This window comes from Pseudomonas sp. BLCC-B112 (assembly GCF_028550695.1).
Classification (GTDB): domain Bacteria; phylum Pseudomonadota; class Gammaproteobacteria; order Pseudomonadales; family Pseudomonadaceae; genus Aquipseudomonas; species Aquipseudomonas danubii.
In genome coordinates this window covers 346,030-403,700 of record NZ_JAQQGK010000004.1, presented here as the reverse complement: position 1 = coordinate 403,700, position 57,671 = coordinate 346,030, and the positions used below count along the sequence as shown (strand labels likewise).

At 62.3% G+C, this 57,671-nt stretch carries 43 protein-coding genes and 1 pseudogene (2 of these 44 only partly in view); 27 read left to right on the top strand and 17 right to left on the bottom strand.

The genetic code is table 11. The features are described from left to right. From PQT43_RS13105 to PQT43_RS13095, 3 genes are all read right to left on the bottom strand, one after another. On the bottom strand, nt 1-963 hold the 5' portion of the coding sequence (locus PQT43_RS13105; protein WP_213666296.1) for an amidohydrolase family protein. It extends 648 nt beyond the left edge of the window; only the first 963 of its 1,611 coding nucleotides appear in the window; its start codon is at nt 961-963; its stop codon lies beyond the left edge, outside the window. Nucleotides 964-1,061: 98 nt separating this feature from the next. Next, the gene (locus tag PQT43_RS13100; protein WP_102879583.1) at nt 1,062-2,291 is read right to left on the bottom strand and encodes an MFS transporter; all 1,230 of its coding nucleotides are present in this window, start codon (nt 2,289-2,291) and stop codon (nt 1,062-1,064) included. A 47-nt stretch (nt 2,292-2,338) separates the two neighbouring features. Beyond that, nucleotides 2,339-3,229, bottom strand: coding sequence for an amidohydrolase family protein (locus PQT43_RS13095; protein ID WP_102879582.1), 891 nt, complete (start codon nt 3,227-3,229; stop codon nt 2,339-2,341). 299 nt (nt 3,230-3,528) lie between these two features. Here PQT43_RS13095 and PQT43_RS13090 point away from each other — a divergent pair, with 299 nt between their 5' ends. Together PQT43_RS13090 and PQT43_RS13085 are read left to right on the top strand one after the other, a co-directional pair. Beyond that, nucleotides 3,529-5,655, top strand: a complete 2,127-nt coding sequence (locus PQT43_RS13090) for a TonB-dependent siderophore receptor (RefSeq protein ID WP_272754056.1) — start codon at nt 3,529-3,531, stop codon at nt 5,653-5,655. Nucleotides 5,656-5,776: 121 nt separating this feature from the next. Beyond that, entirely contained in the window at nt 5,777-6,331 is a 555-nt protein-coding gene (locus tag PQT43_RS13085; RefSeq protein WP_123391005.1) for a hypothetical protein, read from the top strand. Nucleotides 6,332-6,564: 233 nt separating this feature from the next. Here the strand turns inward: PQT43_RS13085 and PQT43_RS13080 are convergent, their stop codons facing one another. Further along, entirely contained in the window at nt 6,565-7,479 is a 915-nt protein-coding gene (locus tag PQT43_RS13080; protein ID WP_102865166.1) for a LysR family transcriptional regulator, read from the bottom strand. A gap of 269 nt (nt 7,480-7,748) precedes the next feature. Here PQT43_RS13080 and PQT43_RS13075 point away from each other — a divergent pair, with 269 nt between their 5' ends. Both PQT43_RS13075 and pgm read left to right on the top strand, forming a co-directional pair. Further along, entirely contained in the window at nt 7,749-8,771 is a 1,023-nt protein-coding gene (locus PQT43_RS13075; protein ID WP_102879467.1) for a zinc-dependent alcohol dehydrogenase family protein, read from the top strand. Between the two features lie 255 nt (nt 8,772-9,026). Further along, on the top strand, nt 9,027-10,673 hold the full coding sequence (gene pgm, locus PQT43_RS13070) for a phosphoglucomutase (alpha-D-glucose-1,6-bisphosphate-dependent) (RefSeq protein WP_267269996.1): 1,647 nt from the start codon (nt 9,027-9,029) through the stop codon (nt 10,671-10,673). Nucleotides 10,674-10,853: 180 nt separating this feature from the next. Here pgm and PQT43_RS13065 read toward each other — a convergent pair whose 3' ends face one another. Then, nucleotides 10,854-11,549 carry a pirin family protein gene (locus tag PQT43_RS13065; protein WP_221808123.1) on the bottom strand — a complete coding sequence of 232 codons (696 nt, stop codon included), beginning with the start codon at nt 11,547-11,549 and terminating at the stop codon, nt 10,854-10,856. 274 nt (nt 11,550-11,823) lie between these two features. On the opposite strand from PQT43_RS13065, the gene PQT43_RS13060 reads away from it, so the two are divergent. Beyond that, nucleotides 11,824-14,283 carry a UvrD-helicase domain-containing protein gene (locus tag PQT43_RS13060; RefSeq protein ID WP_272754055.1) on the top strand — a complete coding sequence of 820 codons (2,460 nt, stop codon included), beginning with the start codon at nt 11,824-11,826 and terminating at the stop codon, nt 14,281-14,283. Between the two features lie 51 nt (nt 14,284-14,334). Here the strand turns inward: PQT43_RS13060 and PQT43_RS13055 are convergent, their stop codons facing one another. Next, nucleotides 14,335-14,604 (bottom strand): DUF1652 domain-containing protein, encoded by a 270-nt coding sequence (locus PQT43_RS13055; RefSeq protein ID WP_102865161.1) that lies wholly within the window; start codon nt 14,602-14,604, stop codon nt 14,335-14,337. A gap of 279 nt (nt 14,605-14,883) precedes the next feature. Between PQT43_RS13055 and PQT43_RS13050 the strand changes: the two genes are divergently transcribed. Genes PQT43_RS13050 through PQT43_RS13035 form a run of 4 tightly spaced genes read left to right on the top strand, consistent with a single transcriptional unit; the run spans nt 14,884 to nt 18,698 of the window. Further along, nucleotides 14,884-15,699, top strand: a complete 816-nt coding sequence (locus tag PQT43_RS13050; protein WP_102879463.1) for a helix-turn-helix domain-containing protein — start codon at nt 14,884-14,886, stop codon at nt 15,697-15,699. Between the two features lie 51 nt (nt 15,700-15,750). Further along, on the top strand, nt 15,751-17,157 hold the full coding sequence (locus tag PQT43_RS13045; protein WP_267269998.1) for an NAD(P)/FAD-dependent oxidoreductase: 1,407 nt from the start codon (nt 15,751-15,753) through the stop codon (nt 17,155-17,157). Between the two features lie 57 nt (nt 17,158-17,214). Continuing rightward, nucleotides 17,215-17,556: a cupin domain-containing protein gene (locus PQT43_RS13040; RefSeq protein ID WP_102865158.1), complete on the top strand. Its 342-nt coding sequence runs from the start codon at nt 17,215-17,217 to the stop codon at nt 17,554-17,556. 47 nt (nt 17,557-17,603) lie between these two features. Then, entirely contained in the window at nt 17,604-18,698 is a 1,095-nt protein-coding gene (locus PQT43_RS13035; RefSeq protein WP_267269999.1) for a polyamine ABC transporter substrate-binding protein, read from the top strand. Between the two features lie 98 nt (nt 18,699-18,796). On the opposite strand, the gene PQT43_RS13030 is transcribed toward PQT43_RS13035, so the two are convergent. From PQT43_RS13030 to PQT43_RS13010, 5 genes are all read right to left on the bottom strand, one after another. Then, nucleotides 18,797-19,558, bottom strand: coding sequence for an SDR family oxidoreductase (locus PQT43_RS13030; RefSeq protein ID WP_267270000.1), 762 nt, complete (start codon nt 19,556-19,558; stop codon nt 18,797-18,799). Continuing rightward, nucleotides 19,555-20,937: an aspartate aminotransferase family protein gene (locus tag PQT43_RS13025; protein ID WP_110595605.1), complete on the bottom strand. Its 1,383-nt coding sequence runs from the start codon at nt 20,935-20,937 to the stop codon at nt 19,555-19,557. The genes PQT43_RS13030 and PQT43_RS13025 overlap by 4 nt, the downstream gene beginning before the upstream one ends. Before the next feature lie 61 nt (nt 20,938-20,998). Beyond that, nucleotides 20,999-21,814, bottom strand: coding sequence for a molybdenum cofactor biosynthesis F family protein (locus PQT43_RS13020; protein WP_253084843.1), 816 nt, complete (start codon nt 21,812-21,814; stop codon nt 20,999-21,001). An 89-nt stretch (nt 21,815-21,903) separates the two neighbouring features. After that, on the bottom strand, nt 21,904-22,578 hold the full coding sequence (locus PQT43_RS13015) for a helix-turn-helix transcriptional regulator (protein WP_253084842.1): 675 nt from the start codon (nt 22,576-22,578) through the stop codon (nt 21,904-21,906). Nucleotides 22,579-22,745: 167 nt separating this feature from the next. Then, entirely contained in the window at nt 22,746-24,080 is a 1,335-nt protein-coding gene (locus tag PQT43_RS13010; protein WP_102879456.1) for an aspartate aminotransferase family protein, read from the bottom strand. A gap of 362 nt (nt 24,081-24,442) precedes the next feature. Between PQT43_RS13010 and PQT43_RS13005 the strand changes: the two genes are divergently transcribed. The 4 genes from PQT43_RS13005 to feaR all read left to right on the top strand — a co-directional run bounded on the left by PQT43_RS13005 (nt 24,443) and on the right by feaR (nt 29,338). Beyond that, nucleotides 24,443-25,930 (top strand): aldehyde dehydrogenase family protein, encoded by a 1,488-nt coding sequence (locus PQT43_RS13005; protein ID WP_272754053.1) that lies wholly within the window; start codon nt 24,443-24,445, stop codon nt 25,928-25,930. Nucleotides 25,931-26,170: 240 nt separating this feature from the next. After that, nucleotides 26,171-27,691, top strand: coding sequence for an APC family permease (locus PQT43_RS13000; RefSeq protein ID WP_272754052.1), 1,521 nt, complete (start codon nt 26,171-26,173; stop codon nt 27,689-27,691). Then, nucleotides 27,657-28,250, top strand: a complete 594-nt coding sequence (locus PQT43_RS12995) for a DUF3156 family protein (protein ID WP_267270005.1) — start codon at nt 27,657-27,659, stop codon at nt 28,248-28,250. The genes PQT43_RS13000 and PQT43_RS12995 overlap by 35 nt, the downstream gene beginning before the upstream one ends. A 149-nt stretch (nt 28,251-28,399) precedes the next feature. Next, nucleotides 28,400-29,338 (top strand): transcriptional regulator FeaR, encoded by a 939-nt coding sequence (gene feaR, locus PQT43_RS12990; protein ID WP_102879452.1) that lies wholly within the window; start codon nt 28,400-28,402, stop codon nt 29,336-29,338. A gap of 192 nt (nt 29,339-29,530) precedes the next feature. On the opposite strand, the gene PQT43_RS12985 is transcribed toward feaR, so the two are convergent. Next, entirely contained in the window at nt 29,531-30,334 is an 804-nt protein-coding gene (locus tag PQT43_RS12985) for a helix-turn-helix transcriptional regulator (protein ID WP_267270006.1), read from the bottom strand. Between the two features lie 205 nt (nt 30,335-30,539). Between PQT43_RS12985 and PQT43_RS12980 the strand changes: the two genes are divergently transcribed. The 12 genes and pseudogenes from PQT43_RS12980 (at nt 30,540) to PQT43_RS12930 (ending at nt 47,786) form a co-directional block, all read left to right on the top strand. Then, complete coding sequence (locus PQT43_RS12980; protein ID WP_267270007.1) at nt 30,540-31,904, top strand: APC family permease; 1,365 nt, start codon at nt 30,540-30,542, stop codon at nt 31,902-31,904. A 9-nt stretch (nt 31,905-31,913) separates the two neighbouring features. Further along, nucleotides 31,914-33,014 carry a DmpA family aminopeptidase gene (locus tag PQT43_RS12975; protein WP_267270008.1) on the top strand — a complete coding sequence of 367 codons (1,101 nt, stop codon included), beginning with the start codon at nt 31,914-31,916 and terminating at the stop codon, nt 33,012-33,014. A gap of 299 nt (nt 33,015-33,313) precedes the next feature. After that, nucleotides 33,314-34,762: a serralysin family metalloprotease gene (locus tag PQT43_RS12970; protein ID WP_267270009.1), complete on the top strand. Its 1,449-nt coding sequence runs from the start codon at nt 33,314-33,316 to the stop codon at nt 34,760-34,762. Nucleotides 34,763-34,855: 93 nt separating this feature from the next. Beyond that, nucleotides 34,856-35,239, top strand: a complete 384-nt coding sequence (locus tag PQT43_RS12965) for an AprI/Inh family metalloprotease inhibitor (protein ID WP_102879447.1) — start codon at nt 34,856-34,858, stop codon at nt 35,237-35,239. Between the two features lie 216 nt (nt 35,240-35,455). Next, nucleotides 35,456-37,249 carry a type I secretion system permease/ATPase gene (locus PQT43_RS12960; RefSeq protein WP_102865134.1) on the top strand — a complete coding sequence of 598 codons (1,794 nt, stop codon included), beginning with the start codon at nt 35,456-35,458 and terminating at the stop codon, nt 37,247-37,249. A gap of 14 nt (nt 37,250-37,263) precedes the next feature. Continuing rightward, nucleotides 37,264-38,580 (top strand): HlyD family type I secretion periplasmic adaptor subunit, encoded by a 1,317-nt coding sequence (locus PQT43_RS12955; RefSeq protein ID WP_372819941.1) that lies wholly within the window; start codon nt 37,264-37,266, stop codon nt 38,578-38,580. A gap of 14 nt (nt 38,581-38,594) precedes the next feature. After that, entirely contained in the window at nt 38,595-39,944 is a 1,350-nt protein-coding gene (locus PQT43_RS12950) for a TolC family outer membrane protein (protein ID WP_442962466.1), read from the top strand. Nucleotides 39,945-39,974: 30 nt separating this feature from the next. Then, entirely contained in the window at nt 39,975-41,657 is a 1,683-nt protein-coding gene (locus PQT43_RS12945; RefSeq protein WP_272754050.1) for a polyurethane esterase, read from the top strand. 278 nt (nt 41,658-41,935) lie between these two features. Then, nucleotides 41,936-42,016, top strand: a pseudogene (locus tag PQT43_RS31410) (hypothetical protein); the annotation flags it as partial. Between the two features lie 163 nt (nt 42,017-42,179). Further along, on the top strand, nt 42,180-45,272 hold the full coding sequence (locus PQT43_RS12940; RefSeq protein ID WP_272754049.1) for an autotransporter domain-containing protein: 3,093 nt from the start codon (nt 42,180-42,182) through the stop codon (nt 45,270-45,272). Nucleotides 45,273-45,382: 110 nt separating this feature from the next. After that, complete coding sequence (locus tag PQT43_RS12935) at nt 45,383-47,236, top strand: polyurethane esterase (RefSeq protein ID WP_102879441.1); 1,854 nt, start codon at nt 45,383-45,385, stop codon at nt 47,234-47,236. Between the two features lie 169 nt (nt 47,237-47,405). After that, entirely contained in the window at nt 47,406-47,786 is a 381-nt protein-coding gene (locus tag PQT43_RS12930) for a hypothetical protein (protein ID WP_102879440.1), read from the top strand. A gap of 14 nt (nt 47,787-47,800) precedes the next feature. On the opposite strand, the gene PQT43_RS12925 is transcribed toward PQT43_RS12930, so the two are convergent. Beyond that, complete coding sequence (locus PQT43_RS12925) at nt 47,801-48,025, bottom strand: YgdI/YgdR family lipoprotein (RefSeq protein WP_102865128.1); 225 nt, start codon at nt 48,023-48,025, stop codon at nt 47,801-47,803. 204 nt (nt 48,026-48,229) lie between these two features. Between PQT43_RS12925 and PQT43_RS12920 the strand changes: the two genes are divergently transcribed. Together PQT43_RS12920 and PQT43_RS12915 are read left to right on the top strand one after the other, a co-directional pair. Beyond that, nucleotides 48,230-49,882 (top strand): VRR-NUC domain-containing protein, encoded by a 1,653-nt coding sequence (locus tag PQT43_RS12920; RefSeq protein ID WP_267268140.1) that lies wholly within the window; start codon nt 48,230-48,232, stop codon nt 49,880-49,882. Further along, nucleotides 49,879-52,173: an ATP-dependent DNA helicase gene (locus PQT43_RS12915; RefSeq protein WP_272754048.1), complete on the top strand. Its 2,295-nt coding sequence runs from the start codon at nt 49,879-49,881 to the stop codon at nt 52,171-52,173. The genes PQT43_RS12920 and PQT43_RS12915 overlap by 4 nt, the downstream gene beginning before the upstream one ends. Before the next feature lie 53 nt (nt 52,174-52,226). Here the strand turns inward: PQT43_RS12915 and PQT43_RS12910 are convergent, their stop codons facing one another. From PQT43_RS12910 to PQT43_RS12895, 4 genes are all read right to left on the bottom strand, one after another. Further along, the gene (locus PQT43_RS12910; RefSeq protein ID WP_102865125.1) at nt 52,227-52,640 is read right to left on the bottom strand and encodes a TIGR03067 domain-containing protein; all 414 of its coding nucleotides are present in this window, start codon (nt 52,638-52,640) and stop codon (nt 52,227-52,229) included. A 26-nt stretch (nt 52,641-52,666) separates the two neighbouring features. Continuing rightward, the gene (locus PQT43_RS12905) at nt 52,667-53,314 is read right to left on the bottom strand and encodes a response regulator (RefSeq protein WP_102865251.1); all 648 of its coding nucleotides are present in this window, start codon (nt 53,312-53,314) and stop codon (nt 52,667-52,669) included. A gap of 74 nt (nt 53,315-53,388) precedes the next feature. Further along, nucleotides 53,389-56,628: a hybrid sensor histidine kinase/response regulator gene (locus PQT43_RS12900; RefSeq protein WP_267268142.1), complete on the bottom strand. Its 3,240-nt coding sequence runs from the start codon at nt 56,626-56,628 to the stop codon at nt 53,389-53,391. Between the two features lie 109 nt (nt 56,629-56,737). Further along, on the bottom strand, nt 56,738-57,671 hold the 3' portion of the coding sequence (locus tag PQT43_RS12895; RefSeq protein ID WP_102879435.1) for an EAL domain-containing response regulator. The gene runs 257 nt beyond the window's last position; 934 of the gene's 1,191 nt are visible here — the last part of the coding sequence; its start codon lies beyond the right edge, outside the window; it ends in the stop codon at nt 56,738-56,740.

The following is a 57,671-nucleotide window of genomic DNA, read 5'->3' as shown; positions in this document are numbered from 1 at the left end:
ACTGGGTTGGACGATGACTGCGCGACTCAACCCCAGGGTTTTCTGGACGTGCTCAAAGGCCTCCAGGGGAGCGGGGGGCGGCGTGTAGGAACGGTGAGGGGAGAACGGTTGCCCATGCTCGTCACCAAAGACGTGGAAGTGGCAGTCGCATGCCCCGTCCGGCAAGGTGCGTTGCAGTTTGCGCGGCTCGGGATCCGGGCCTGCGCATTGCGGGGCGTAGGTTTCGCCCAGCGAACTCATGCGAGTGATTTCCCAGCCTTGCAATCCCCGCAACCCATTGCGCTCGGCGGAGTTGATGATCTGTTGCCAGGTGGCGCGCCTGGCGAGGTCGGGGTCGCCGAGCTTGATCGCGTCAAAGATCGCCTGATGTTCGGCCAGAAGGGTTTCGCCTAGGTCACTCGAACGCACCAGGCGGTTTTCCAGCAAGGCCGCTTCGTAGACGTGGCTGCAGAGAAAGATGATGAAGTTGCGAAAGTACTCATTGCCTGTGGCGTCGGCAATGGCGCGCTTGAACTGCAGGCTGTGCTCCAGCATGTCCTGAGGGTTTTGCAGGCCGTCGCGCAGGGTGTCCAGCGCCGCTGCGATCTTGTTCAACTGATTGAGTGAGCGACGTCGGGCGGCCATGGCGGCTGCGGCGACTTCGAGGTCCAGGCGCAGTTCGTAGAGCTGGCGCAGCTTGGTGCTGTCGGTCAGTTCCTCTTGAGTGATGCGGAAGCTGCTCTGGTTGGCTTCGGTGGCAACAAACACCCCAAGCCCTTGGCGACTGATGACGAGGCCAGCCGAACTGAGCCGCGCCACAGCTTCACGCACGACATTTCGGCTAACGGCGAAGGCTTCGGCTAAGCGGCTTTCGGTGGGGATGCGATCACCGGGACGGAGTCGACCTTCACGTATTTCACTTTCCAGATAACGAAAGATCTCAACCGAGAAGTGATCACGTCGGCCAATTGCTTTTATAGTCATTTTTCTCAGTCATCGAATGTCGGTTTCAAAAGCTTGAAACGTAGAACGCCCGCGTAACGAACGATACGCGGGCGTTACTCTAACAAATGATGTCTGGTTCAGTGCAATTGCTTGCCCCTGGTTTCCGGGAGGAAGCAGGTCACCACCAGGACCAGGCAGTAGGCACCTCCGGCGAACATCGCAATCGCGGTGCCCAGGCTGTATTGGGCACTGATGAAACCGACGAGTCCCGGGAACAGTGCGCCCACCGCGCGCCCGAAGTTATAGGAGAACGCCTGGCCGTTGGCCCTCACTGCCGAAGGATAAAGTTCTGTCAGAAAGGCCCCCATGCCGCTGTAGATACCGGATGCGGCGAACCCCAAGGGAAAACCGAGAATCAGCATCTGGGTATTGGTCAGGTTCAGTTGCATGTAGCAGATCACGCTGATGGCCGACAGAACTGCGAAGAGGATGAAGTTGGCGCGGCGCCCCAGCCGGTCAGACAGGTAGGCACCGCAGACATAGCCGAAGAATGAACCCAGGATGACCACCAGCAGGTAGCTGCCGGTGCCGAAGACTGACAGGCCCTTCTCCAGCTTCAGATAGGCCGGCAACCAGGTGGTGATCGCGTAGTAGCCACCTTGTACCCCCATGCACAGCAGCGCGGACAACAGGGTGGTGCGCAGCAGCGAGGGGGAGAAGATGTGCCAGAAGGCCACCCTGTTGCCTGTTTCGCTCTGTTGCTTTTTGCTCTGCAGGAACACCTCGGGTTCTGGCACGTATTTACGAATGTAGAGCACCAGGAGTGCAGGTGCGATGCCGATCCAGAACAGCGAGCGCCAGGCAAGGTCTTCGGGAAGGTAGCTGAAGGCCACTGTGTAGAGCAGCGCGGCCGCGCCCCAGCCAATGGCCCATCCGCTCTGCACGATACCCACGGCCTTGCCGCGATGTTCCGCTCGGACCATTTCGCCGATCAGCACCGAGCCCACTGCCCACTCGCCGCCGAACCCGAGGCCTTGCAGCGCACGAAGCACAAACAGCTGTTCGAAGTTTTGCGCGAAGCCGATCAGTACGGTGCAGATCGAGAACCACAGAATGCTGATCTGCAGCAGCCGCACCCGACCGTAGCGGTCAGCCAGGATCCCCGCTCCCCATCCGCCAATGGACGAAAACAGCAAGGTCACGGTGCTCAGCAGTCCCACTGATCCCTTGTCGATGTGCCAGAGGGTCATCAAGGAGGCGATGACGAAGGTGAACACCATGAAGTCCAGGGCGTCCAGCGCCCAGCCACCCAATGCGGAATAGAAGGTGCGTTTTTCAACGGTATTAAGTTCGCTAAACCAGCTCATTATTGTTCTCCGTGCAGCACCTTAGTGCCGCTGGGTTATTGTTTTTGTTATTTGAAGTCGTACAGAACGGCGGGGTTATCGACCAGGATGCTCTGTCGTTGGCGCTCATCGGGCGCCCATGAGCGCAAGCGATCCAGTAATGAACCGGTGTCGGGCGTGCTTTCGAGCGCTACGTGGGGCCAGTCGCTGCCCCAAACCATTCGTTCGGGGGCGACGCCCAGCAAGGCATGGGCCAGCGCATCCGTGTCGGCATAGTCCGGATGCCGCTCACTCAGGCGATAAGCGCCCGACAACTTGACCCACCAACCGTGTTCCGCCACGTTTCTCAGCAGCAACTCGAACCCTGGCTCCTTGACGCCCAGGCGGGCCGGGAAGTGTCCGAAGTGATCGATCACCACGGGGCAGGGCAGCCTGGCTATCCGTGCCTGCAGCTCGCTTAACAGCCGGACATCAATCAAAAACTGCAGATGCCAGCCAAGGTCGGCAACTCGATGGGCAAGACGCTCCATCAAGTCCAGATTCACGCCGCCGCGAAACAGCACGTTGATGCGAACTCCACGCACACCCAAGGCGTGCATGTGCGCCAGTTCGTCATCGCCGATTCGTTCGTCGACTACCGCGACGCCCCTCAGTCGATCGTGATGACGTTGCAACACCTCGAGCATGTAGCGGTTATCGGTGCCGTAGACGCTCGGCTGCACCAGAACCCCGCGCTGCATCCCCGTGGCCCGCAACATGTCCAGATACAGCGCCTCAGGTGCGGGAGGCGGGGTGTAACTGCGCTCGGGTACCAGGGGATAGCGCTCAAAATCAGCACAGATCACATGCGCATGGGTGTCGCATGCACCTGTCGGCAGCACGAAGCTCGGGGCTTGGATCGTTTCTCTCGGGGCGGCACAAGAGGGCGGCCACGCTGTGGCGGATTTGGGGTGAGGCATGGATTTCATCTCCTCGACAGCTCTTCGCACGCCTTGGCGGTTGCAGAGCGGTACTTGTTGGTTGTTGGTTGTAGGTTGTCCAACAAGTGCTGGCATGTTGAATTTTTGCCCTGGCCTTGTCAATGGATGCAGGTGGGGATTTCGCGCGACGCGCTTCGGCGATGGCTAGGGGGGGAATAGCGGCCTTGGGTACTAATGGGAATTTGTATTAATTGCGAATGGTTTTGTATAGCATGCGCCGGAGTTTTTTGGCGGTTTCACCCCTTGTATTGGCCTATTCGTAAAGGTTTTTTCTCTCCATGCGCCGAACCCTGCTTTCCATTTGTGTGCTGCAAGCGTTGTCGTCTACCTCATGGGCTGAACAAGCGCAGGTAAAGCCCTCAACCCTTGAGTTGGGCACGGCTGATGTCATCGGCACCGAGAGTTACGAAAGGGCAGATGGTCCGGTGCAGGGTTATCGCGCAACGCGCTCGGCCAGCGCCACGCGGACCGATACCTCGATCCATGAAACCCCGCAGTCGATCAGTGTGGTCGCCAAGGATGCGGTGGAGGATCTTGGAGCCACGCGTTTGCAGGACGCGCTGGACTACGCCGGCGGCGTGGGGCGGGCGAACAATTTTGGTGGGCAGGGGCTGACTACGTTTACCGTCCGTGGCTTCACCACCGGCGAGTTTTACCGCAACGGTTTTCCCATCAATCGCGGCTATCCGAACATGCCGGATGCCAACACCATTGAACGCCTTGAAGTGCTGCGCGGCCCGGCAACCATGCTGTATGGCCGAGGTGATCCTGGCGGTACTTTCAACGTGGTTTCCAAACAGCCGTTGCCCGAGCGCACGGTCACCCTGGGCAGTCAACTGAACGACCAGGGCATGAGGCGCGGCACGTTGGACGCTTCCGGGCCGCTCAACGAAGACGGGCGCCTGGCCTATCGACTGAACGTCGTGGGCGAGGGGGGCGACACCTTCCGCGATCATGTCGACACCGAGCGCTACGGTGTCACGCCGGTGCTCAGCTGGCAGGTAAGCGACGCGACCAGGCTGATTTTCGAAGGCGATTTCATGCGTAACAACGCGCCTCTGGATCGAGGCGTTACCCGTTACGCGAAGCAGATTGGCAGCGCTTCTCGCGACAGTTTTTTCGGTGAAAAAGACGTTGGCAAACTGCACAACGACAACAACATGGCGCAACTGCGCTTCGAACACCTGCTCAACGACGACTGGACCCTGGGGGGTGGTGTGCAGTGGCTCGATGGTTCGCTCAAGGGCAACGCGGTCGAGGCCAACGGTATTGCCGCTGACGGCCGCACCTTGGGGCGCAATTTCAACTATCGCAAGCTGGAGTGGACCGACCGGGATGCCCAGCTCAACCTGACCGGCCATTTCGATACCGCCGGTTTGCAGCACACTTTGCTCACCGGTATCGAATACGAAGACTACGACTACCAGTCGATCATTCAACGCTCCAGTGGTGCTGTCGGTGCGTACCCCATCGACCTCTTCGATCCGCTGTACGGCCAGCCGCGTCCGGCCCTGACCCGCACGCCGACTCATGACAAGGAAAACCTCAAGACTTATGCCGCGTTCGTGCAGGATCAAGTGGCCCTGACCGACAAACTGAAAGTGCTGGCAGGGGCGCGTTTCGAACGCTTCGAACATGACTACGAAACCTATGTACCCGGCGGCAAGAGTTGGCAGGCCAGTGACAACGCGGTCACACCGCGCATTGGCGTGAGCTACGACTTGACCGAGACCTTGGCGCTCTACGCCGATACCGCTCGCTCGTTCAAGCCCAACACCGGCGCCAGCCGGCTCGGCGGCGGGTTTGCGCCGGAGAAGGGCAAGTCTTATGAAATGGGTCTCAAGTGGGAAGCACTGGATCAGCAGTTGAGTGTCGACGCGGCGATCTATCAGATCGAAAAGCGCAACGTCTTGACCACCGACCCTGTTGACTCGACCTTCAGCGTGGCCGCCGGTGAAGTGCGAAGCCGTGGTTTCGATGTCAACGTTGCCGGCAACCTGACACCCGAATGGCGCGTGATCGGCGGCTACGCCTATGTCGATGCCGAAGTCACCAAGGACAACGTGCTGCGCTCTGGCACGCGGCTGCTGAACATCCCGAAAAACAGCTTCAGCCTGCTGAATATGTACGAGTTCCAGGACGGCATGCTCAAGGGCCTGGGCCTGGGGAGCGGACTCAGGTACGTCGACGAGCGCGCCGGGCAAACCGCCAATACCGGGTTTTCGATGGGCAGCTACACCGTTGTCGATTTGCTCGGTTTCTACAAGGTCAATGACAAGGTGCGGCTGAATCTGGATCTGAAAAACCTGTTTGACCGTGATTATGAAGAGGGCGCGTTCGGCAACGTTTACGCTTATCCGGGGGCTCCGCGAACGCTGCAGGTCGGCATTGCCTACACCTTGTAGTGGGTGTGTTTTGCTGGCACAAGCCGAGCTTGTTCCGCTGACACGATGGTAATCGTGCCTGTTTGCAATGGGACCTTGTGCCGGTGATACACAGCAACTCCAAAACCAAGAGAGCCTCGAAATGAGTCGACCGTACAATTTCCTTGTCGCCCATCTGAAAAAGGAGGGTTCGGCACAACTGCCTGCCGTCAGCGTCTCTTTAAGGGAATGGTTTGGGCAGTTGGGAGTGGCTGTCGCAGACGAGGTCATGAGTCTCGAGCAACTGATCGAATCGTTCTGGCGCCTGGAGGACTTTGCCGAGCTCTTTGAATATCTGTATGCCTATCAGGAAAGCCAGGGTTACGGAACCGGGTTCGGCTTGGGCTTTTACACCCCGGACGAGTTACACCCTTTGATGTGGGAGGGGCGTAACCAGGTCGGCAAATGGGCAGCGTCCACTCGAAATTCAGTCGATGCTCACTACATCAGGGATGTTTTTGACTTCAATGGGTTCAGTGAGGAAAAACTGAATGCCTTGCCAGCGCAAAAGCAAAGCGCACTGGAGTCGGTGATGAATCGGTTCGGTGAGCGTCAGTTGCAAAACGGCTGGAATGTCTGGCGCATGACTGGCGACGATCAGTGCAACGCCAGAAAAGAGCTGATTGCCAGCGATGTGCTCGCCGCCTTCTCTGCATGAGGGCCGAGTGTTGGCATTGATGCGCAATTGCCCCACCTGCTGAGGGCAAGACTGCCCCAACTTGGATAGGTAGATACCGCGCACAGACGGCCTTAGCCTTGAAGGCTGCTTGGGTCAGCGGTTTTTCGGCAGATGGGTCAATTCTTCATCAGCGCCTACAACCCTGGCGCCACACCTTGGATCGCAACACTCATCCAGTAATCGGTGGATGTTGAAGGCGACACTGGTCGATCTCAAAGGCTATCCGGATCCCCAAAAAACATCTGAATCCGCGAACGCAACCAGCGCTCTCCCGGGTCGTTGTCCTGTGAGCCGCGCCAGGCCATGTGCAGCTCGAAGCTGCGCACCGGCAGGGGCGGGTCTTCGGCGCGTACGCCGCCGGCGGCGGTCAGGGCCTCGGCGGTGTAGTCGGGGACGGTGGCGAGGATGTCGGTGCCGGCCAGCAGGGTGCTCAGACCGTTGAATTGCGGCACGGCGAGTACCACATGGCGTTTGCGTCCGAGCTTTTCCAGTTCTTCATCGATAAAGCCGCTCAGGTCCCCGGCGAACGACACCAGGGCGTGAGGGCGGGCGCAGAAGTCGTCCAGGCTCAGGGCGCCCGGAACGGTGTCGGCACGCAGCAGTTTGGGCAGGCTGCGGCGCAGGACTTTGCGCTTGGCGTTGGCCGGCAGGTCGGCGGTGTAGCTGACGCCGATGGAGATTTCACCGGAGGCCAGCAGCGACGGCATCAACAGGTAGTTGGCCCGGCGCACCACCAGCACGATGCCAGGGGCTTCGGCGCGCAGGCGCTTGAGCAGCATCGGCAGGAGGGCAAACTCCGCGTCGTCGGACAGGCCAATGCGGAACACTGTGGTGCTGGTGGCGGGGTCGAACTCGGCGGCGCGGCTGACGGCGGTGGAGATCGAGTCCAGGGCCGGTGAGAGCAGGGCGAAGATTTCCACGGCCCGGGCCGACGGCTCCATGCTGCGGCCGGTGCGTACAAATAGCGGGTCGTCGAACAAGTTGCGCAGCCGCGACAGGGCGGCACTGATGGCTGGCTGACCGAGAAACAGCTTCTCGGCGGCGCGAGTCACACTGCGTTCGTGCATCAGTGTCTCGAACACAATCAATAGATTCAGGTCGACACGACGCAGGTCATTACGATTCATCTGGAGTCCTGGCAGAGTCAGCGAACTTGACGGGAGCGGCCATATCGGAACAATGGCCGGCGTGAATCTTACGGGTAAAGGCTGGTACTCTGCATCGGCTAAATGTTGTTTGTTTGTGCTCAGGCTGCGGCCCGGCACGCTGTTCGCCCCGATTTTCAAGGGCACGGAATCAATGACAGACATGTCGACTATTAATAGGCACTGATAGTCTTGCTTTCAAAGCCCGGATAAAGTTCGCGGCATTAGAGGTTAATTTGACGAGGTTTGCGATGTCCCGCACGATTCGTTTTCACAAGTTTGGACCGGCCGAGGTGCTCAAATGCGAAGAGCATGCGGCCTCGTTGCCTGCGCCAGGCGAAGTGCAGGTACGAGTCGAAGCCATCGGTATCAGTTGGTACGACGTGCTCTGGCGGCAGAACCTGGCGTCGTCCCATGCGCGTCTGCCGTCCGGTCTCGGACACGAAATGGCCGGTGTGGTCACGGCGGTAGGCGAGGGCGTCGACGACCTCGCGGTCGGTGACAAGGTCGCCAGCTTTCCCGCGCAAAGCCCCAATGACTACCCGGTGTATGGCGAGCAGATCGTCCTGCCACGCTCGGCCCTGACCCGTTATCCGGATGTGCTTAGCCCTATCGAAGCCGCGGTGCATTACACGCCGCTGTTGATTGCCTATTTCGCCTACGCTGACCTTGCGCGGGTCAAGCCCGGGCAGTTCGCCCTGGTCACCGATGCCAGCCACTGTGCCGGCCCGTCTTTTGTGCAGTTGGGCAAGGCCCTGGGTGTGCGGGTGATTGCCGCTACCAAGACCGCTGAAGAGCGTGAGTACCTGCTGTCCCTCGGCGCCGAGAAGGTGATTGTCACCGAAGAGCAGGACCTGCTGATGCAGATCAACAAGCTCACCAACAATCGCGGGGTCGATGTGGTGTTCGACGGTCTGGGCGGTCCGCAGATGTCGATGCTCGGTGATGTCCTGGCGCCTCGCGGCAGCCTGGTGTTGTACGGCCTGCAAGGCGGCAACCAGACTCCATTCCCGGCCTGCGCGGCGTTCCAGAAGAACATCCAGTTTTTTGTCCACTGCATCGGCAACTTCACCGGCAAGCCGGAACTGGGGATCATTCAGGATCAGGTGGCGTTGCAGCGTGCGCTGCGCGACATCAACCAGCTGACTGCGGATCGAGTGCTGGTGCCCTTGAAGACCCGAGTCTTCCCCTTCAGCGAGTTTGTCGAGGCGCACCGTTACATGGACGAATGTCCATGTCGCGAACGGGTCGCGCTGCAGGTCGAACCGGCCTGATTCCCCCAACGCCAGGCCAAGCCTGGCGTTTTTGTATCTGTATCTTTGTCGGCGCCGGCTTGTCGGCCAATGGGGCCTGAGCCTCGTGCAAGCCTTGAGGCTGTCTTCCCCGGCAAGCCAGTTCCTGCGTAAGCCAGGCCTGCTTCAGTCAGCTGAGAAAGGCGGGGTTGTTCTGGGATAGATTTCGTCGCGCGGTGGTCAAACTGCCAGTAAACTGCGCTCCATTCCCGAACCATCCTTTTTCAGAGGTTTTGCATGACTCTCAGTCCTTTTGCGGGCAAGCCGGCACCCGTCGAGTTGCTGGTCGATATCCCGCGACTGGTTACGGCGTATTACACCGGTCAGCCCGATGCATCGGTGCCCACCCAGCGCGTGGCTTTCGGCACCTCCGGGCACCGCGGCAGCTCGCTCGATCTGAGTTTCAATGAATGGCATGTCCTGGCCATCAGCCAGGCCATCTGTCTGTACCGCGAAGCCCAGGGCATCACCGGGCCGCTGTTTGTCGGCATCGATACCCACGCACTGTCGACCCCGGCCGGGGCCAGTGCCCTGGAAGTCCTGGCGGCCAACGGTGTGACGGTGATGATTGCTGCCGCTGACGAGTACACCCCGACGCCGGCGGTGTCCCATGCCATCCTCTGCTACAACCGCGGTCGCACTTCGGGCCTGGCGGACGGGATCGTTATCACCCCGTCCCACAACCCGCCACAAAGCGGCGGCTACAAGTACAACCCCACCAATGGCGGCCCGGCCGACACCCACATCACCAAGTGGATCGAAGCCAAGGCCAACGAATTGCTGGCGGCCAAGCTGGCCGGGGTCAAACGCATCAGCTACGAGCAAGCGCTGAAGGCCGATACCACCCATCGCCACGACTACCTCAACACCTATGTCGCCGACCTGATCAACGTCATCGACCTGGACGCGATCCGCAACGCCAAGCTGCGCCTGGGCGTGGACCCGCTGGGTGGAGCAGGGGTGCGTTACTGGTCGGCAATCGCCGAGCACTACCGCCTTGACCTGGAGGTGGTGAACAAGCAAGTGGACGCCACCTTCCGTTTCATGTCGGTGGACTGGGACGGGCAGATCCGCATGGACCCATCTTCCAGCTACGCCATGCAAGGGCTGATCGGCCTGAAAGAACGCTTTGACGTGGCCTTTGCTTGCGACCCCGATCATGACCGTCACGGCATCGTGACCCCAAGCGGCGGCCTGCTGGCGCCCAACAACTACCTGGCGGTGTCCATCGACTATCTGTTCCAGAACCGTCCGCAATGGCGTGCCGATGCCGCCGTGGGCAAGACCGTGGTCAGCAGTGGCTTGATCGATCGGGTGACGGCACGCCTGGGCCGTCGCCTGTACGAAGTGCCGGTGGGCTTCAAGTGGTTTGCCGATGGCCTGTTCGATGGCTCTCTGGGCTTTGGTGGCGAAGAAAGTGCTGGTGCTTCTTTCCTGCGCAAGGATGGCGGCGTTTGGTGCACCGACAAGGACGGCCTGATCCCGTCGCTGCTGGCCGCTGAAATGACCGCGCGCACCGGTCGTGATCCAAGCCAGGCTTACCGCGCGCTGTGCGACGAGCTGGGCGAGCCTTTCTCGGTGCGGGTCGATGCCAAGGCCAATCCGCAGCAGAAAGCCTTGCTCAGCAAGCTCTCCCCGCAACAAGTGACCTCGACCCAATTGGCTGGTGAGCCGATCCAGCAGATCCTCAGCCAGGCCCCGGGTAACGATCAGGCCATTGGCGGCCTGAAAGTCATGACTGAGAACGGCTGGTTCGCCGCACGCCCGTCTGGCACCGAAGATATCTACAAGATCTACGCTGAAAGCTTCATCGGCGACGACCACCTCAAGCAGCTGGTGCAGGAAGCCCAGACCCTGGTGGACACCGCCATCAGCGGCAACTGATTCACGTTAGGAGCCGGCTCGCTTGCGAAAAGGTCCTTGAGACGGACACAGGTCTTGCGGATGCGTTCGCTGGCAAGCCAGCTCCTACGGTGGTTGTTCATTGCACGATCTGTGTAGCCGGCTAGCGGGCAAAAAAAGGGGCGACCAGCATGGTCGCCCCTTTTTATTTGCCGCTGCGGTTCAAGCCAGGTCTACCAGCACGATTTCGCTGTCTTGCACGGCGCTCACCCGCAGCACCCGCTCATCTTCGATTGCAACACCGTCTCGAGCTTCGGCACGCAAGCCGTTGATCTCGATCACCCCGGTCGCCGGCACCAGATAAGCCCGACGCCCTGCGTCCAGGTGGTACTCGGCGGTTTCCCCGGCCTTCAGGTTGGCCGCCACCAGCCGTGCATCGGCGCGAATACGCAAGCTTTCCTCATCGCCTTCCTTGCCGCTGGCCAGGGTCACGAACCCTTCGCGCAGCCCCTTGGGAAAAGGCTTGGCGCCCCAGGACGGCGCGGAGCCGGCCTGGTTGGGAATGATCCAGATCTGGAAGATCTTGGTCGGCGTGGCTTCCAGGTTGTATTCGCTGTGGGCGATCCCGGTCCCCGCACTCATCACCTGCACGTCACCGGCTTCGGTGCGTCCCTTGTTGCCCAGGTTGTCCTGGTGGCTGATGGCGCCTTCGCGAACGTAGGTGATGATTTCCATGTCCCGGTGCGGATGCTGGGGGAAGCCGGTGCCGGGAGCGATTACGTCATCGTTCCACACCCGCAGGTTGCCCCAGTGCATGCGCTTGGGGTCATGGTACTCGGCGAAGGAAAAGTGGTGATGGGCATCCAGCCAGCCGTGGTGAGCGCCACCCAGGGAGCTGAAAGGTCTGAGTTCAAGCATGATCGTCTCCTCAAAAGGGCTCGTAATGGCTCGTTGGACCCGGGCCAAAAAACGATAACCGTTGGTTGATGGCGTGCATCTTCCATCAGCTATTGATCGATAAAAAGCGCAAAAAATGCCGTAATCCAATCGTAAAATTAGATGGTTTTTTTGTCGCAGAGCTGGTGTTAAACCTTCGGTTCATCGCTTAAGTTAATGACCCGCAAGCAATTCGCTGGATACCGTGAAAAAATCCGGCGACCATTACCGCTCAGTCTCATCCCCTGGAGTCCGCGTGTCGCAACACAGCCCCGATCTGCCCCCCGATCTTTTGCCCCTGGCTCAGATGCCCCTGTTGAAGCGCTTGGCGGCGCGGTTTTTCGGCCATGGCCTGAATCGTCTGCGGGCTCAGCATCGCGCCTCCTGGTTGCACGGTCAGGCCGACGGCTTTCGCAGCGGGCACACGGCAGGCGTGGAATACGGCTACCAGGAGGGACGGCTCGAAGGGCTGGAGGAAGGGCGTCAGGTGCTGCTGATTCGCGACAGTCGCAACACCGAGCACCGGCCGCCGGGGGTGGATGACCGGCTGTTCGACGACTGGCGCCTGCCGCTGAGCGCCGAGTTGAAAAAACGCTTCAAGGCCGATGTCTCCCGGTTGCTGGCGCCGCAGGCCCAGCCCAGCGCTGCCCAATGGAAGATGATTTTCAGCGACACGCCTGCCACTGCAGTGATTGCCGGGGCCGGGGCGGGCAAGTCGACTTCTTTGGTATTGCGCCTGCTTTTGCTCAATCACTACCTGGGATTCGAGCTGGATTCCATGACCGTAGTGACCTTCACCCGGGAGTCACGCAAGGATTTCATCAACAAGCTGGTGCAGGTCTTTGCCCTGTGGGGCCGGGCGCTCAGCCCCCGGGAAGCCCGGGATCTGGTGCGCACCTTCCATTCGCGGATCTTGCCCATGGTGCGCAGTCTGCCGGGGTTCGAACGCCTTCAGGCCTTCGAGAACCTCAGTGAGCGGGTGCAGGGTGCCGAAGACGAGGTGGACAGCAACCCCTTCGACCTGCGAATCAACGATGCCCAGCGCAAGCACCTCAATGCCTGCTACCAGGCGCTGTACCGCAGCGACGAACGCTTCCGCCTGGCGCTCAAGCCCTTGCTGCGCCACGCCTTGCAGCTCAAGGAGCTGGAGCGCGATCACCCCGATGTACAGAAGCGCGTGGCGGTCACCGAGCTGGCGGCCAAGCGTGATGAGGAGCTCTGCGACACCGTGGAAGACCTGTGGTTTCGTGCCGGGGCCTGGCCGATCAAGGGCATCGAGCCTCAGCGCCAGAGCTTTGAAATCAACGGATCGACCTTCCATTGCCATGGCTATGCCGCTGAGCTGGATGCCTGGGTGGTACTGGGCTTCGACCCGCGGGAGAACCCGCAGATCAGCCGGCCCGGAGCCAAGCTGACGGTGCGGGCGGAGTGGGCGGTAAAGCGCACCCTATTTCAAGCTTTCTGTCGTAAGCCATTGATTTGGTTGGATAGTTACGAATCATCCAAGCGAGCTTTGGGCGCCTTTTCTGCCGAGGTCAGTGCCGGCCCGGGCTTCGACTACAAGGTCAAGGGCGAGCTGGCTTCGGCGCCGTTGCTGGATTGTTTTGTTGCCGCCGCCGGTTTTATCGAGAACCTTGGGCTGGATGTGGGCGACGCGGTCGGCAACATGAGCTTCGCCCAGGATGATCCGGACCGATTCTTCTTCGAGGCCTTGAGCCTGTTCTGGCGAGCCCTTGAAGACCATTTGCTGGATCAGTCGCCGCCGATCATGAGCTACAACCGGATGTTCGCCCTGTTCAGCGAGCGCTCCCCGGAAAACTTCAAGCTGCTCAGCGACAGTTGCCTGAGGCCGATGTCGCATCTGATGATCGACGAGTTTCAAGACGTTTCGCCGCAGATCGTTTCTTGGATCAAGGCCAGTCTCAGGGAGATTCGCAGCCGTGGCGCGGCCCTGCACGTGGGGCGTGGAGCCCAGCATTCTTCCCTGCTCTGCGTGGGCGATGACTGGCAATCGATCTACGGCTGGCGCGGCAGTTCGCCGAAGTACTTTATCGAGTTCAACAAGGAGTTCCCGTCTCCGGCCACCAATCGAGTCATGCTCAGCGAGAACTACCGCAGTCATCAGCATGTGATCGATGCGGCGGAGCATATTGTTCGCGCAGCCCCGGCGATTGCCGGAAAGAAGGCCAAGGCCAGTGGCGAGGCCAAGGACCTATGGCCGGTGCAGGTACTGGATCGTGACGATCAGGGCCTGGCCCAGCGCCTGGCAGACCACTATCGGCAGGGCGATTCAATCTTGATGCTGTTTCGAAAAACTAGCGATAAGTTATTGATAGAAGAGCATATTTTACCAGTAGTTAATGTTGATTCTAGCTTGCCTCCCGCGGCTCGACGGCTTAAGCAACTCACCTATCACAGTGCCAAGGGCTTGCAGGCGGACGCGGTGTTCCTGCTGGGAGATTGCCAGCACCTGAGCAGCTCGCCCTACAAGAATCAGGTGTATCGCATGGCCGGCCTGGGCAAAGATGGCGACGCCGAACCCTACGACAGCGCGCAGAAGGACGAGATCCTGCGCCTGGCTTATGTGGGGATCACTCGGGCGGCCAAGCACTGCTACTGGTACGTCGATCGCCAGGAGGCGGCGGCGGGCAATGCGCCCAAGGCTTCGGATCGGGTGCCCCGAGACAAGCCTTATTTCCGCGACCTGCGGCAGTGAGGACGAAAAAAGCCCGCTGGTCAGGCGGGCTTCGGTCGATGGGGCCTGGCGTCAGGCCTTGAGTGTCAGGGACGGAGCAAAGGCCTCCAGTTCATCTTCCACCGCCTCGATTATTCGTTCGACATCCGCGGCGCTCATCACCGTGGCACAGGGAATGCCGGCGATGGCGATCATGGTCTCGCCGCTGGCACGGTCGAAGAGCCGGGCGATCATGCTGCCTGGCGCATCCATGCTGGCCTCGAAGCCCAGGGGATGAAAATGCCAGCGCATCAGCTGGCAGGCGTTGGGAAAGGTGACTTTACTGGCCCAGACTCTGTTCATCGGTGGCCCACCTTGATTCATTGAGCGCTTCCTTGTGCTCGCGGTAGGAACGATCGGCTCGTCAATGACCCGATCAGTCAAGGGTTTAAAAATAGCACCGGCTTGTGACCGCTCGCAGTTTTTTTGCCCACCGTCCGGCGGTTCACTCGCAGATTTTTGATGCACATCATGTATTCGCCCAAATGGGGCTAGAGAACCCGGGTCCTTGGCTGAAGGACGGTCATTGATGCCTCTGCCGAAGTTCGGCAAGCTGCGCTTTTTTGGCTGTTCGAGATCCTTATGACTGCCCCTGACGACGGGCCTCTGCAAACCCAGGCCACTGGTGAAACCGTGATGCGTTATCACCTTTGCTGGAAGCACCGCGACCTCGATGGCGTGATGGCGCTTTACCATCCGCAAATCCAGTACAACGACTTTTTCCAGAATCGCACCCTGGGCCTCGCTGAGCTGCGGGAATACGTGCGTGTGAGCATGCCCCGGGCCCCCGATGAGGCCCTGGAGCACTGTGATCGCATTCGCCTGGATGGCAACACGGCCTTTATCCAGTATCAGGTGACCCTGCGGGGTGGCCAGGGCCTGGTGTCGTTCCGCTCCAGTGAAGCGATTACCGTGCGCGACGGCCTGATTTGGCGGGTCAATGAATATGCGTCCCTGGTGCGTGAACCGGCGCCGGACAGCTCCTCGGCCAGCCTGCGCCCGGCGGTCAGCCGCCTGGGGCTGTCGCCGCGTCAGTTGAGTTTCATGGCCGAGGACTTGCAGCAGTACTTCCAGCGCCAGCAGCCTTACCTCGATCCGCAACTGGACCTGCAGCGGGTCGCCCGGGAGTGCGGCTACAGCCGCAATCAGATTTCCTACCTGCTCAATCAGGTGCTGGGCCAAAGCTTCTACCGTTATGTGAACCAGGCGCGCCTGCAGCATGTGCTGGCGGCCCTGGACCAGGCCGCGCCGCCGCTTCGGGTCGACGAACTGGCCTTTGCGGCCGGGTTCAATTCCCTGTCGGCGTTCTACAGCTGTTTTCGCCAGCACACCGGGCAGTCGCCCAAGGCTTATGCCAAACAAATTTCTTTGCGTGCACGCGCGCAAGACAGCCCCTGAAGACAGGGACTAGGATCGCCGCATTCGAAGTTCGGATTGCGGAGTGCTTGCATGCCAGCGTGGCGCAGTATCAGTTTGTGGATGGACCAGTTGGACGAGCCGCTGTTGCCGCGCCCGTCCCTTGAGCAAGACCTTGATCTGGACGTGGCGATCATTGGCGCCGGTTACACCGGGCTGTGGACGGCCTATTACCTCAAGCGCCAAGCGCCGCAGCTCAAGGTGGCGGTGATCGAGGCCCAGACCGCAGGTTTCGGTGCCTCGGGGCGCAATGGCGGCTGGCTGATGGGCAATCTGCTGGGAGAAGACCGCCTGCTGGCAGGGCTGTCGCCGGAGCAGCGTCGAGCCTCTTTCGACCTGCTGCATGGCATTCCCGATGAGGTGGCCAACGTCATCGAACGGGAAGGCATCGACTGCGATTACCGCAAAGGCGGGGTGCTGTATTGCGCGGCCCGCTATCCCGAGCAGGAAACCAGCCTGCGCCAGTACCTGGACAAGCTCTACGCCCAGGGCCTGAACCAGGACGATTACCGCTGGCTGAACCCCGAGCAACTGGCTCAGCAGTTGCGGGTGGCCAACGCCTATGGCGCTATCTATGCCCCCCATTGCGCCACCATCCAGCCGGCCAAGCTGGTGCGCGGGCTGGCGCGTGCGGTGGAGCGCCTGGGGGTGAACATTTACGAGAACAGCCCGGTGACCCATTGGCAGGCCGGCAGCCTGCAGACCCGCCACGCCGCAGTGCGCAGCCGTTGGATAGTGCCGGCGGTGGAGGGGTACTCAGTGACCTTGCCGCCCCTGGGTCGTTATCAGTTGCCGGTGCAAAGCCTGCTGGTAGCCACAGAGCCCCTGCCGGAATCGACCTGGGACGAAATCGGTCTGAACCAGGGCCAGGCCTTCAGCGAAAGCAGTCGCCAGGTCACTTACGGTCAGCGCTCCATGGATAACCGCCTGGTGTTTGGTGCCCGGGGTGGATATCAGTTCGCCAGCAAGCTGCGCCACGATTTCGACCTGAGTCGGGACGAGGTCGAGCTGCGTCGCTACCTGTTCGGCGAGCTGTTCCCGCAATTGAAGAATGTGCGCATCACTCATTCCTGGGGCGGCAACCTGGGCATGTCCCGGCACTTCATGCCGCACATGCTGTGTGACCGGCGCAAGGGCATCGCCTTGTCCGGTGGCTACGGCGGCGAAGGCGTCGGCGCCAGCAATCTGGGTGGCCGGACCCTGGCCGACCTGATTCTCCAGCAGGACAGCCCGCTGGTCCGCCAACCCTGGGTGTTGGCGCAAAGCGGCCTCGACGCCCTGCGGGTCTGGGAGCCTGAACCCTGCCGCTGGCTGGGCTACAACGCGATCATTCGCAGCTTTGTCCATGAAGACCAGACCCTGGCCAACCCGGCTTCGCCTGCGTGGCGGCGGCGTCTGGCCAGTCGGGTTGCCGGGTTCATGGAAGGCTTCATGCACTGAGTCGGGTTTCTTGCACCGAACGATGTCCGTTCGGTTTTTTCAACCAAAGGTAGAGCCATGAGCATCACGCAATTCAAGCACACCGCCACGGTCACCCTGGACGAGTCGGCGCCGGTCGCCGTGCCCCTGGGGACGCCCGTGGCCGTGACATCGGTGACTGCCGTCGAACGCAACGACGGGGTCGAAACCGGGATCTGGGAATGTACTCCGGGGCGCTGGCGGCGGCAGATCGTCGCCCAGGAGTTCTGTCATTTCATCCAGGGCCGCTGCACCTTCACGCCCGACCATGGCGAGCCCCTGCACATAGAAGCCGGCGATGCACTGATGTTGCCGGCCAACAGCACCGGCATCTGGGATATCCAGGAAACGGTGCGCAAGACCTACGTCTTGATTTTCTGATCCCTTGATTGCCTGCCAATAACAAAACCAGCCACAGGTATCGACTCATGATCCGCAAGACTTGCACTTTGCTGTTACTCAGCCCCTTGTTCCTGGGCGCTTCTCTGGCCCAGGCCGCCGACACGGTCAAGATCTACAACTGGTCGGACTACATTGCCCCGGACACCACCAAGCAGTTCCAGAAGGAAACCGGGACAGGTTTCACCTATGACGTCTACGACAGCAACGAGACCCTGGACGGCAAGCTGATGACCGGTAAATCCGGTTACGACGTGGTATTCCCCTCCAACCATTTCATGGCGCGGCAAATCCAGGGCGGGGCGTTGAAGAAGCTCGACAAGAGCCAGTTGCCCAACTGGAAAAACCTCAACCCGGCGCTGCTCAAAGCGCTGGAGGTCAATGACCCGGGCAACCAGCACGGTTTTCCGTACCTGTGGGGCAGCACTGGGATTGGCTACAACGTGGCCAAGATCAAGGAAGTGCTGGGGGATGACGCACCGCTGGACTCCTGGGACCTGATCTTCAAGCCCGAGTACATGCAGAAGCTGCAGAAGTGCGGCGTGGCGATTCTCGACAACGGCCCCGAACTGATTCCCACGGCCTTGAATTACCTGGGGCTGCCACACCACAGCAAGAACCCGGCGGACTACAAGAAAGCCGAGGCGCTGCTGATGAAGGTCCGGCCTTATGTCAGCTACTTCCATTCGTCGAAGTACACCAGCGACCTGGCCAACGGCAATATCTGCGTGGCGGTGGGGTTTTCCGGGGACATCCTGCAAGCGGAGAGCCGGGCCAGGGAAGCGAAGAACGGGGTGGAGATCGGCTATTCGATTCCCAAGGAAGGCTCGCCGATCTGGTTCGACATGGTGGCCATGCCTGTGGACGCACCGGATGAGAAGGCCGGGTATGCCTTCATGAACTACCTGCTGCGCCCGGACGTAATGGCCAACATCAGCAACTACGTGCATTACGCCAATGGCAACCAGCAAGCCGATGCTCTGGTCGACCCAGCGATCAAGAACGACACCAAGGTTTACCCGAGCCCGGCCATGATGGGCACATTGTTCGCCCTGGAAGCCATGCCGCTGGACATCGACCGGGTCCGCACCCGCTTGTGGAACAAGATCCGCAGCGGCAACTGATCCCCATCCCCACAAGCTGCGTAGGAACCGGCTTGCCGGCGAAGAGGCCTCAGAGACAAGCACTGCCCTTGAGGACGCCTTCGCTGGCAAGCCAGCGCCTACAACTGGCTGTTTTCCGGGAGCAGGGCACCGCCGTCCACTATCAGGGTCTGGCCGGTGATGTAGCCGGCCTGTGGCGAGGCCAGGAACAACATGGCGTAGGCAATGTCCTCAGGCGTTCCCAGGCGCCCGAGGGGAATGCCCCTGGACAGGGTCGCGGTGTCGCCGAGGTTGTCCATGGCTTGGGTGGCGATAAGCCCCGGTTCGACGCCGTTGACGGTGATTCCATACTCCGCCAGTTCCAGTGCCGCTGCACGAATGAAGCCATTGACCCCCGCCTTGGACGCCGCGTAGTGGGCCAGTCCGGGAATTGCCGTGCGTGGGCCGGTCACCGATGAGGTGACGACGATCCGCGGTGCTCGGGCCCGGCGTAGCGCCGGCAAGGCTGCCTGGGTCAGCCAGAAGCAGCTTTTCAGATTCACCGCCAAGGTGCTGTCGAGGGTCTGCTCCTCAAGCTCGGCCAGCTTCTGCATCGGAAAGATCCCGGCGTTGTGCAGCAGCAGGTCCAGGCCGCCAAAGGCGTCCAAGGTCGCCGCTACCGCCTGTTCCGCGGCTGCCCGGGTGCCGAGGTCCAGGGTCAGCAGCTCCGCTGTTCCGCCAGCCTGACGAATCAGGCGTTGGGTTTCGGCACCTGACGCAGCGCTGCGGGTGGCCAGCATGACCTTGGCGCCCCTGGCGGCGAACACCTGGGCGATCGCCCGGCCAATACCCTGGCCCGAGCCGGTGATCAGGGCGATGCGCCCGCGGTCATCCTGGCTCATGGCTGGGCTCCTGGCAGGACCTGGGCCAGGCACTGGTCCAGCAGCCGATTGTGCAGGTCGACCTGCGCCTCGCGGGTGGCCGGACACACCAGGGCCATGTTGTGGAATGGGGTCAACAGCACCCCGCGATTGAGCAGGTACAGGTGCAGGTACGCCTCGATCAGAGCATGGCGGGCGTGGTGGGCTTCGCCACCGTTACGCGGGGCCTGCTGCATGAACAGGTATTCGACCCGGGCACCGATGCGGGTCACATGCCAGGGCAAACCGTGCTTGCCGATGATGCTGTCGACGCCCGCTCGCAGGCGCTCCGCGAGCAGGAACATGCGTGCGTAGTTTTCATCGTTCATCACTTCGCTGAAGGTGGCGCGCATGGCGGCCATTTGCAGGGCGTTGCCGGCCAGGGTTCCACCGAAGCCGAAGTGGTTGATCGCCTGGCCCGGCTGGAAATGCGGCAGTACCCGCCAGATCCGTTCGGCCATGGCCTGGCTGCAGCCCCAGACAGCCGTGGGAATGCCCCCGGCGATGGATTTTCCCAGGACGAAGAAGTCCGGCTGCAAGCCCTGTTCGCCGCAATAGCCCCCCGGTCCACAGGACAGGGTATGGGTTTCGTCAATGATCAGCGGTACGTCATAGCGCTGGGTCAACTGCCGCAAGCCGTCATGGAAACCCGGGGCCGGAGGCACCATGCCGACGTTGGTCATGAAGGGTTCGGTCAGCACCGCGGCCACGTCGCCATGGGCCAGGGCCGCTTCCAGGGCCGGCAGGTCGTTGAACTCCACCAGTCGGGTGGTGGAGGCGTGCTGCAAGCCGTTGGCGTGCACGCCGTCTCGGGGAATCATCTGCCCCTGGGCGTCGAATTCCACCTGGGATTCGTCGACGCTGCCGTGGTAGTTGCAGTTGAACACCAGGACCTTCTGCCGTCCGGTGATCATCCGGCACAGGCGCAGGACAAAGCGGTTGGCATCGGTGGCTGAAGTGGTGACCTGCCAATAGGGCAGACCAAAGCGCCGGCTCAGTTCCTTACCGACCCACAGGCTGTCGGCGGTGGGCAGCATCAGCGTCGAGCCATGCAGTGCCTGTTCGGCAATGGCTGCGGCTACCGCCGGTTGGGCATGGCCGAACATGGCGCCGGTGTCGCCCAGGGCAAAGTCCACGTACTCGCGGCCGTCGCAATCGGTGAGGGTCGCACCACGGGCATCCGCCACCATGATCGGGTAGGCGCCGGGCCATTGCTGCATCCAGTGCAACGGCGCGCCGTACAGCCAGTGCTTGAGGTTTTCCTGATAGAAGGCGCCGGAGCGCGGGTGTTGCTCGACAAACAGCTGCAGTTCGGACTGATAGCCGCTGGCGACGCGTTGCAGATCAAGGCCCAGAGTCATGGAAGTATCCTGTGAAAAGCGCTGCCGGCTGGCGCTAGGACAAGCCTGCAGCGGTGCGGAATCAGGGGTGTTGGGTTCGGTTGAGGACCTGGGCCAGGGCGCCCACCGGGAAGTTGGCGGCATGGCTGAAGTCTGCACCCTGGTAGCCGAATATCTTGCCGTCGCTACGCCCGGCCTTGAGGTCGATCAGCACCAGGCCCAGGGTCGGGACGATCTTCTCGCGCCAGACAAACAGGTACAGCTGCTCGGCGATCTTGTAGTAGTGACAGCGGTCGGTGTCCGCCAGGCCTTGCTCGACACCCCTGAGGCACTGCCAGCTATAGAAGTTGGCATTCAGGTAGATGTGCTCGTAGGCCTCGCTGGCGCTGTAGACATACTGGTTGCGCAGGCCGATCAGTTCGGCGGTGGGCGCATGTCGCGCAGTCTCGGCCGTGGGCAAGGCATCGATTGCACCCTGGAGGAACTGCGCCTTGACCGAGGTCAGCTCGTCGCCGGCCAGCGCCCGGCTGAACAGGTCGACGCCGCATTCGGCCTGGCTCGGCATCTGGCCGATCACGGCGGTGAAGCACTGGCGCTCAAGATCGAGGATCAGGCTTACCGAATGGGACTGGCCTTGCTCCTGCTTGAGGAAGTCCACCAGGTAGATACCGGGGCGTATCGACGTGGCGCGATAGGGCAGGTCGTCACTGGCGGGCTGGCCGAGGCTGTTCCAGCGCAGGGTGTCGACAGCGAAGTGGTGTTCGATCTGCCAGCCGTTGTCGAAGTGCAGGGTCAAGGTGCGGCCGGACAGATCATCCACCCCCGCAAGGATGTGATTGTCGTCTGCAAAACCGTCCGCCAGGGCGCCGACGGTGATCCACTCAGGTTGCTGATTCATGGCAAGGCTCTTGTCCAGGAAAGGAGAACCCCATGTTCTGCCTGGGCGCCGATGCCGCCCATCAACCAAATGGTTGAGCCGGTGGCCCTTTACAAGAACAGCGTGCTCACCAGCTCCGTGCGATTGCCGACCCCGACCTTGCGAAACAGGTTGATCAGGTGGGTCTTGACCGTGGGCAGCCCCAGGTCCAGGCGTCTGGCGATGCTCTTGTTGTCGGCGCCATCGCGCAGCAGCCAGGCGATCTCCCGTTCCCTGGGAGTGAGGTTGGCCAGACGTTCGTCGACCTGGGAATAGGGCGCCAGGGCAGCGATTTCCAACAGGCCCTGCAAGGCATGCAGGGTGCCCAGTTCGTCGACGCTGAAATGCCCCAGGGCGTTGTCCCGCAGCAACGACAGGCCGGCGACGGGCCGTTCACCGTCACAGGCAAGAATTTCCACCACATCCAGTACCCCGTGACGTTGCAGGAACCCCTGGTAGACCTCGGTTGCATGACGGCCCTGCTGGGCCATGCCCATGTGCAGCGACAGCACCGGGCGCCCGGCGGCGGCACAGTTGCGTGGCTGCAACGGGTCGTAGTGGCGGTAGCGTTGCAAATAGGCCTGGTGCATCTGCTCGGGCATGCGGTACAGCGAGAAGTCCCGGGCCTGCAGGTTCGGATCGATGCGGTAGAAAGCGCAGAGGGTGGCGGGTACCACCCGGGTAAAGGCGGCGATGCAGCGTTGCCCCAGTTCATGGGCCTCGGGCAAGGAAGTGGGCGCAATCATCGGATAGCTCCTGGCTGCCGGCTGGGCAGTGGCTCGGGTGGTTGGGGCTGCGACGGATAGCGGTGTCTGTGTCAGGGCGAGTGAAAACCAGGAGTGGGGCGCCTGGCAGGCAGGGATGCAGCACAGGCTGCGGTCGCTGTTTGATTGACCGCAGCCGGTTGCAACGATCAGCGCTGGGCCTTGCTCAACCCCTCGGCGAGGGCATCGACTATGGCATCCACCTGGGGCTGCTGGATCACCAAGGGCGGCGAGAGAATGATCTTGGTGCCCACCGGGCGCACCATGACGCCATTGTCCCGGGCAATCTGTGCCACCTGATTGGCATAGCCGCTCATGGGGTCGATGGGTTCGCGGGTGCTCTTGTCCGCCACCAGATCCAGGGCCAGCATCAAGCCCTGGCCCCGCACTTCACCGACGGTGTCGAAGCGCTCGACGAAGGGCCGCAGCTTGTCCAGCATGTAGTCGCCCATCTTCGCCGCGTTGGCCGGCAGGTCTTCCTTGACCACGATGTCCAGGCAGGCCAGGGCCGCAGCGCAGGCCACCGGGTGCCCGGAGTAGGTGTAGCCGTGCATGATGGCGCCGGTGAAGTTGGCGTTTTTCTCGAAGGCGGCCTCGATCCGCCGGTTGACCACTGTCGCGCCCAGGGGGATGTAGCCCGAGGTGATGCCCTTGGCCAGGCACATGATGTCGGGTTTGACTCCCCACAGGCGGCTGCCGAACATCGAACCGCTGCGGCCGAAGCCGGTGACCACCTCGTCGGCGATCAGCAGGACGCCGTACTTGTCGCAGACTTCGCGGATCAGCGGCCAGTAGTTGGCCGGTGGCACTATCACGCCGCCGGCGCCTTGGATCGGCTCGGCAATGAAGGCGGCCACGGTGTCCGGGCTCTGGAACTGGATCTCCCGTTCCAGCAGGTCGGCACAGATCTTGCCCAGCTCTTGCGGGTCCTGGCTGTAGGGGTTGCGGTACAGCCAGGGGGTATCGATGTGGTAGCAGCCGGGCAGCAGGGGCTCGTAGTTGCGCCGGAACACCGTGTTGCCGTTGACCGAGGCGCCACCGAAGTGGGTGCCGTGGTAGCCCTGGCGCAGGGAAATGAACTTGGTGCGGTCGGCCTGGCCTTCGAGCTTCCAGTACTGGCGGGCCAGTTTCAGGGCGCTTTCGATGGCATCCGAACCGCCGGAACTGAAGGACACCCGGCACATGTCCTCGGGCTCCAGCAGGTTCATCAGCACCCGGGACAGCTCTTCGGCACGAGGGTGGCTGACCCCATCGAACAGCTGGAAATACTCCAGCTCATCGAGCTGGGCGGTGATGGCCGCTTTCACTTCCTTGCGGTTGTGGCCGACGTTGACGTTCCACAGCCCGGCGACGCCATCCACCAGCTGGTGGCCCTTGTCGTCATAGACATAGCAACCATCGCCACGGACGATGCGGATCGGTTCGCGTTGCTTCATTTCGTTGGGGTGCAGCATGGGGTGCCAGAAACGGCTTGCTTGGCTCACGTTGAGTCTCCTGAAAACGCACGGACAGCGTGGAGCTATTAGTGCGTCATTTGCGGGCTCCTGGCTTGCCTCTGTGTGCCAGGACATTTGACCCAGGCTGCCAGTGGCGACTTGGCGGGTATCGCTGCCGGCCATTGGCAGGGGCTGGCTTGCCAGCGAGGGCGTCCGTGCGGGCGGCGCAAGGCTTTCGAGCCTGTTCGCCGGCAAGCCGGCTCCTACGGGACGCAGAGGTTGCCAGCGTAGGTGCTGCTGCCGCTGCCGCTGGCAGCCAGGGCCAAGTTTTGCGGCAGCCAGGATCAAGACGGCATCCGACTTTGGGCTCAAAGTCCACCTCGAACAAGGTCTACCTGCGAGGAATCAAGATGAGCGTTGCCATCGACCCACGTGTCGCTGCATTCATAGACAGTCAGCACGGCCTGCTGATTGACGGTCTCAGCCAGCCCGCGCTCTGCGGAGCACGGATGCCGGTGTACAACCCCGCCAGTGGCGAGCAGTTGACCCAGGTTGCCGCCGCCGCCCAGGCCGATGTGGATCTGGCGGTGGGGGCCGCGCGCCGGGCCTTCGAAGGCAGCTGGAAGGCGTTGCGTCCCGCCGATCGCGAGCGCCTGCTGTTGAAGCTGGCGGATCTGCTGGAGGCCAATGGCGAGGAGCTGGCGCAGCTGGAGACTCTCAACAACGGCCAGTCGATCCATCTGGCCCGGGCCCTGGAGGTGGGAGCAGCGGCGGAGTTCACCCGCTACATGGCCGGTTGGGCCACCAAGATCGAAGGCAAGAGCCTGGATGTGTCCATCGCCGCGGTGCCGGGGGCACAGTACCGGGCTTATACGGTGCCGGAACCGGTGGGCGTGGTGGGAGCCATTGTGCCGTGGAATTTTCCGTTGCTGATGGCCATCTGGAAAATCGTCCCGGCCCTGGCTTGCGGCTGCACCGTGGTACTCAAGCCCGCCGACGAGACTCCGCTCACTGCGCTGCGCCTCGGCCAGCTTTGCCTGGAAGCGGGGATCGCCCCCGGCGTGGTCAACGTGGTGACCGGCAGTGGCGCCCAGGCCGGTGCCGCGCTGGCCGCCCATCCGGGGATCGACAAGCTGGCGTTCACCGGTTCGACCCAGGTCGGCAAGCTGATCGGCCACGCGGCGGTGGACAACATGACGCGCTTTTCCCTGGAACTGGGTGGCAAGTCGCCGGTGATCGTCCTCGACGACTGCGACCCGCAGACTGCTGCCGCTGGGGCGGCCGGGGCCATCTTCTTCAATCAGGGACAGGTCTGCACGGCGGGCTCGCGGCTGTATGTCCAGCGCGGGATCTACACCCAGGTGCTGGAGCGCCTGGTGGCCATTGCCGAGTCCTTGCGCATTGGCCCGGGGTTGGACGAGCAGGCAAAGATCAATCCGCTGATTTCTGCCAAACAGCAGAAGCGCGTGCTGCAGATGGTCCAGCGCGGGGTCGAGGAGGGCGCCAAGGTGCTCTGCGGCGGAGTTGCCCATGGTGAGCAGGGCTTTTATGTCCGTCCCACGGTGGTGGCCAACGTCAACGCCAACCTGCAGCTGGTGCGCGAGGAGATTTTCGGCCCGGTGGTGGTCGCGACGCCTTTCGATTCTCTGGAGGAAGTGGTGGCCCTGGCCAATGACAACCAGTACGGGTTGGGTGCAAGTATCTGGTCCAACGATCTGAGTCAGGTCATGCAACTGATTCCCCAGATCAAGGCCGGCACCGTTTGGGTCAACACCCACAACATGCTGGACCCGTCGATGCCCTTCGGCGGTTACAAGCAATCGGGCATGGGCCGCGAGATGGGCCATGCGGCCATCGAGGCCTATACCGAGAACAAATCGGTGTGCATCGCTTATTGAGCACGCCCCACGCAGACGCCTTTGCCGGCCAGCCGGTTGACTGTAGGAGCCGGTTGGCCGGCGAAGAGGCCCCCAGGACAGGCGTCATTCTCATGGACGTCTTCGCTGGCAAGCCAGCGCCTACAGGGCGTGAACATGATTTCAGCTGCGTCAGACAGCCAAGCTCTGCGCCCTTGCCGGGCGTGCCCTTGAAATGCCTAGAACAACAATCATCAACCCATGCTTTCGAGGTTTACCATCATGTCGCTCAATGACAGACTCAAGCACCACCTGGATCAGGGTGTGGTCGGCTTTCCCACCGCGCTGGCCAGTGCCGTGGGCCTGATCATGGCCAGCCCGGTGATCCTGACGGCCACCACCGGATTCGGTATCGGTGGTGGAGCGTTCGCCGCGGCGATGGTGATCGCCCTGCTGATGATGCTGGCGCAATCCACCACCTTCGCCGAAGCGGCCTGCCTGTTGCCCACCAATGGCTCGGTCTATGACTACCTGGCCTGTGGCCTGGGTCGTTTCTTTGCCATCACCGGGACCTTGTCCGCCTACCTGATCGTGCATGTGTTTGCCGGGACGGCGGAAACCATTCTCAGCGGCGTCATGGCCCTGGTGAATTTCGAATCCCTCAATACCCTGCTGGAACAGAGCGGCAGCGCCTGGTTGGTGGGGGGCGGGTTGGTAGTGTTCTTCGGCCTGCTCAACGCGGTGGGCATCACCGCCTTCAGTCGTGCCGAGGTGATCCTGACCTTCGGCATGTGGACCACCCTGATCATCTTTGGCGTGCTTGGGATCATCAAGGCCCCGGCGGTGGAGCTCGATGGCTGGTTCGGCGCGTCAATGGTGGGGACCGACCTGACGACCATCCTGTCCCTGGTGGGCATGGCCATGTTCATGTTTGTCGGCTGCGAGTTCGTCACTCCCCTGACCCCGGATGTACGCAAGGCCGCGAGGACCATTCCCCTGGCCATGGCCCTGGGTCTGGTAGGCGTCGCGGTGTGCATGTTCATCTACGGCGCGGCCATGAAGCGCCAGGTGGAAAACATTGCCTTGAGTGAGGATGGCAGCGTGCATTTGCTGGATACGCCCATGGCCATTCCGCATTTCGCCGAGCAGATCATGGGGCCGTTCGGCCGCATCTGGCTGGGGATCGGCCTGCTGTTTGCCGGTGCCGCGACTATCAACACGTTGATGGCCGGCCTGCCGCGAATTCTCTATGGCATGGCCCTGGACGGGGCATTACCCAAGGTTTTCACCTACCTGCACCCGCGCTTCAAGACACCGCTGCTGTGCATCGCCGTGGCGGTCCTGATTCCCTGCCTGCATGCCTGGTGGCTGGGTGGCAGCACCGACAGCATCATGCACCTGGTGCTGGCGGCGGTCTGTGCCTGGAGCACCGCCTACCTGCTGGTCACCTTGTCGGTGGTGATGTTGCGCATTCGCCGGCCGGATTTGCCGCGGGCTTATAAATCGCCATGGTTTCCGTTGCCGCAGATCCTGTCTTCGGTGGGGATTGTCCTGGGCATGTGGTTCATCACTCCCCCCGGGATGAATCCACGGGATATCTATGTGCCCTTCGGCAGCATGTTGGGCCTGACCGCAATCTACGCGCTGGTCTGGACCCTGCTGATACAGAAGGTCAATCCGTTTCGTCCGGTGCCGGTGGAGGAGGTGCTGGAACAGGCGCTGAGCCTGTCGCCGGATGAAGTACCAAGCCCTCGGGAGAACCTGTCTGATGAATCTTTCAAGCTGGCGACAAAACCTCTTTGAATTCTGGCACCGGGCACCTTCGGGCTATCGCCCGGGGGTCACCCTGGGTCAGGTGCGGCGGGATCTGGCGGGCCTGGATTTCACCCCTCGCTCTGCTGGGCTGGGTGTTTTCCACTGCCCACAAAGCGCTCTGGAGTTCGAAGTGCGGGAGCGTCCCCAGGCGCAGTTCCTGATGCATATCGTGGTCTGTGAGTGGCGTCTGCGGGTGCCCTGCGAGCGTCCCGGGCAAGCGCGGATCGGCCTGCGCCACACCGGGGCGATTCGTCGACAGGGCGTCGCCGCGCGATTGCTTGCGGGGGAGGCAGAGCAATGGGCGCCCTTGCTGCAGAAGCTGTGCAGTGATCAGTCGTTGCTGGAGCGGCTGCTGCCGCTGGACTTCAAGCACCTTGAGCTGTGGCGGGATGAGCAGGGCTGGCAAGTGCGCCTTGAACACTTTGGCGCCAGCGAGGTGGTCAATCGTTTACCGGGGTTCAGGCGCTACATCCGCTTGAGTGTCCAACAGCGGGCGGCGCTGTTGGGCAGCTTCACTGAGTTGTACAAGCTTCTACGAGAATTCTGACCGACATAACCGTAAGCACTGGCATACACCCTGCTTAAGCCATAACAGACTATCCATGCTGTCAGGCTCCTTGCCTGGCAAATAGATAACATGTTAATGATATCGCCATAACAACAAAGGCGGTCTGAACCGGCTTATGGAGGTGCACAGTGCTTGCTTCGCATAGTTTCAGTTCCTGGGTAGGTGCCCTGCAGGGTGTCTGCGGTCGATTCGACGCCCGCCCGGCGCGCAATCCCGCCTTGTTTATCGGTGAAGTGGGTCTACAGGATTATGCCGGGCTGGAGGTGGCGCAGATCCGCACCAATGCCGGGCTGATCTCCCGTCAGAGCACCAAGGTCGACCATGAGGACGATCGCCATTGTTTCCTGATCATCCAGCGCAGTGGCCACGCTCGCCTGAGCCAGGATGGCGAGAGCATTGAGCTGGCTCCCGGCGACATGGCGTTGCTGGATTCGGCCGGTGCCTGTGAAATCGTGCCCCACGGCCTGATCGAGCACGCCTCGTTCCACCTGAGCCGGGAAGAGGTTTACCGGCATCTGCCGACCCCGCAGCGCAAGTTCGGCAAGTTGTCGCAAAACTGCGCCAGTGGTCGCCTGATGCGTTTGCTGGTGGAGCAGATCTGCGCCGGCGATCTGCAGGGGTGTGCGGCGCAGCAGGAGGGCCAGGCCCTGCAAGAGGCCCTGATCGCCTTGCTTGGGCCGACCCTGCGTCAGACGGCCAGCACCCTGGATGGCTTTGACGAGAACCTGCATGGCCAATGCCTGCGTGATCAGGCTCGGCAACTGATCAATCAATCCCTCAATGAGCCGGGCCTGACCCCGGTATCCCTGGCCGGGCAGTTGAATATTTCGGTGCGCCAGCTGTACCGACTGTTTGAGGAGCAGGGCGACAGCGTGTGTCGCTTCATCCAGCGCTCCCGGCTCAAGCGCAGCGCGGCGGACCTGAGCAACCCGCAGCTGCGTAACGAATCCATCACCGATATCGCCTTCAAGTGGGGCTTTACCGATTCGGCGCATTTCAGCCGGACCTTCAAGAAGCACTTCGAACAATCGCCCCGTGACTTCCGCGCCCGCTCCCTGAACGCGTAGGCGCCGGAGTTTCGCATCGCCCTCAAAAACGGCACTGCCAGCTACGTAGACGCCGGCTTGCCGGAGAAGGGGCGCTTTGGTTCTGCGCTGCTCTTGAGGACTCCTTCGCTGGCAAGCCAGCTCCTACGGCAAGCGGGCAAGCAAAAACGCAAGACCGCGAAAAGACCGTCAACAGCAGCCTGAACAGGGGCGTCAGGGATTTTCCAGATCATGCCCCAGGGATTGGATGAACAATGAAAACAACTCGGGTTGGCTGGAGATGTCCAGCTTGGCGTAAAGGTGGCGGCGGTGCACCTTGATGGTGTCCGGCGAGATTTTCAAACGCTCGGCCATGGCTTTGGAAGAAAAACCCCGCAGGATCAGTCGGGCAATCTCCAGCTCCCGATCCGACAGCACCGCGCTGCCGAAATGGCTCAGGGCATCGCGAATCTGGCTGGCCATTTCCTCTGCAACCGGGGCCTGGGGACGTATCTGGCTGTGTTGCCAATGCTGTTGCATCAGTGGCAGCACCCAGGCCGCAAAGGTCGTGAGCTGGCCGATTTCCTCGCGATTGAAGACCCGTTGGTTGCCCAGTGACAGGGACAGGGTGCCGGCTTCGGGCAGTTGCAGGATGAATTGCACTTCATCTTCCAGGACGTTGTCGTGGAAGTAGCTGAGAAAGTACTCGCTCTGGCGGAAGTGGTCCGGGGCCACTTCTTCCAGGCGGTACAGGCCGCTGGGGTAGCCCTCGCGACAGGCCTGGAAGAACGGGTCCAGCAGGTACAGGCCATTGAGGTAGGTGAGCATCGACGCCGGTTTGCTGCTGGGCTCCGCGTCATATTCCTCAAGGGCCCGGGGCGGACCATCCACTGGGTAGAGGATCGCCAGGGCATTGTCGAACGGCGTGGCCTGGTGCAACAGCAGGATCAGCTGTTTCCAGAATCGCGGGTTGCCGATCAGCGTAAGGGTGCGACCCAGGCCGGCGTGCATGCCGACCTCCCTGAACAGATTACTCAAAGACCTTGCTCCATTGATGCGTCGAAAGTGCCGTAGAAGGGTTTCGTCGATTTGCCTGTTGCCGTCAAGGGGAGTACTCCAATAGGGGAATTGGTCGCCGTCATGTGACTGCCTAGAGTAGCTCCCAGCCAGTGCGTCCCAGAGCGCACCCGCCCGATGGATTTCGTTTCTGCCTCAGACCAACAATAAACACGAGGATAACGATATGAGCTCTCCCTCCGTGCCCGACGGCGCGCTGAAACCAACCTTGAGTGTGTTCGATGTGGTGGCTATCACTGTTTCCGGTGTGACCCCCGCCAGTTCCGTGTTCGTGATCGCGCCCTTTGCCATCCACCAGGCCGGCAGCGGGGTGTTCCTGGCGTTCGTCATGGCCGGGTTGCTGGCACTGATGTTTGCCTTCTGTTACGCCGAGCTGGGCCGGGCCCATAACAGTGCCGGCGGTGAGTACGTGTATGCCAAGCGCGTGTTTGGCGGCATGGCCGGCTATGCCACCTTCCTCACGGTGCTGGTGATGCTGCTGTTCATCCCTCCGGTACTGGCCACCGGAGCCGCCACCTATTTGAACAATGCCCTGGGTACCGACTTCGACTCCCAGACCGTGGCCCTGGTGATAGTGGTCTGCAGCTATCTGCTGGGCATCCTCAACATCAAGCTCAATGCCTGGATCACCGGCACTTGCCTGTTGCTGGAGGTGGCGGCGTTGCTGGTGATTGTCTGGCTGGGCTTTGGTAACGCCACGCAACCGGTGAGCGTTCTTTTGCAACCGCAGATCGTCGATCACGGTGCATTGCAGATGGCGCCCTGGGCCCTGGTGATCGGTGCGGTGGGTATCGGTCTGTTTTCCTACAACGGCTACGGGCCGGCGGTGCTGCTGGCCGAAGACATGAAGTGCAAGGGGCGCGGCGTGCACAAGGCGGTGCTCTGGTCCCTGGTGCTGGTGGTGATCATCGAACTGGTGCCGCTCACCGCGCTGCTGATAGGCGCGCCGTCCTTGAGCGCGATGCTGGCCAGCCCAGATCCCATCGGCTACCTACTCACCAGCCATGGCAATGAAACCCTCGCCAGGGTGGTCAGTGGCGGGATCTTCCTGTCGGTGTTCAACGCCATTGTCGCGATCGTCATCCAGATCGGCCGGGTGGTGTTCAGCAGCGGCCGCGACGCCCTGTGGACGCCCACCATCAACCGCCTGTTCACGCGGATTCATCCACGCTGGGACTCGCCATGGCTGGCTACGTTGTTCCTGGCGATTCCTTCGGCAGTACTCAGTTTCAGCTCGAATCTGGCGGACCTCACGTCCTTCAGCGTGTTGCTGATCATGCTGGTGTACCTGATCGTTGCCCTCAGTGCGCTGATGAGCCGGGTGCTGCTGCGCGACCGTGAGCATCCCTATCGCATGCCCCTGTGGCCGGTACCGGCACTGCTGGCGGTGATGGGCGCGGGGTATCTGCTGATCAATCTGTTCCTCGAGGCGTCCCTGCGGGACATCATGGTGATTATCGGGCTGCTGGCACTGTCGGTGATTCTCTATGGCACCAATGGCCGGTACAGCCCGGCGTTTCAGAAATTGTAAGGAGTGGTTATGCGAGCACGTCAATTGGGCATCAGCCTGGGTCTGGGGACACCAGGCCCGTTCAATGCGATCACCGACGTACCCGGGGTACGGGTGGGTCACAGCACCCTGAAAGCCAGCGTGGGCGGCAAGCAGGTGCGCACCGGGGTCACTCTGGTCCAGCCCCGGGCCGGGCATGCGCGGCAACAGCCCTGTTTCGCCGGTTGCCATGTGCTCAACGGCAATGGCGATGCCACGGGGCTGGAGTGGATTCGCGAGGCGGGCACCCTGACCACGCCGCTGGCCATTACCAATACCCACAGCGTCGGCGTGGTGCGCGACACCCTGATCGCCCTGGAGCGCGAGGCCCTGGCGGACCCCGCCGTGTACTGGTGCATGCCGGTGGTGATGGAAACCTACGACGGCCTGCTGAACGACATCTGGGGTCAGCATGTGGGGCCGCAACAGGTGCGCGAGGCCATGGCCAGTGCCGAATCCGGGCCGGTGGCCGAAGGCGCGGTAGGCGGCGGCACCGGGATGATCTGTCATGAGTTCAAGGGCGGGATCGGTACCGCCTCCCGGCGGCTGGCGGCAGCGCAGGGCGGCTACACCGTCGGCGCTCTGGTCCAGGCCAACCACGGCAAGCGTGAAGAATTGCGGGTGGACGGTTACCCGGTGGGGCGTCATCTGGGAGGGATTGCCTCACCTTTTGCCGAGCGCGGCACCCCGGGCATGGGCTCGATCGTGGTGATCCTGGCCACTGATGCGCCGCTGCTGCCCCATCAGTGCCAGCGGCTGGCCCAGCGTGCTTCCATCGGCATTGCCCGCACCGGTGGCGGCACCGAAGATTCCAGTGGCGATATCTTCCTGGCCTTTGCCACGGGAAACCGGGACTTGCCCGCTGCGGATTATGGACGCAAGGACCTGGCGTTCACTGCACCTCTGGCGATGCTCAACAACGATCACATCTCGCCGCTGTTCAGCGCAGCGGCCGAGGCGGTGGAGGAGGCCATCATCAATGCCATGCTGGCAGCCGAGCCGATGACCAGTGCCGACGGGGTGCAAGTACCGGCGCTGACCCCGCAAGCATTGGGGCAAGCATTGGAACTAACTGGTTGGAACATGAAATAACCGACTAAGAAGTGCGACGCAATCGACATAATTTTCTACATGGATATTTAATAATTAAATTGTAGATTGTCGGACAATGCCTAACGCTAATCGGCTGGAAAATAATCTTTTAAGTGCACGGTCATTGTTTGCGGGAGTTTGTCGGAACAGTGGAATTTGGCGTCAAAAAAGTAGTGGACGCCTGATTTCAAATTGTGTCAGCTTTCTTTCGCCTGCTTAGGGCGAGTGATAGGACGATCTCGCCAGGGATTGTCGCTATCTGACAAAAACTGTTCCATTGATTACAAGGAAGTGTGTTTATGTCGACAATAAAAAAGAGCGCTATTGCATCTGCCGAACAGCAACTCGAGCCATTGGCCGCAGCAAGTTCGGCTTATAACCAGATCAATAGCTTTAGCCACCAATACGATCGTGGCGGCAATCTCACGGTTAACGGCAAGCCTTCGTTCTCAGTCGATCAAGCCGCCACGCAATTGCTGCGTGACGGCGCTGCGTTCAAGGACCTGAACGGTAACGGCAAAATCGATCTGTCCTATACCTTCCTGACCTCGGCCTCCTCGAGCACCATGTACAAGCACGGTATCTCCGGGTTCAGCCAGTTCAGTGCCCAGCAGAAGGCCCAAGCAGTGCTGGCCATGCAATCCTGGGCCGATGTGGCCAATGTCGTGTTTACCGAGAAAGCCTCGGGTGGCGACGCTCGCATGACCTTCGGCAACTACAGTGGTGGCCAGGACGGCGCGGCGGCCTTCGCCTACCTGCCAGGTTCCGGCGCCGGCTACGACGGTACCTCCTGGTACCTGATCAACAGCAGCTACACCCAGAACAAGAATCCCGACCTGAACAACTATGGCCGTCAGACCCTGACCCATGAGATCGGTCACACCCTGGGCCTGGCTCACCCTGGCGACTACAACGCAGGCGAAGGCTACCCAAGCTACAAGGATGCCAGCTACGGCCAGGACACGCGTGGCTACAGCATCATGAGCTACTGGAGTGAAAGCAACACCAGCCAGAACTTCAGCAAGGGCGGGGCCGTGGCCTATTCGTCCGGTCCGCTGATGGACGATATCGCGGCCATCCAGAAACTCTACGGGGCCAACTACGGCACCCGTGCCGGCGATACCACCTATGGCTTCAACTCCAACACCGGGCGCGACTTCTACAGCGCCAGTTCGTCTGCCGACAAGCTGGTGTTCTCGGTGTGGGACGGTGGTGGCAACGATACCCTGGACTTCTCCGGGTTCACTCAGAACCAGAAGATCAACCTCAATGAGGCTTCGTTCTCCGACGTTGGCGGCATGGTGGGTAACGTTTCCATTGCTCAGGGCGTGACCGTGGAGAACGCCATCGGCGGTTCGGGCAACGATCTGTTGATCGGCAACAATGCGGCCAACGTGCTCAAGGGAGGTGCCGGCAACGACATCATCTACGGTGGCGGTGGCGCCGATAAGCTCTGGGGCGGTTCGGGTTCGGACACCTTCGTGTTCGGCGCCAGTTCCGACTCCAAGCCGGGCGCGGCCGACCAGATCATGGATTTTGTCAGCGGCCTGGACAAGATCGATCTGACCGGTATCACCAAGGGTGCGGGCTTGCATTTCGTCAACGCCTTCACCGGCGCGGTGGGTGACGCCATCCTCACTACCTCCGGGGGCATCAGCACCCTGTCCGTGGACTTCTCCGGGCACGGCGTGGCGGACTTCCTGGTCAGCACCGTTGGCCAGGCAGCCGTCAGTGACATCGTGGCCTGAGTGAAGTAGGCGGAAGGCGGCGCCGATGCGCTGCCTTCCGTTCTTGCATTGGCCCCGGGGCTGAGCGAGTCTACCGGGCGGACGGAGCACCCTATGACCCCACACACCTTGAGTTGCAAGGCGGCCACCTGGCTGCTGGCGACGCTGACGATCTTTTATGGAGCACTCACCATGGCAAGCAGCCTGCGTTTGGCGGACCCCTCGGAACTGGTTGGACACTGGCAGTTGCAGCAACAGAGCGAGCCTGGCGGCGCCTGCGCCCTGGACCTGCTGCAAAACGCAGCCCTGGGAGACGGCGCCGAGTGCCTGTCGAAGTGGATCGGTGAGGCGGCGGTGGGCTGGTTTCCGGAGCCCGACGGTATTGCCATCACGGGGCGGGAAGGTTCAAGGATTATCTTTTTCAGTCGACAGAGAGAAGGCCTGTACGAAGCGCGCCTCAAAGGCGACGGTTTGATCGTGTTACAGCGTGCTGGCTAATTAAGGCAGCAGGTTGTTCGTTTAATCTTGGGTGGTTGTGGTTTTAGTTTTACCACTCTTTTAATCGACAGGTTTTTAACCGGATGACTGTTAACTACAGTTGTCTGGTTTGGGTGTGTCTGCAGACTTTGAGACTAAGGGGCACACATCTTTAGTTGCGCCGTATATGAGGTGCTCGCGTTCGGCGCGCAGGGTCGGCTCAGGGAAATGTTGAAGATGCTGAATAATAGTCATCCTGCACCACTGTTCAAGGCATTGGGCGAATACAAGGGCATCCTGATCAGTGTCGGCTGTTTCACCGCGTTGATTAATGTGCTGATGCTGGTGCCCTCCATCTATATGTTGCAAGTCTACGACCGGGTGCTGTCTTCGCAGAATGAGACCACCCTGGTGATGCTGTCGCTGATGGTGGTGGGCTTTTTCCTGTTTATCGGGCTGCTGGAAGTGGTGCGCAGCTTTATCGTCATCCGCATCGGCAGCCAGTTGGAGCGCCGCTTCAACCTGCGGGTGTATCAGGCGGCATTCGAACGCAACCTGGCCCGTGGCGAAGGCCATGCCGGCCAGTCACTGGGCGATTTGACCCATATCCGCCAGTTCCTCACCGGGCCGGCGTTGTTCGCTTTCTTCGATGCCCCCTGGTTTCCGATCTACCTGCTGGTGATCTATGCCTTCAACGTCTGGCTCGGGGTGTTCGCCACGGTGGGCGCGGTGTTGCTGATCGCCCTGGCGTACCTGAATGAAGCCATGACCAAGAAACCCCTGGCCGAGGCCAGCGGTTTTTCGCAACGCTCCACCCAATTGGCCACCAGCCATTTGCACAATGCCGAGACCATTCAGGCGATGGGCATGCTCGGTGCCTTGCGCAAGCGCTGGTTTGCCGTGCACTCGCGCTTTCTCGGCTTGCAGAACGAGGCCAGCGACACAGGTTCGGTGATCAGTTCCCTGAGCAAGACCCTGCGTCTGTGCCTGCAATCCCTGGTGCTGGGCCTGGGCGCCTTGCTGGTGATCAAGGGCGACATGACCGCGGGGATGATGATCGCCGGGTCGATCCTCATGGGCCGGGTCCTGAGTCCCATCGACCAGTTGATCGCGGTGTGGAAGCAATGGAGTTCGGCCAAGCTGGCCTATGGTCGACTGGACGCGCTGCTGCGCGAGTTCCCTCCCAGTGACAGCGCCATGTCGTTGCCGGCGCCCAAGGGCCAGGTGAGTTTCGAGCAGGTCAGCGCCGGGCCTCCCGGACGTCGGGCGGCGACCCTGCAGCAGGTGAGCTTCAGTATCAATGCCGGTGAAGTGCTCGGGGTGCTGGGGGCCTCCGGTTCCGGCAAGTCGACCCTGGCTCGGGTACTGGTGGGCGTCTGGCCGACCCTGGCCGGCACGGTGCGCCTGGACGGCGCCGACATTCATCGCTGGAATCGCGATGAGTTGGGTCCCTACATCGGCTATTTGCCCCAGGACATCGAACTCTTCACCGGCAGCATCGCCGAGAACATCGCACGCTTTCGCCAGGCCGACCCGGAGCAGGTGGTCCAGGCCGCGCAGCTGGCCGGAGTGCACGAGTTGATCTTGCGCCTGCCCCAGGGCTACGACACCGTGCTTGGCGATGACGGCAGCGGCCTGTCCGGGGGCCAGAAGCAACGGGTGGCCCTGGCCCGGGCACTGTATGGCAATCCCAGCCTGGTGGTGCTCGACGAACCCAACTCCAACCTCGACACCGTGGGCGAGAGCGCCCTGGCGGCGGCGATTGCCCAGCTCAAGGCCCGGGGGACCAGCGTGGTTCTGGTGACCCATCGCTCGTCGGTGCTGGCCCTGGCCGACAAGCTGCTGGTACTCAATGAAGGCCGCCTGCAGGCCTTTGGCCCCAGCCAGGAAGTACTCAAGGCGTTGGCCGGTGCCCAGCAGCCCCAGTCACTCCAACCCCAGGAACCGGCCAGACCCGCCGCTGCAGCCGCACCCGGTGGCTTGAGCATGAGCCGCCAGTATCAGGCCCCGACACGGAACAAAGGCGCATGAGCAAGGACAGCAACATGATGATCGAAGAGGGTTATGCGCCGGAACGGGTTGAGCGTGATGCGGGCTTTTTCGCGCGCATGGGCTGGATACTGGCCCTGGTGGGGGCCGGCAGTTTTTTCATCTGGGCCGCGCTGGCACCACTGGATCAGGGGATTCCCGTGCAAGGCACGGTGGTGGTGTCCGGTAAGCGCAAAGCGGTGCAGTCCATGAGCAGCGGGGTGGTCAGCCGGATTCTGGTACGCGAAGGCCAAAGCGTGAAGCAGGGCCAGCCGTTGTTCCGCCTGGATCAGACCCAGGTGGCAGCGGACGTGCAGTCGCTGCAGGCCCAGTACCGCATGGCCATGGCCAGCCTGGCGCGCTGGCGCAGTGAGCGCGACAATCTCAAGCAGGTGGACTTCCCGCCGCAACTGAGCAACAGCGACGACCCACGCCTGGCCCTGGTGCTGGAAGGCCAGCGCCAACTGTTCAGCAGCCGCCGTGAGGCGTTCTCCCGCGAGCAGGCGGGCATCCGCGCCAATATCGAAGGCGCCACCGCGCAACTGGCGGGCATGCGCCGGGCGCGCACCGACCTGGGCAGCCAGGCCGAGTCCCTGCGCCAGCAACTGAGCAACCTGCAACCTTTGGCCGACAACGGCTACATCCCGCGCAACCGCTTGTTGGAATACCAGCGCCAGTTGTCCCAGGTGCAACAGGAGCTGGCGCAGAACACTGGTGAAAGCGGGCGCATCGAGCAGGGCATTCTCGAGTCCCGGCTCAAGCTGCAACAGCACAGCGAGGAGTACCAGAAAGAGGTCCGCAGCCAATTGGCCGAAGCCCAGCTCAAGACCCAGACCCTGGAGCAGCAACTGACCTCCGCCGGCTTCGACTTGCAGCACAGCGAAATCATTGCCACTGCCGACGGCATCGCGGTCAACCTTGGGGTACACACCGAAGGCGCCGTGGTGCGCCAGGGTGAAACCCTGCTGGAAATCGTGCCCCAGGGCACGCACCTGGAAGTGGAAGGGCGGTTGCCGGTCAACCTGGTGGACAAGGTCGGCCCCCATCTGCCGGTGGACATCCTGTTCACCGCCTTCAACCAGAGCCGCACGCCACGGGTGCCGGGGGAAGTCAGCCTGATATCCGCCGACCAGATGGTCGACGAGAAGACCGGCATGCCGTACTACGTGCTGCGCAGCAGCGTCAGCGACCAGGCCATGGAGAAGCTCAACGGCCTGGTGATCAAGCCCGGGATGCCGGCGGAGATGTTCGTGCGCACAGGCGAGCGTTCACTGCTCAATTACCTGTTCAAGCCTCTGCTCGACCGGGCCAGCTCTGCATTGACCGAAGAATAAGGATGTCGCGTCGTATGAGTAAGCTTTCCATTCTCGCCGCGGCCTTGTCCTTGCTGGTGTGCCAGGGGGCCCAGGCCATGGGGCCGTTCCAGATCTACGAACAGGCGCTGCGCAATGACCCGGTGTTCCTCGGCGCCATCAAGGAGCGCGATGCCGGCCTGGAAAACCGCGCCATCGGCCGCGCCGGTCTGCTGCCCAAGGTGGGCTACAGCTACAACAAGGGCCACAACAACTCCAAGGTCACCTACTTGGACACGGTGCGCGGCAGCGTCAGCGAAAAACGCAACTACGACAGCTACGGCTCGTCCCTGACCTTGCAGCAGCCGCTGATCGACTACGAGGCCTACGCCAACTACCGCAAGGGCGTGGCCCAGGCCCTGTTCGCCGACGAGAACTTTCGCGGCAAGAGCCAGGAGTTGCTGGTGCGGGTGCTCAGTTACTACACCAAGGCCCTGTTCGCCCAGGATCAGATCGAGATCGCCCTGGCCAAGAAGAAGGCCTTCGAGCAACAGTTCCAGCAGAACCGGCACATGTTCGAGCAGGGCGAGGGCACCCGTACCGACATCCTCGAGGCCGAGTCGCGCTACGAGCTGGCCACCGCCGAGGAGATCGAGGCCCGAGACGAACAGGACGCGGCCTTGCGTGAACTGGGGGCGCTGATTGGCGTGCCCGACCTCGACGTGCGCGACCTCGACCCCTTGCAGGAAAACTTCCAGTCCTTTGCCCTGAGCCCGGCCAATTACCACACCTGGCATGAGATGGCCCTGAGCAACAACCCGGTGCTGGCCTCCCAGCGGCAACGGGTCGAGGTGGCGCGTTATGAAGTGGAGCGCAACCGCGCCGGGCACCTGCCCAAGCTCAGCGCCTACGCCAGCGTGCGGCAGAACGAATCGGAAAGCGGCAACACCTACAACCAGCGCTACGACACCAACACCATCGGCATCGAAGTCAGCCTGCCGCTGTACGCCGGTGGCGGGGTGTCGGCCTCCACTCGCCAGGCCAGCCGCGCCATGGAGCAGGCCGAATACGAACTGGACGGCAAGACCCGCGAGACGCTGATTGAACTACGCCGGCAATTCAGTGCCTGTCTATCGGGGGTGAGCAAATTGCGCGCCTACCAGAAGGCCCTGACCTCGGCCGAGGCCCTGGTGGTGTCCACCAGGCAGAGCATTCTTGGCGGTGAGCGGGTCAACCTGGATGCGCTCAATGCCGAGCAGCAGCTCTACACCACCCGGCGTGACCTGGCCCAGGCCCGGTATGACTACCTGATGGCCTGGACCAAGTTGCATTACTACGCCGGAACCTTGCGTGAAGAAGATCTGGCCCGGGTCGATGAGGCCTTTGGTCAGCGCACCGGTCCCTGACGGGCCGCAGGATAAAAAGGAGAAACGCACATGAGCATCTTCGACTACAAAAACGCCGTGGGCGGTGCCGGCAAGGCCCAGTACAGCGAGGCCATCACCCTGGCCTTGTATGCAGGCAATCCCTCCGGCGAGGCCTTGCCGGGCACGTCCTGGCGACCCATCAGCGCCTCGCAACTGGGCTATCAGGGCAACATCAGCGCCCAGGGCACCATTTCCGGCGAACAGGCGGTGGTCAGCGACGCTCAGGTCGAGATCCTCGGCAAGTACGACGGCGCCGGGCAGTTGCTGTCCATCGGCATCAGCTTTCGCGGCACCGACAGCCTCAAGGACGGCCTCAACGACCTGCAGGCGGCCTTTGTCTCCGGCTTTGCCGACAACTACAGCCGCCTGGCCTTCGACAACCTGCTGGGCAAGGTCGCCGCCTTCGCCGCGGCCCAGGGCCTGAGCGGCAGCGATGTGCTGGTCACCGGGCACAGCCTGGGCGGGTTGGCGGTCAACAGCCTGGCGACCCTGAGCACGGAGCACTGGGGCGGCTTCTTCCAGGACGCCCACTACCTGGCCTTCGCCTCGCCGACCCAGAGCGCCAGCGACAAGGTGCTGAACATCGGTTATGAAAACGACCCGGTGTTCCGTGCCCTGGACGGCACCCACTTCAACGCATCGTCCCTGGGCACCCATGACAAGCCACAGGAGTCGGCCACCAACAATATCGTCAGCTTTACCGATCACTATTCGTCGTTGTCCGGCAAGCTGGTGCCCCAGAGCATCCTCAACCCCTGGTCCTGGTCGGCCCATAGCGCGGTCGACTACGCCGCGGGGCTCAACCGGGTGATCAATTCGGACTTCTATGACCTGACCAGTCGCGATTCGACGGTGGTGGTTTCCAACCTGTCCGAGGACAAGCGCGACCAGGTCTGGGTCAAGGACCTGAATCTCTACGCCGACCAGCACAGCGGCAGCACCTTCATCATCGGCACCCAGAGCAACGACCTGCTGCACGGCGGCAAGGGCAACGATTACCTCGATGGCGGGGCCGGTGATGACCATTTCCGCGACGACGGCGGCTACAACATCATCCATGGCGGTTCGGGTCATAACGTTTTGCAGCTGCAGCAGCCGCTGAAGAACTTCTCCATTGCCAATGACGGCGACGGCACTTTGTACGTCCGTGATGCCTACGGCGGCATCAGCATGACCCGGGATATCGGCGCCCTGGTCAGTCACGAGGCCGGGAGCTGGTGGCAACTGCTCGGCAAGGACGTCAGCTACAGCGTGACCGCCGACGGCTTGCAGAACGGCAACCAGTGGACCGCCTACAACCACTCCCTCAATGGCGATGCCTATGGCAATGCGCTGGTGGCCAGCGTCAATGGCGATTGGCTGTTCGGCCATGGCGGCGACGACCTGCTGAGCAGCGATAAGGCCAACGTGACCTTTGTCGGCGGTGCCGGCAACGACGACATGTACTCCAGCGGAGGTGGCAGCAACACGTTCCTGTTCAGCGGCAACTTCGGCCTCGACCTGATCCACGGCTACCAGAGCAGCGACAAGCTGGTGTTCATGGGCGTGCCCGGCATCGATGCCCATTACGACTACAGCCAGCACCTGTCCCAGAGCGGCAACGACACCTTGCTCAAGGTGGGCGACTACTCGGTGACCCTGGTGGGCATCGGTATGGAGGGGCTCAACGGTTCAGGCATCGTGTTCGCCTGATTCAGCCTCGGCCGGGGGAGCGCAGGATTCGCTCCCCCGGGCTTTGCGGACCTTGAACCCAGAGAGAGTCGGGGTGGCTCCCCTGAAGTCGCCGGCAACATCCTGATCCGTCCTGGATGGACGATCGAACAACAACAAAAAACGAGAAGTCATCAACATGGATGTCAGATGTCATCAGTTCAACAGGCTGGCGGGCACCCTGTGCCTGGCGTTTGCCGCAGGCCTGCCGTTGACGGCCGCCCAACGCCGTTCGGCACACCGGCCAGTGGGGCGTTCCCGCCCCCCATGCCATCGGCGCTCTGGCGCTAGCCATGGCACCTTTCCCTTATCTGAACAACCAGCAAGCCCAGCAGGTGCTGCCAAGCCCCGTGCGCCTGTGCTGCTGCCTTGGCGCGCCTGGGGTGTTGGTGAGCGACACAAGGGTGTCGGAGTCAATCTGCAATGGCGTTTCCACGACGTCATTCGAGCGGCGGGCAGGGAGCCTGCCAGGGCCATTTCGCAACACAACTAAGGAAGGTCGTAGTGAAGCAAGTCAAACGCAAGGATGGCGCTGTGCTGGGGCAGGAACGGGGATGGTTGACCCTGGCTCCGGCACTGTTGGGCTGGGTGGCGCTGCTGGGCACGGCCCAGGCGGCGCCCTATGTGGAGAACGGCCGCCGGGGCGACGCCGGCAGCTGGCGCAGCGCCGAGTTCAAGGCCGATTGGGGCCTGGGGGCGATTCATGCCGACAGTGCCTATGCCGCCGGTTACAGCGGCAAGGGCGTCAAGCTGGGGATCTTCGACCAGCCGGTGTATGCCCAGCATCCGGAGTTCGCCAGCCCGGGCAAGGTGCTGACCCTGGTCACCAGCGGCACTCGCCAGTACACCGATCCCTATATTCCGGTGCGGGCCGGCGATGCCTTCGTCTATGACGGCCGACCTTCGGTGGGCTCGGACGGCAAGCTGGGGTCCCACGGCACCCATGTCGGCGGGATCGCCGCCGGCAACCGCGACGGCGGGGCGATGCACGGGGTGGCCTTCGACGCCCAGATCATCAGCGCCGACAACGGCGATCCCGGCCCGGAGGACGGCATCATCCTCGGTAACGATGGCGCGGTGTACAAGGCCGGCTGGGACGGCCTGGTGGCCAGTGGCGCGCGGATCATCAACAACAGCTGGGGCATCGGTATTACCGAGCACTTCAGCCAGGGCGGTCGTGATCCGGCGTTCCCGCACTTCACCCTGGACGATGCCCGGGCGCAGTTCGCGCAGATCCAGCCGTTGCTGGGCAGTTTGCCGGGCGGTGCCTACGACGGGGCGATCGCCGCAGCCCGCAGCGGGGTGCTGACGATTTTTGCCGCCGGCAACGATTACAACCTGAACAACCCCGACGCTATCGCCGGGCTGGCCTACTTCGTGCCGCAGATTGCCCCCAACTGGCTGACCGTGGCGGCGTTGCAGCAGAACCCCGATACCGGCAGCGCCGATCCCTATGTCATCAGTACCTTTTCTTCCCGCTGCGGCTACACCGCGAGCTTCTGCGTATCGGCCCCCGGCACCCGGATCTACAGCTCGGTGATCGGTGGCACCAGCCTGGAGAACATGACCCTGGGCTACGCCAACAAGAACGGCACGTCCATGGCTGCGCCCCATGCGGCTGGCGCCGCGGCGGTACTGATGGAGCGTTTCCCCTACATGAGTGCGGCGCAGGTGGCCAGCGTCCTGCGCACCACGGCCACCGACCTGGGTGCCCCGGGCATCGATGCCTTGTACGGCTGGGGGATGATCGATCTGGGCAAGGGGATTCGCGGGCCCGGCATGCTGGTGACCGAAGCGGATATCCCTGAGGAGTTCCGTATCCAGGGCGGCTACGGTTCGACCCAGTTCGTCGCTGACCTGCCGGGCTATGGCGCGCTGCTGGATGCCGGCAAGCCGACCCAGCGGCGCTGCAATGACATCAGCTGCGTACTGGATATCTGGAGCAACGACATCAGTGGCCACGGCGGCCTGACCAAGCAGGGCGTCGGCACCCTGGTGCTCAGCGGCGCCAACACCTACGCCGGGCCGACCCTGGTTAATCAGGGGCGGCTGGCGGTCAACGGCTCGCTGCTGTCGGCGGTGACGGTGAACGCTGGTGGCATCCTCGGCGGCACGGGCCGCGTGGGCGCACTGACCGCCAACGCGGGCGCGATTGTGGCTCCGGGCAACTCCATCGGCACCTTGCATGTCAGCTCCGATGTGAACTTCCTCCCGGGTTCGACCTACGCGGTGGAAGTGTCCCCCAGCGGCAGCGACCGGATTGTCAGCGACGGCCAGGCCACCCTCGGCGGAGCCAGCTTGGCCCTGGAGCTGGAAAATCCGGGGTTGTCCCTCAATGCGCAACGGGTCCCGAGCCTGGTGGGGCGGCAGCTGGACATCCTGCAGGCCGCCAATGGCGTACAGGGCAGCTTCGGCCCGGTGCTGTCCAACTCGCTGTTTCTGGGGGGCAACCTCAATTACAGCGCCGGCGGTGTACAGCTGGCGGTGGCGCGCAATGCCACCTCGTTCAGCAGCATCGGCCTGAGCCCCAACCAGCGTTCGGTGGCCGATGCTGCCGAGCAACTGGGGGCGGGCAACCCGGTGTATGAAAGCCTGCTGCTGGCCGCCAGCGCGGCCAGTGCACAACAGGCCTTCGAGCAACTGTCCGGGGAAATTCATCCGGCCGTTGGCAGCCAGTTGCTCAATGACAACCGCTACCTGCGTGACGCGATGGGTGAGCGGCTACGCCAGCAGGGCGGGGACGCGGTGCCTACCGTCGAGGGCGGCGAGCAGGGGCTGTGGCTCAAGACCCTGGGCGCCTGGGGCAAGGCCGACGGCGGCCAGGATCGAGCCGGCTATACCAGCTCCATTGGCGGTCTGCTGGCCGGTGTCGACGGGCAAGTGGACCCGAGCACCCGCCTGGGCGTGTTCACCGGCTACAGCGACAGCTCGCTGAGCATGGGCGATGGCCGGCATTCTTCGGCCAGCATCGACAGCTACCACCTGGGTGCCTACGCCGGACGCGAGCTTGCGCAACTGCGCCTGAGCCTGGGCGGTTCCTACAGCTGGCACCGCATCGCCATTCGGCGCGAGCTGCAATATGACGAGGTTGCCGATCGCCAGAAGAGCAAGCGTGATGCCCGCAGCCTGCAGCTGTTCGGCGAAGCGGCGTGGCACCTGGATCTGCAGCCCATGGCCCTGGAACCCTTTGCCAGCCTGGCCTATGTGCATGTGGACAACGAGCGTTTCAAGGAACACGGCGGCGCCACGGCACTCAAGGGCGATAGCGACAATCGCGAGGCCTGGCTCTCGACCTTGGGCATGCGCGCCGGCAAGCAGTTGCAGTTGTCTTCCGGGCAGACTGTGGAACTGTCCGCTACCCTCGGCTGGCAGCACAATCTGAGCGCCACCGGCGCCGACCAGCATCTGGCGTTTGCCGACGGTGGACAAAGCTACAAGGTGCAGAGCCTGTCACTGGACCGCGATGCGGCGGTCGTCGGTGCACGGGCGGGCATTGCCCTGGGTCGACAGACCCGGGTCAATCTGGATTACAACGGGTTGCTGGGCAGCCGTGACCGGAACCATGGGGTCGGCTTGACCCTGGACTGGACTTTCTAAGACCCAGGCAACGGATGTGCAAGGTGTTGTACAGGTCCTCCAGACCCGGAAACGGGGCCTGCGAGGGCCTGAGCTTTCTCTGACAATTCCAACAATAGAGAGGCAATACCATGGGTGTGTTTGACTACAAGAACTTCACCGCAGCCGACTCCAAAGCGCTGTTTTCCGATGCGCTGGCGATCACGCTGTATTCCTATCACAACCTCGACAACGGCTTTGCCGTGGGTTACCAGCACAACGGCTTCGGCCTTGGCCTGCCGGCGACCCTGATCACCGCGCTGATCGGCAGCAGCGATTCCCAGGGCGTTATCCCCGGCATTCCCTGGAACCCGGATTCGGAGCAGGCCGCCAAGGACGCGTTGCACCAGGCCGGGTGGTCCACCCTCAGTGCCCAGCAACTGGGCTACAGCGGCAAGGTGGATGCCCGGGGCACCTTCTTCGGCGAGAAGGACGGCTACGGCACGGCCCAGGTGGAGATCCTCGGCAAGTACGATGCCCAGGGCCACCTGAGTTCCATCGGCATCGCCTTTCGCGGCACCAGCGGCCCCCGGGAATCGGTGATCGGCGACACCATCGGTGATGTCATCAGTGACCTGCTGGCCGCCCTGGGACCCAAGGACTATGCGAAGAACTACGCCGGTGAGGCCTTCGGCAAACTGTTCGCCGATGTGGCGGCTTTTGCCCAGGCCAATGGCCTGTCGGGCAAGGACATCCTGGTCAGTGGCCACAGCCTGGGCGGGCTGGGGGTCAACAGCCTGGCGGACCTGAGCAGCGAACGCTGGTCCGGGTTCTACAAGGATGCCAACTACATCGCCTATGCCTCGCCGACCCAGAGCACCAGCGACAAGGTGTTGAACATCGGTTATGAAAACGACCCGGTGTTCCGCGCCCTGGACGGTTACAACTTCAACCTGTCGTCCCTGGGTGTGCACGACGCCCAGCAGGACTCGGCCACCAACAACATCGTCAACTTCAACGACCATTACGCCTCGACCCTGTGGAACGCGCTGCCGTTCTCGATCCTCAACATCCCCACCTGGATTTCTCACTTGCCCACCGGCTACGGCGATGGCCTGACCCGGGTGCTGCAGTCGCAGTTCTATGACTTCACCAGCAAGGACTCCACCATTGTCGTGGCCAACCTGTCGGACCCGGCCCGGGGTAGCACCTGGGTCCAGGATCTGAACCGCAACGCCGATACCCACAAGGGCAGCACCTTCATCATTGGCAGCGACGGCAACGACCTGATCCAGGGCGGGGGCGGCAACGATTACCTGGAAGGCCGCGACGGCAACGACACCTTCCGCGATGACGGCGGCTACAACATCATCCTCGGCGGCAAGGGCAGCAACACCCTGGACCTGCAGCACTCGGTGAAGGACTACAGCTTCGCCAGCGACGGCGCCGGGACCCTGTACGTGCGCGACGCCAGCGGCGGGATCAGCATGACCCGCGACATCGGCGCCATTCAGAGCAAGGAGCCGGGGTTTCTCTGGGGGCTGTTCAAGGATGATGTGTTCCACCAGGTCACCGACCAGGGGTTGAAGGTGGGCAGCCAACTGACCCAGTACGCGTCTTCGGTGAAGGGCGACGGCGGCGACAACCTGCTCAAGGCCCATGCCGGCGGCGATTGGCTGTTCGGCCTGGAGGGCAACGATCACCTGATCGGCGGCAAGGGCAACGATGTCTTCGTCGGTGGCGCCGGCAATGACCTGATGGAGTCGGGAGGGGGCAACAACACCTTCCTGTTCACCGGTCATTTCGGCCAGGACCGCATCCTCGGCTACCAGAGTGGCGACAAGCTGGTGTTCATGGGGGTGAGCGGCGTGCTGCCGGACCAGGACTATCGGGCCCACGCCAGTAGCAGCGGCAATGACACCGTGCTGACCTTCGGCCATGACTCGGTGACCCTGGTGGGCGTCAGCCTCGCACACCTCAACGGCTCGGGCATCACCCTCGCCTGATGGACCCGCAGCGTGGGGCTCGCAACGGGCTCCGCGCTGACTTGGTAAGAAAATCGTGACCTGTTGGTCGATTGGCGACTCAAATACTTGTAAAACCCAAGCCTGGTCATGCGTTACCCAAGGTATTGAGCAGTAATCGATTCAAGGAAAAGGCAGGAGAGTGTTGACAGTGAGTAATAGCAAGAGGTGTGCGGGCGGACTGGTGCTGGCCCTGTGGGCGCTCATGGCATCGGCCGAAGAGCTGCCTCAGAGCTCGATTCTGAAACGTTACGGAGTGACCCCGGATCAATTGCCGGCTGGCCAGCCGGCGCCAGCCGAGAAGCAGGAGCCAGCACCCAGTCGCTTCAATCTGCAGCCGGAGCAACCCATTGCAAATTTCCGTCTGGGGGACGGCAAGGCGCCAGAAAGCACGGGCAACATCAGTATCGATAACGCCGAAGCCCGGGAGCGGCAGCGCTGCCAGCAAGTGCGTGACGAGATGTCAAAGCGCGGCAAGCCCCTGGGGATTGTCTGCGAGCCGGGGCAGGGACCCTTTCCCTGGTCGCACTGAGGTGCACGGCTGAATCATTGTTCCTGGCGAACGGTGGCCACATCGTCCGCCTTGACCCGGATGGTCTTGCCGGAAATGTCCTGGAATTCGTAGAAGCCATCAGCGGTCTTGGTCTTGGGCTGGTCCCGGGTCAGGTACTGGGTACCGTTCTGCAAGGTCACCACGGTGGGTGAGGCGCAGCCGGTCAGGGCCAGGGCGGCGACACTGGCCAGGAGCAATCCCAGGTTCTTCACATTCATATAGACCTCTTATCGGTAGGGGTATCCGTGTTGCGCCGGACACTATAAGCATGGCCCCTTGGTGTCGTGAAGACGACGAAAGTTCGCCTGGGCACTGGAAAAATCTTCTTCCCGCCATTTATCCAATAGTGTTTGCCAGACCGGGTCGTCGGCTGTTATCTGTACGCATAACCAGTACCAGTCCAGCCGTGGCGCCTTCGTTCAGTGACTTCCAATCCCCTCGAGAACCCCTTTTATTACCTGCACAACTTCCAGCAAGTCCTGAACTGGCTGGAGCTGCGCTATGCCGATGTGCTGCGCGATGAAGAGCAGCGTTTCATCACCGATTTCGCGCAGTTGCCCCAGCCATCCCAGGCCTTGCTGGTGCGCATGGTGATGCGCAAGGGGCGGCATTTTCGCCTCGGCAAGTTGCGTTACCCGGAGATCGGCGACAGCGCCCGGGCCCTGCAGCCGCTGCTGGCGTTGGGCTGGGTCGATGAGCAGGCACCCTTGGCCCTGGACGAGTTGTTCGGCCTTTTGCAAAAGTCCGAGATCCTGCAGTGCTTCAGTGACCAGGGGCTGGTGGCCAAGGCCAAGAAGAACCAGTGGCTGGAGACCCTGCAGGCGCTGTACCCGCAACCCCGGGCTTTCGGCCAATGGTGCCCGGCACTGGCGGACCGGCTGCTGAGCCTGACGGTCATGCCGTTGTGCGATCGCCTGCGCTTGATGTTCTTCGGCAATCTCTACCAGGACTGGTCGGAATTCGTGCTGGCGGACCTGGGGATCTACAGCTACGAAAAGGTCGAGATCAGTGCCGATGCCCGTGGCTTGCGCAGCCGTGACGACGTGGACGGCTTCATCTACCTGCACCAGTGTCAGGAAGCCTTCGAGGCCGGGGAGGAGGTGGACGCGGTGCTCGCGCGCATCGCGGCTTTCAGCACCGCCAACCCCTGGCTGGAGAAACGCCGCGGCAAGCTGTTGTTCCAGCTGGGGCAGCATTGCGAGCGGTTGACGGACTGGCGGCAGGCCCGGGAGATCTACCAGCAATGTGCCTACCCCGGTGCTCGCCTGCGGTTGATCCGGGTCCTGGAGCTCAGTGCCGAGTATCAGGCGGCGCTGGCGCTGGCCGAGCAGGCTGCGGCGGCGCCCCAGAGCGCCGCCGAGGCCCAGCAGCTGCTGCGGGTCATGCCCCGGCTGCGGCGCAAGCTGGGTGGCCCGCCAGCGCCTCGGACGGTCAGCCGCGAGGTGGCGCGACTGGATCTGTGCCTGCCCCGTGACGCCGATGGGCTGGCGGTGGAGCTGCATGTCCAGGCCCATCTGCAGCAGCCCCAGGCGCCGGTGCACTACGTGGAAAACAGCCTGATCAATTCGCTGTTCGGGTTGCTGTGCTGGCCGGCGATCTTCGCTCCCTTGCCGGGGGCGTTCTTCCACCCGTTCCAGCGCGGGCCGGTGGATCTGCTGAGCGAGGACTTTCATCAGCGGCGCAGCGATCTGTTCCAGGCCTGCCTGGAGGAGCTGGACGATGGTCGCTACCGGGACAGCATCCGCCAGCGGTTTGTCGACAAGTGGGGCCTGCAGTCGCCCTTCGTGTTCTGGGGGGCCTTGACCGAGGAGTTGCTGGAGCAGGCCCTCGACTGCCTGCCGGCCGAGCACCTGAAACACTGGTTTGAGCGCCTGTTGCTGGATATCAAGGCCAACCGGGCCGGTATGCCGGACCTGATCCAGTTCTGGCCCGAGGCCAGGACCTACCGGATGATCGAGGTCAAGGGTCCGGGCGACCGCCTGCAGGACAACCAGCTGCGCTGGCTGGACTTCTGCCAGGAGCACCGGATGCCGGTGGCGGTGTGCTATGTGCAATGGCAGGACCTGTCGACGTGAGTTACCGCATTGCGGTGCGCGCCTTGTGCGAGTTCAGCGCCAAGAGCGGCGACCTGGATCTGCGTTTCACCCCATCGCCTACCGCCCTGGAGGGAGTAGTCGGGCACCGCACCGTGGCCTCCCGGCGCAATCCCGGCTACCAGAGCGAAGTGGCCCTGGAGGGTCAATACGGCGAGTTGCTGGTCAAGGGCCGGGCGGACGGTTATGACCCGGCGCAGAACCTCCTGGAGGAGATCAAGACCTATCGGGGCGACCTGGCGCGCATGCCCGACAACCACCGGCAACTGCACTGGGCCCAGGCCAAGGTCTATGGCTGGCTGTTGTGCCAGAGCCTGCAACTGCCGAGTATCCGGGTCTCGCTGGTGTATTACGACATCCTCAGCGAGCAGGAAACCGCCCTGGTGGAGGAGCACAGTGCCGAGGCATTGCAGGCGTTCTTCAATCGGCAGTGCGCGGTGTTCCTGGAGTGGGCGCAGCAGGAAATGCGCCACCGCGAGGCCCGTGACCAGGCCACTGGGGCCCTGGTTTTTCCCCATGGCGAGTTCCGCCCTGGCCAGCGGCACCTGGCGGAATCGGTGTACAAGGCGGTCAGCACTGGCCGTTGCCTGCTGGCCCAGGCGCCCACCGGTATCGGCAAGACCCTGGGCACGATCTTTCCCATGCTCAAGGCCATGGCCCCGCAGCAACTGGACAAGCTGCTGTTTCTCACCGCCAAGACCCCGGGGCGGCAGTTGGCGCTGGATGCGGCCCGGGTGCTGTTCGCCAGCCAGTCCCAACTGCCGTTGCGGGTCCTGGAACTGGTGGCCCGGGACAAGGCCTGCGAACACCTGGACAAGGCTTGCCACGGCGAGTCCTGCCCGCTGGCCAAGGGGTTCTACCAGCGCCTGCCCGCGGCGCGTCAGGCGGCCAGCCAGGTGCCGATGCTGGATCGCCAGGCGCTGCGCGAGGTGGCCCTGGCGCATCAGGTCTGTCCTTACTACCTGAGTCAGGAGATGGCCCGCTGGAGCGATCTGGTGGTGGCCGACTACAACTATTATTTCGATTTCAGCGCCTTGCTGTTCAGCCTGGCCCAGGCCAATCAATGGCAAGTGGCGGTGCTGGTGGACGAGGCCCATAACCTGGTGGAGCGCGGACGTGGCATGTACAGCGCCAGCCTGGATCAACAAACGCTGGCCAGCGTGCGCAGCACTGCGCCCCAGGCGCTGAAAAGTTCGTTGCAACGGCTCAACCGCGAATGGAACGCCTTGCACAAGGAACAGCTCGCGCCATACCAGGCCTATGACCAACTCCCGACGGCCTTGCTCAGGGCGCTGGCCTTGTGTGTCGCGGCCCTGGGGGACTACTTCAACGAGCAGCCTCAGGGCCTGGACGTTGGTTTGCAGGGGCTGTATTTCGAACTGCTGCAATTTGCCCGGGTGGCGGAGCTGTTCGATGAACAGCAGTTCATCTTCGATATCAGCAAGCGCTCCCTGAGTGCCAGGCGCAGCCTGTCGCGGCTGAGCCTGCGCAACGTGGTGCCGGCGCCGCTGCTCGGGCCGCGACTGACGGCGGCCCGCAGTACGGTGCTGTTTTCCGCCACCCTCAACCCGCAGCATTACTACCGCGACCTGCTGGGATTGCCCCAGACCACGGTGTGGCTGGACGTGGAGTCGCCGTTTGCCGCCGCGCAGCTGGACGTGCATATCGTCAGCCGCATCTCCACCCGCTATGTGCATCGACAGGCGTCCCTGGCGCCCATCGTCGAGCTGTTGGCCCAGCAGTTCGCTGCGCGGCCGGGCAACTACCTGGCGTTCTTCAGCAGCTTTGATTACCTGCAGCAAGTGGCCGAGCTGTTGGCTCGCGAGCACCCGCAGATTCCCCTGTGGTTGCAGTCCAGGGGCATGGATGAAGCGTCGCGCCTGGGCTTTCTCCAGCAGTTTCGCGCAGAGGGGCAGGGCATCGGGTTCGCCGTGCTCGGCGGGGCTTTCGGCGAGGGCATCGACTTGCCGGGCTCAAAACTCATTGGCGCCTTTGTCGCCACCCTCGGGCTGCCTCAGCTCAACCCGTTGAACGAGCAGATGAAACAACGCATGGCCAGGCTGTTCGGCTCCGGGTACGACTACACCTACCTCTATCCCGGACTGCAGAAAGTGGTGCAGGCGGCAGGGCGGGTGATTCGCAGCCAGGCCGATCGGGGCGTGTTGATGTTGATCGACGATCGCTTTGCCGAGCCCAGGGTGCGGCAGTTGTTGCCAAGCTGGTGGGCCGTGGACGCCCAAGACCCGGCGTTGGCTGGTGAGATTTCGAGGTGATAGCGCGGAGCTGAAGCCGCTTGCCCCCGGCGTTTGTGCGCCGGGGGCGAGGGTCACTGGCCCTGGCGGACCCGGACGAAGCGCCGCAGGGTCTGGCCTGGCCCGGTGCTGAAGCGGGTTGGCCGGGGTTGGCCTTCATCGGCGGCGATGAACACGAAGTCGTCCTCAGTCAGCTCATAGCTGGCGGGCAAGGGCTTGCCCGCATCGGCGCCGATGGAGTCGATCCAGGTGATCGACTTGGGGGTGGTGCTGCTGTCGAGGGTGAAGCTTCCGGCCAGCAGCACGTCTCCCGCCACCGTCAGCACGCGAAACTGATCACCTTCGATCAGGGTCAGGGCGCCGGGCGCACTGTGTTCGTCCGGCGGATTCAGCACGCCGCTGTCCTCCATTGAGATTTGCTCCCAGGCTCCCTGCAGGCGCTGAAGTTCCAGCGAGTCGTTGCTCCTGGCTGATGATGCAGTATCCATTGTCGATCAATTCCTTGTGGGGGCGTTCAGTTGAAGATATTGCGGCCTATGCAGTAGGTCAGCAGGTCCTGGTCGCTCTGTACCTCCAGCTTGCGCATGGCGGAGATCTTCTGGGCACTGATGGTCTTGGAGCTGCGGTTCTGGCTGCGGGCGATGTCGCTGACGCTTTTGCCGGACACGAACAGGCGGAGGATTTCGAACTCCTTGGGCGACAGGGTGGAGATGCGCTCATCGATCGCCACATTGGATTCCATCACCGAGTTGGAAGCCGGCTCCAGACTGCGGTAGACGCCTTTTTGCGCGATGGCCTTGAGGGCGGTCTGGATCTCTTCGTGCAGCTGGCTTTTCTGGATGACCCCAACCACGCCCAACTCGTGCAGGCGGGTGAGGATCAGTTGGTTGGAAATCATGGTGAGGATCAGGATCTGCAGGTGCGGAAAGTTACGCTTGAGGTATTCCACCAGCTTCAGGCCATCACCGTAGGGTGAGTCTCCAGGCATGTTGTAGTCGGTGATCACGATGTCCACCTGTTTGGCTTCCAATTGCTGGATCAGGCCTTTGGAACACACCGCTTCACCGACGATTTCGAAACGTTCGTCGCGCTCCATCAACTCGCGTACGCCCAGCAAGACAATAGGGTGATCGTCAGCAATGACTACTTTCAGTTTTTCCATGGCAAACACACCCGTGTAATACGCAAATGAGTAAAGAAACATGAGACTGACGGTACATTAAACCCTGCCACCCATTATTCAAGGGGCAACAGGAGTTCCGACAAGTGCTGCATCAGTTGCCTGACTTGAGCTACCAGTGTCGGGCTCAGGGTGTTTTCCAGTAATTGGCACTCCAGTTCGGCGCAGGCCCTGGCCAGCGCCCCGGCCTGCACCGCCCCCATGGCCCCGGCAATACTGTGCAGACGCTCGGCCGCCGCCTTGCCGGAGCCGGCTTCCAGGGCTTTGGCCAGCCGTTGCAGGTCATCGTGCATGGTGCTGAGAAACAGCGGTCGCATCCGCTCCGAGACCTGAATACGGTCTCTGACGGGGTGGGGTGACACGGGCCGGTTTTCGCTTCGCAACCCAGGTCTGGCGGCGAGCGGGGCGCTTTTGCCGGGCACCTGGCAGAGTTTCGACAATTGCCCCCGCAGGGTCTGCAGGCTCATGGGCTTGACGATCCAGCTGTTCATTCCGGTAGCCAGGCAACGGCGGCCTTCCTCGCGCAAGGCATTGGCAGTGACGCCGATGATCGGCAGTTCCGGCTCCCTCAGACGCAACTCTCTGGCCAGGTCGTAGCCGTTCATGACCGGCATGTTGACGTCGGTCAAGGCGATGTCGAACCGTTGCGGCAGCCACTGTTCCAGGGCTTGCTCACCATTGGCCGCCAGGGTTACCTGGCAACCCAGGGCCTCCAGCTGCTCCTTGATGATGGCCTGGTTGATGGGGTTGTCTTCCGCCACCAGGATGTTCAGGTTCAGGCATTGCAAGGTGTCGGGTTCGCGCTGTGCCAGATGCAGCGGCTGTCCCTGGCGGGCCAGCGCTGCGGCCTGGGCGATGGCACGGATGTCGTGGGCGTCGACCTCCCAGTGCGCCGGCTGCAAGCTGCTGCTGTGCCAACGACCGCTGGAACTGGCACTGACGCAGGGGCCGGGCCAGGTGGGCTGGGCGTCCCGGGGCAGCATGTCGATCAGGACGCTGCTCTGGGGGTTGTCATCCCAGCTGGTGGGCAGCGGATAGGCCTGGACCCCAAGGCGGTTGAGCCAGTCGCACGTGCTTTTCATCAGTTCCGGCACCGGTGCGCGGACATACACAGGCGGCCCTTCGGGCAGTGGCTCGGCTCGCGACAAGGTCCCCGGCAGGCGCTGCAGGGTCAGGCGCAGGGAAAAGCTGCTGCCCAGTCCTGGCTCGCTGATGACCTGCATCTGCCCACCCATCATGTCGCTCAGGCGCTGGCAGATCGTCAGACCCAGCCCGGCCCCGGCTTCGCTGGAAGCGTCGCGGACCTGATAGAAGGGGTCGAACAACTGGGGTTGCTGCAAGGGCGAGATGCCAATCCCGGTATCGGTGACTTGCCATTCGATGCTGGCCTGGCGCGCGTCCTGCTCCAGTACCCGGACGCGTAGTACCACCCGGCCGCAATCGGTGAACTTGATCGCATTGCTCAGCAGGTTGCTAAGAATCTGCTGGATACGGTTGGCGTCCCCCAGCATCAGGTCCGGCAGGCTCGGGTCGATGCAGGCGTAGAACAGCAGCCCGCGGCGTTCGGCAAAGGCGGCGTAGGCGTGCAAGGCATCTTCCACCAAGTCCAGGGGGCAGAACGCCTCCGGGTCGATGCTCATCTGCCCGGATTCGATCTTGGAGACGTCGAGAACGTCGCTGATCAGTTGGAACAAGGTGCTGGAGGAGCGCTGGATGGTTTGCAGGTAATCGCTCTGGCGCGGATCCAGTTGGGTCAGGCCCAGCAGTTCAAGGGTGCCGAGCATGCCATAGAGCGGGGTACGGATCTCGTGGCTCATGGTGGCGAGGAACAGGGTCTTGGCTTCGTTGGCCGCGTCCGCCGAACGCCTGGCCTGTTCCAGTACCTGGGCGTCCTCGACATGCTGGGTGACGTCGTTGAAGGTGCAGAGCAGCACCTCCTGGCCCTGGTAGCGGGTCGAGACCAGGCCAACCTGCAAATGGCGTCCGTCGACATCGAGACTGGTCTCGTCGTTGTCCATCAAGCGCTGGTCCTGCTGCAGCAGGGCCAGCAGTTTTGTCGTGCCTTGCCATTGTTCGGCCTGACGATTTTCCAGCAGCACTTTGAAGTCTTCCCGACGCACCACACACAGGCCCGTGGGCGCGGTGTCGAGTACCACCCGGCTGAAGGCTTCACTCTCGGCAATGCTCTGGTGCGCCAGTTGCGCCGGCGTCACTACCTTGTTGCGATACCAGCGACTGGCGGCCCAGCCGCTGAAGAACGCGCCCAGGGCCAGGGTCAGCAGGCCTGCCAGGGTCCACAGGGCGTAGCCGAAGTAGCTCTTGTAGCTGATGCTGTAGATCCCGGTCCAGAGCGCCGGGGTGTGGCTCGTCACCTTGAAGACCATCCCTTGCCAGCCGAAGTTGAGGCCCTCGTGCAGGGCGTCGGCACGGACGTGGGAGCCGGTGAGGATGCTGCCGGAAGGTTCGATCAGGGTGAAGTCGTCATAGATCGACCAGTTCATGAGGCGCTCGATGTTATTGACATCGTCCAGGTTCAGCAGCGAGGCGACCACCATCGACTCGTGCGTGCCCTGGGTGCGCAACTGTTGCGGCCCTGCATGCAGGCTGATGTAGGCCAGCAGCTTGGGTGAAACCTGCGCCGAGGCCGGCACATTGTATGTTTCCCAGTAGACCTGATTGTTCGGAAGGTCGTTGTTCTTCACTGCCAGGTGCCGCAGGACCCTATCCACCACGCTGCTGTAGGGCATGTCGCTGTTCCAGGGAGTGCCGCGGGTGTGCCGCGCCGCGGGAACGCTGATGTCGAAGTTGCCGAAGGTGTTGAAGAGGAAGGTGCGTGGTGCTTGATAGTGCGAGGTGGACCAGAAGGCACCGTAGAACGTCGACAGGTGCATGCCCAGGGCGAACACCTTGGGCAGCTCGCTGGCGGCCAGTTGCTGGTGATTGAAGTTCAGGCTGAAAGGCGTCGAATAGGGCGCTTGTTGCCCTTCGTAAGCGGTTTCTCCCTCGCTGGGCAGGGGCTGCTGCAGATACTGCGCAGTGGGTTCGTCGGCCAGCAATGCCTGTATGGACGGGTGGCTGGCCAGGCGCCGGAGGAACAGCTCTTGTTCCTGGATGTTTTCCATCAGTCCGGTGAAATGCAGCTTTACCGTGCTGTCCTGTTCATTGATCAGGCGTTGGGCGGCCCAGTAGAGAAGGGTGAACAGCAGCAGCGTCAGGCCCGCGAGAATCAACAGACCCTTGTTCAACCGGATCGAGCTTCGACTGAGACTCTCCAGGAAGGTGTCGCGGTATTTCATCACTGAATTCCCAAATGCATATAAGGGCCTCGACTCCGAGATTCCTCTCTCTGAAGCAAGGCCGTCAGCGATGAGTGAAGGTTGCGTGGGTGAGCAAAGGGCTCATCGGCTAGTACAGGGTCGCTGGTCCGTCTTGGGCCAGTAGTTGTTGAAACTGTTGCGAGGACACCGCGTGGGAAATCAGGAAGCCCTGCACCTGGGTGCAGTCGATTTTGCGCAGCAGGGCCAGTTCCTGTGCGCTCTCCACGCCCTCGGCGACCACTGTCAGGCCCAGTTGGCGGCCCAGCGCAATGATGCTGGTCAGGGCCTGGGCGATTTCCTCGTTGTTGTGGCAGCCCTGGACCAGGGCCCGATCGATCTTCAGCTCGGTAAAGGGCGTCGACACCAGATTCATGTAGGAGCTGTAGCCCTTGCCGAAATCGTCCTGGGACAGGCCGAAACCCTTGATGCGCAGGCGGCAGGCACCGGCGTAGAAGTTGCTGATGTGTTCCGGAGTGGAGCACTCCATCAGCTCGAAGCAGATCTTGCCGGGTATGCCCTGGCGCTGGATCACGAAGTCATGCAGTCGATCGGCCAGGTCGGCGCTGTTGAGCAGGTGGGTTGGCAGATTGATCGACACCGGAATGTCATAGCCGTCTTCCCGCCAGCGCACCTGAGCTTCCAGAGCCTGTTCGAGGATCAGCCACAACAGCTCCTCTTCGAGTCCCGCCTCGGTGAGTTCCGGTAGAAAGTCGCAGGGCAACAGCATGCCGTGTTGCGGGTGCATCCAGCGCACCAGCGCCTCGGCGGCGACGATGCGGCCGTTGTTCAGGGCTTTCTTGGGCTGGAACCAGGCTTGAATCTGCGAATTGCGCAGGGCGTGTTGCAGGGTCTCAGTGCTGCACTCGACCCAGATCGCTGGCGGCGGCTCGCTGCTGATCAGCTCCGGTAGCTGCGCGGTGAGGCTGCGCAGTGCCGCCAGGCTCACGGGTTTGGAAATCAAGCCTATGACCCGCAGGCCCAGGTTTCGAGCCACCAGGCTGGCGCCCATCAACATGCGCCGG

Bases quoted from the DNA above. Each gene is read 5' to 3' on its own strand.
- PQT43_RS13100 (WP_102879583.1), bottom strand. From the start codon at position 2,291: ATGAGCTGGTTTAGCGAACTTAATACCGTTGAAAAACGCACCTTCTAT.
- PQT43_RS13095 (WP_102879582.1), bottom strand. From the start codon at position 3,229: ATGCCTCACCCCAAATCCGCCACAGCGTGGCCGCCCTCTTGTGCCGCC.
- PQT43_RS13090 (WP_272754056.1), top strand. From the start codon at position 3,529: ATGCGCCGAACCCTGCTTTCCATTTGTGTGCTGCAAGCGTTGTCGTCT.
- PQT43_RS13085 (WP_123391005.1), top strand. From the start codon at position 5,777: ATGAGTCGACCGTACAATTTCCTTGTCGCCCATCTGAAAAAGGAGGGT.
- PQT43_RS13080 (WP_102865166.1), bottom strand. From the start codon at position 7,479: ATGAATCGTAATGACCTGCGTCGTGTCGACCTGAATCTATTGATTGTG.
- PQT43_RS13075 (WP_102879467.1), top strand. From the start codon at position 7,749: ATGTCCCGCACGATTCGTTTTCACAAGTTTGGACCGGCCGAGGTGCTC.
- pgm (WP_267269996.1), top strand. From the start codon at position 9,027: ATGACTCTCAGTCCTTTTGCGGGCAAGCCGGCACCCGTCGAGTTGCTG.
- PQT43_RS13065 (WP_221808123.1), bottom strand. From the start codon at position 11,549: ATGCTTGAACTCAGACCTTTCAGCTCCCTGGGTGGCGCTCACCACGGC.
- PQT43_RS13055 (WP_102865161.1), bottom strand. From the start codon at position 14,604: ATGAACAGAGTCTGGGCCAGTAAAGTCACCTTTCCCAACGCCTGCCAG.
- PQT43_RS13050 (WP_102879463.1), top strand. From the start codon at position 14,884: ATGACTGCCCCTGACGACGGGCCTCTGCAAACCCAGGCCACTGGTGAA.
- PQT43_RS13045 (WP_267269998.1), top strand. From the start codon at position 15,751: ATGCCAGCGTGGCGCAGTATCAGTTTGTGGATGGACCAGTTGGACGAG.
- PQT43_RS13040 (WP_102865158.1), top strand. From the start codon at position 17,215: ATGAGCATCACGCAATTCAAGCACACCGCCACGGTCACCCTGGACGAG.
- PQT43_RS13035 (WP_267269999.1), top strand. From the start codon at position 17,604: ATGATCCGCAAGACTTGCACTTTGCTGTTACTCAGCCCCTTGTTCCTG.
- PQT43_RS13030 (WP_267270000.1), bottom strand. From the start codon at position 19,558: ATGAGCCAGGATGACCGCGGGCGCATCGCCCTGATCACCGGCTCGGGC.
- PQT43_RS13025 (WP_110595605.1), bottom strand. From the start codon at position 20,937: ATGACTCTGGGCCTTGATCTGCAACGCGTCGCCAGCGGCTATCAGTCC.
- PQT43_RS13020 (WP_253084843.1), bottom strand. From the start codon at position 21,814: ATGAATCAGCAACCTGAGTGGATCACCGTCGGCGCCCTGGCGGACGGT.
- PQT43_RS13015 (WP_253084842.1), bottom strand. From the start codon at position 22,578: ATGATTGCGCCCACTTCCTTGCCCGAGGCCCATGAACTGGGGCAACGC.
- PQT43_RS13005 (WP_272754053.1), top strand. From the start codon at position 24,443: ATGAGCGTTGCCATCGACCCACGTGTCGCTGCATTCATAGACAGTCAG.
- PQT43_RS13000 (WP_272754052.1), top strand. From the start codon at position 26,171: ATGTCGCTCAATGACAGACTCAAGCACCACCTGGATCAGGGTGTGGTC.
- PQT43_RS12995 (WP_267270005.1), top strand. From the start codon at position 27,657: ATGAATCTTTCAAGCTGGCGACAAAACCTCTTTGAATTCTGGCACCGG.
- PQT43_RS12980 (WP_267270007.1), top strand. From the start codon at position 30,540: ATGAGCTCTCCCTCCGTGCCCGACGGCGCGCTGAAACCAACCTTGAGT.
- PQT43_RS12975 (WP_267270008.1), top strand. From the start codon at position 31,914: ATGCGAGCACGTCAATTGGGCATCAGCCTGGGTCTGGGGACACCAGGC.
- PQT43_RS12970 (WP_267270009.1), top strand. From the start codon at position 33,314: ATGTCGACAATAAAAAAGAGCGCTATTGCATCTGCCGAACAGCAACTC.
- PQT43_RS12965 (WP_102879447.1), top strand. From the start codon at position 34,856: ATGACCCCACACACCTTGAGTTGCAAGGCGGCCACCTGGCTGCTGGCG.
- PQT43_RS12960 (WP_102865134.1), top strand. From the start codon at position 35,456: ATGCTGAATAATAGTCATCCTGCACCACTGTTCAAGGCATTGGGCGAA.
- PQT43_RS12955 (WP_372819941.1), top strand. From the start codon at position 37,264: ATGATGATCGAAGAGGGTTATGCGCCGGAACGGGTTGAGCGTGATGCG.
- PQT43_RS12950 (WP_442962466.1), top strand. From the start codon at position 38,595: ATGAGTAAGCTTTCCATTCTCGCCGCGGCCTTGTCCTTGCTGGTGTGC.
- PQT43_RS12945 (WP_272754050.1), top strand. From the start codon at position 39,975: ATGAGCATCTTCGACTACAAAAACGCCGTGGGCGGTGCCGGCAAGGCC.
- PQT43_RS12935 (WP_102879441.1), top strand. From the start codon at position 45,383: ATGGGTGTGTTTGACTACAAGAACTTCACCGCAGCCGACTCCAAAGCG.
- PQT43_RS12925 (WP_102865128.1), bottom strand. From the start codon at position 48,025: ATGAATGTGAAGAACCTGGGATTGCTCCTGGCCAGTGTCGCCGCCCTG.
- PQT43_RS12910 (WP_102865125.1), bottom strand. From the start codon at position 52,640: ATGGATACTGCATCATCAGCCAGGAGCAACGACTCGCTGGAACTTCAG.
- PQT43_RS12905 (WP_102865251.1), bottom strand. From the start codon at position 53,314: ATGGAAAAACTGAAAGTAGTCATTGCTGACGATCACCCTATTGTCTTG.
- PQT43_RS12900 (WP_267268142.1), bottom strand. From the start codon at position 56,628: ATGAAATACCGCGACACCTTCCTGGAGAGTCTCAGTCGAAGCTCGATC.